This is a genomic window from Erythrobacter sp. JB1-4 (assembly GCF_057365025.1).
The window spans coordinates 2188824-2246494 of record NZ_CP200292.1; the positions used below are offsets into that span (position 1 = coordinate 2188824).

General features: G+C 56.6%; 44 protein-coding genes and 1 pseudogene (2 of these 45 cut by a window edge). 24 read left to right on the plus strand and 21 right to left on the minus strand.

Translation table 11 applies throughout. From position 1 onward, the window contains the following. Together AC0V61_RS10175 and AC0V61_RS10180 are read left to right on the plus strand one after the other, a co-directional pair. Positions 1–1262 carry the 3' portion of an amidohydrolase family protein gene (locus tag AC0V61_RS10175; protein ID WP_486157195.1) on the plus strand. It extends 82 nt beyond the left edge of the window, so only the last 1262 of its 1344 coding nucleotides appear in the window; its start codon lies beyond the left edge, outside the window; its stop codon occupies positions 1260–1262. A 75-nt stretch (positions 1263–1337) separates the two neighbouring features. Further along, a complete protein-coding gene (locus AC0V61_RS10180) occupies positions 1338–2546 on the plus strand; it encodes a NupC/NupG family nucleoside CNT transporter (protein WP_486159517.1) in 1209 nt (402 codons plus the stop codon). Here the strand turns inward: AC0V61_RS10180 and AC0V61_RS10185 are convergent. Next, complete coding sequence (locus AC0V61_RS10185; protein WP_486157197.1) at positions 2543–3100, minus strand: phosphoribosyltransferase; 558 nt, start codon at positions 3098–3100, stop codon at positions 2543–2545. The genes AC0V61_RS10180 and AC0V61_RS10185 overlap by 4 nt on opposite strands. A gap of 198 nt (positions 3101–3298) precedes the next feature. Here AC0V61_RS10185 and AC0V61_RS10190 point away from each other — a divergent pair. The 6 genes and pseudogenes from AC0V61_RS10190 to AC0V61_RS10215 all read left to right on the plus strand — a co-directional run bounded on the left by AC0V61_RS10190 (position 3299) and on the right by AC0V61_RS10215 (position 15677). Beyond that, a pseudogene (locus tag AC0V61_RS10190) lies at positions 3299–4496 on the plus strand (acyl-CoA dehydrogenase family protein). 24 nt (positions 4497–4520) lie between these two features. After that, entirely contained in the window at positions 4521–5654 is a 1134-nt protein-coding gene (locus tag AC0V61_RS10195; protein ID WP_486157199.1) for an acyl-CoA dehydrogenase family protein, read from the plus strand. Between the two features lie 248 nt (positions 5655–5902). Continuing rightward, positions 5903–7315 (plus strand): multiheme c-type cytochrome, encoded by a 1413-nt coding sequence (locus AC0V61_RS10200; protein ID WP_486157201.1) that lies wholly within the window; start codon positions 5903–5905, stop codon positions 7313–7315. A 2-nt stretch (positions 7316–7317) separates the two neighbouring features. Further along, entirely contained in the window at positions 7318–9282 is a 1965-nt protein-coding gene (locus tag AC0V61_RS10205) for a heme-binding protein (RefSeq protein ID WP_486157203.1), read from the plus strand. 3 nt (positions 9283–9285) lie between these two features. After that, positions 9286–11187 (plus strand): hypothetical protein, encoded by a 1902-nt coding sequence (locus AC0V61_RS10210; protein WP_486157205.1) that lies wholly within the window; start codon positions 9286–9288, stop codon positions 11185–11187. Between the two features lie 68 nt (positions 11188–11255). After that, positions 11256–15677, plus strand: a complete 4422-nt coding sequence (locus tag AC0V61_RS10215) for an LVIVD repeat-containing protein (RefSeq protein ID WP_486157207.1) — start codon at positions 11256–11258, stop codon at positions 15675–15677. Between the two features lie 77 nt (positions 15678–15754). Here the strand turns inward: AC0V61_RS10215 and AC0V61_RS10220 are convergent, their stop codons facing one another. The 4 genes from AC0V61_RS10220 to AC0V61_RS10235 are packed head-to-tail and all read right to left on the minus strand — an operon-like array spanning position 15755 to position 21818. After that, the gene (locus tag AC0V61_RS10220) at positions 15755–16675 is read right to left on the minus strand and encodes a metallophosphoesterase (RefSeq protein WP_486157209.1); all 921 of its coding nucleotides are present in this window, start codon (positions 16673–16675) and stop codon (positions 15755–15757) included. 1 nt (position 16676) lies between these two features. After that, on the minus strand, positions 16677–18467 hold the full coding sequence (locus AC0V61_RS10225) for a cytochrome c3 family protein (protein WP_486157211.1): 1791 nt from the start codon (positions 18465–18467) through the stop codon (positions 16677–16679). A gap of 13 nt (positions 18468–18480) precedes the next feature. Next, complete coding sequence (locus AC0V61_RS10230) at positions 18481–19344, minus strand: hypothetical protein (protein WP_486157213.1); 864 nt, start codon at positions 19342–19344, stop codon at positions 18481–18483. Beyond that, the gene (locus AC0V61_RS10235; RefSeq protein ID WP_486159519.1) at positions 19344–21818 is read right to left on the minus strand and encodes a cyclic nucleotide-binding domain-containing protein; all 2475 of its coding nucleotides are present in this window, start codon (positions 21816–21818) and stop codon (positions 19344–19346) included. Before AC0V61_RS10235 ends, AC0V61_RS10230 begins: the two co-directional genes overlap by 1 nt. 196 nt (positions 21819–22014) lie before the next feature. Here AC0V61_RS10235 and AC0V61_RS10240 point away from each other — a divergent pair, with 196 nt between their 5' ends. Further along, positions 22015–22974, plus strand: a complete 960-nt coding sequence (locus AC0V61_RS10240; RefSeq protein ID WP_486157215.1) for a tetratricopeptide repeat protein — start codon at positions 22015–22017, stop codon at positions 22972–22974. 174 nt (positions 22975–23148) lie between these two features. Further along, positions 23149–24867, plus strand: a complete 1719-nt coding sequence (locus tag AC0V61_RS10245) for a S41 family peptidase (protein WP_486157217.1) — start codon at positions 23149–23151, stop codon at positions 24865–24867. Positions 24868–25009: 142 nt separating this feature from the next. On the opposite strand, the gene AC0V61_RS10250 is transcribed toward AC0V61_RS10245, so the two are convergent. Next, entirely contained in the window at positions 25010–25222 is a 213-nt protein-coding gene (locus AC0V61_RS10250; RefSeq protein ID WP_486157219.1) for a cold-shock protein, read from the minus strand. 323 nt (positions 25223–25545) lie between these two features. Beyond that, a complete protein-coding gene (gene gdhA, locus AC0V61_RS10255; protein WP_486157221.1) occupies positions 25546–26898 on the minus strand; it encodes an NADP-specific glutamate dehydrogenase in 1353 nt (450 codons plus the stop codon). Between the two features lie 315 nt (positions 26899–27213). Between gdhA and AC0V61_RS10260 the strand changes: the two genes are divergently transcribed. The 3 genes from AC0V61_RS10260 (at position 27214) to AC0V61_RS10270 (ending at position 34012) form a co-directional block, all read left to right on the plus strand. Next, a complete protein-coding gene (locus tag AC0V61_RS10260; protein ID WP_486157223.1) occupies positions 27214–28941 on the plus strand; it encodes a BCCT family transporter in 1728 nt (575 codons plus the stop codon). Positions 28942–29312: 371 nt separating this feature from the next. After that, a complete protein-coding gene (locus AC0V61_RS10265) occupies positions 29313–31967 on the plus strand; it encodes a TonB-dependent receptor (protein WP_486157225.1) in 2655 nt (884 codons plus the stop codon). A 71-nt stretch (positions 31968–32038) separates the two neighbouring features. Then, positions 32039–34012: a tetratricopeptide repeat-containing sulfotransferase family protein gene (locus AC0V61_RS10270; RefSeq protein WP_486157227.1), complete on the plus strand. Its 1974-nt coding sequence runs from the start codon at positions 32039–32041 to the stop codon at positions 34010–34012. A 203-nt stretch (positions 34013–34215) separates the two neighbouring features. On the opposite strand, the gene AC0V61_RS10275 is transcribed toward AC0V61_RS10270, so the two are convergent. Beyond that, positions 34216–34554 (minus strand): tRNA-binding protein, encoded by a 339-nt coding sequence (locus AC0V61_RS10275; RefSeq protein WP_486157229.1) that lies wholly within the window; start codon positions 34552–34554, stop codon positions 34216–34218. Between the two features lie 100 nt (positions 34555–34654). Between AC0V61_RS10275 and AC0V61_RS10280 the strand changes: the two genes are divergently transcribed. From AC0V61_RS10280 to AC0V61_RS10300, 5 genes are read left to right on the plus strand one after another with little or no spacing between them, the layout of a single operon-like run. Then, a complete protein-coding gene (locus AC0V61_RS10280) occupies positions 34655–35134 on the plus strand; it encodes a (2Fe-2S)-binding protein (RefSeq protein ID WP_486157231.1) in 480 nt (159 codons plus the stop codon). A gap of 3 nt (positions 35135–35137) precedes the next feature. Next, complete coding sequence (locus AC0V61_RS10285; RefSeq protein ID WP_486157233.1) at positions 35138–37408, plus strand: xanthine dehydrogenase family protein molybdopterin-binding subunit; 2271 nt, start codon at positions 35138–35140, stop codon at positions 37406–37408. A 39-nt stretch (positions 37409–37447) separates the two neighbouring features. Continuing rightward, positions 37448–37903, plus strand: coding sequence for a c-type cytochrome (locus tag AC0V61_RS10290; RefSeq protein WP_486157235.1), 456 nt, complete (start codon positions 37448–37450; stop codon positions 37901–37903). A gap of 10 nt (positions 37904–37913) precedes the next feature. Then, positions 37914–38852, plus strand: coding sequence for an XdhC family protein (locus tag AC0V61_RS10295; protein ID WP_486157237.1), 939 nt, complete (start codon positions 37914–37916; stop codon positions 38850–38852). Beyond that, positions 38837–39403: a nucleotidyltransferase family protein gene (locus tag AC0V61_RS10300; protein WP_486157239.1), complete on the plus strand. Its 567-nt coding sequence runs from the start codon at positions 38837–38839 to the stop codon at positions 39401–39403. Before AC0V61_RS10295 ends, AC0V61_RS10300 begins: the two co-directional genes overlap by 16 nt. A 13-nt stretch (positions 39404–39416) precedes the next feature. Here the strand turns inward: AC0V61_RS10300 and AC0V61_RS10305 are convergent, their stop codons facing one another. From AC0V61_RS10305 to AC0V61_RS10315, 3 genes are read right to left on the minus strand one after another with little or no spacing between them, the layout of a single operon-like run. Beyond that, positions 39417–40898, minus strand: a complete 1482-nt coding sequence (locus AC0V61_RS10305; RefSeq protein WP_486157241.1) for a TolC family protein — start codon at positions 40896–40898, stop codon at positions 39417–39419. A 2-nt stretch (positions 40899–40900) separates the two neighbouring features. Then, positions 40901–41977, minus strand: coding sequence for an HlyD family secretion protein (locus AC0V61_RS10310; RefSeq protein WP_486157243.1), 1077 nt, complete (start codon positions 41975–41977; stop codon positions 40901–40903). Beyond that, positions 41977–43680 carry an ABC transporter transmembrane domain-containing protein gene (locus tag AC0V61_RS10315; protein WP_486157245.1) on the minus strand — a complete coding sequence of 568 codons (1704 nt, stop codon included), beginning with the start codon at positions 43678–43680 and terminating at the stop codon, positions 41977–41979. The genes AC0V61_RS10310 and AC0V61_RS10315 overlap by 1 nt, the downstream gene beginning before the upstream one ends. 280 nt (positions 43681–43960) lie before the next feature. Between AC0V61_RS10315 and AC0V61_RS10320 the strand changes: the two genes are divergently transcribed. From AC0V61_RS10320 to AC0V61_RS10335, 4 genes are read left to right on the plus strand one after another with little or no spacing between them, the layout of a single operon-like run. Beyond that, positions 43961–45082, plus strand: coding sequence for an FAD-dependent oxidoreductase (locus AC0V61_RS10320; protein WP_486157246.1), 1122 nt, complete (start codon positions 43961–43963; stop codon positions 45080–45082). Between the two features lie 45 nt (positions 45083–45127). Beyond that, positions 45128–47266 carry an FAD-dependent oxidoreductase gene (locus AC0V61_RS10325; protein WP_486157248.1) on the plus strand — a complete coding sequence of 713 codons (2139 nt, stop codon included), beginning with the start codon at positions 45128–45130 and terminating at the stop codon, positions 47264–47266. 12 nt (positions 47267–47278) lie between these two features. Then, complete coding sequence (locus tag AC0V61_RS10330) at positions 47279–48553, plus strand: NupC/NupG family nucleoside CNT transporter (protein ID WP_486157250.1); 1275 nt, start codon at positions 47279–47281, stop codon at positions 48551–48553. A gap of 9 nt (positions 48554–48562) precedes the next feature. Next, positions 48563–49171, plus strand: a complete 609-nt coding sequence (locus AC0V61_RS10335; protein ID WP_486157252.1) for a CDP-alcohol phosphatidyltransferase family protein — start codon at positions 48563–48565, stop codon at positions 49169–49171. Here AC0V61_RS10335 and AC0V61_RS10340 read toward each other — a convergent pair. After that, positions 49168–50013 (minus strand): DUF1499 domain-containing protein, encoded by an 846-nt coding sequence (locus AC0V61_RS10340; protein WP_486157254.1) that lies wholly within the window; start codon positions 50011–50013, stop codon positions 49168–49170. The two genes, AC0V61_RS10335 and AC0V61_RS10340, sit on opposite strands and share 4 nt — an antisense overlap. Before the next feature lie 302 nt (positions 50014–50315). On the opposite strand from AC0V61_RS10340, the gene AC0V61_RS10345 reads away from it, so the two are divergent. Continuing rightward, positions 50316–50885, plus strand: a complete 570-nt coding sequence (locus tag AC0V61_RS10345; RefSeq protein ID WP_486157256.1) for a pseudoazurin — start codon at positions 50316–50318, stop codon at positions 50883–50885. 28 nt (positions 50886–50913) lie between these two features. Here the strand turns inward: AC0V61_RS10345 and AC0V61_RS10350 are convergent, their stop codons facing one another. Beyond that, entirely contained in the window at positions 50914–51159 is a 246-nt protein-coding gene (locus tag AC0V61_RS10350) for a hypothetical protein (RefSeq protein WP_486157257.1), read from the minus strand. 15 nt (positions 51160–51174) lie between these two features. On the opposite strand from AC0V61_RS10350, the gene AC0V61_RS10355 reads away from it, so the two are divergent. Beyond that, on the plus strand, positions 51175–51654 hold the full coding sequence (locus tag AC0V61_RS10355) for a c-type cytochrome (protein ID WP_486157259.1): 480 nt from the start codon (positions 51175–51177) through the stop codon (positions 51652–51654). A 66-nt stretch (positions 51655–51720) separates the two neighbouring features. Here AC0V61_RS10355 and hemA read toward each other — a convergent pair whose 3' ends face one another. From hemA to AC0V61_RS10395, 8 genes are all read right to left on the minus strand, one after another. After that, the gene (gene hemA, locus AC0V61_RS10360; protein WP_486157261.1) at positions 51721–52956 is read right to left on the minus strand and encodes a 5-aminolevulinate synthase; all 1236 of its coding nucleotides are present in this window, start codon (positions 52954–52956) and stop codon (positions 51721–51723) included. Between the two features lie 36 nt (positions 52957–52992). Then, positions 52993–53802 (minus strand): putative photosynthetic complex assembly protein PuhE, encoded by an 810-nt coding sequence (gene puhE, locus AC0V61_RS10365; RefSeq protein ID WP_486157263.1) that lies wholly within the window; start codon positions 53800–53802, stop codon positions 52993–52995. Then, entirely contained in the window at positions 53796–54896 is a 1101-nt protein-coding gene (gene acsF, locus AC0V61_RS10370) for a magnesium-protoporphyrin IX monomethyl ester (oxidative) cyclase (RefSeq protein ID WP_486157264.1), read from the minus strand. The genes puhE and acsF overlap by 7 nt, the downstream gene beginning before the upstream one ends. Further along, the gene (locus AC0V61_RS10375; RefSeq protein WP_486157266.1) at positions 54893–55243 is read right to left on the minus strand and encodes a hypothetical protein; all 351 of its coding nucleotides are present in this window, start codon (positions 55241–55243) and stop codon (positions 54893–54895) included. Before AC0V61_RS10375 ends, acsF begins: the two co-directional genes overlap by 4 nt. Then, a complete protein-coding gene (gene puhC, locus AC0V61_RS10380) occupies positions 55243–55725 on the minus strand; it encodes a photosynthetic complex assembly protein PuhC (protein ID WP_486157268.1) in 483 nt (160 codons plus the stop codon). The genes AC0V61_RS10375 and puhC overlap by 1 nt, the downstream gene beginning before the upstream one ends. Beyond that, positions 55722–56417 (minus strand): photosynthetic complex putative assembly protein PuhB, encoded by a 696-nt coding sequence (puhB, locus tag AC0V61_RS10385; protein ID WP_486157270.1) that lies wholly within the window; start codon positions 56415–56417, stop codon positions 55722–55724. The genes puhC and puhB overlap by 4 nt, the downstream gene beginning before the upstream one ends. Next, positions 56408–57241 carry a photosynthetic reaction center subunit H gene (gene puhA / locus AC0V61_RS10390; protein WP_486157272.1) on the minus strand — a complete coding sequence of 278 codons (834 nt, stop codon included), beginning with the start codon at positions 57239–57241 and terminating at the stop codon, positions 56408–56410. The genes puhB and puhA overlap by 10 nt, the downstream gene beginning before the upstream one ends. An 80-nt stretch (positions 57242–57321) precedes the next feature. Further along, positions 57322–57671, minus strand: partial view of a BCD family MFS transporter gene (locus AC0V61_RS10395; RefSeq protein ID WP_486157274.1) — the end only. Its footprint extends 1084 nt past the window's final position; only the last 350 of its 1434 coding nucleotides appear in the window; its start codon lies off the right edge, out of view; the stop codon is at positions 57322–57324.

The window sequence follows — 57671 nt, forward strand, 5'->3', positions numbered from 1 at the left end:
TCGCAATTGCGGATGGCAAGATTGTCGAATGCGGCGAGGGAGGTGATTTGGCCGCCCGCTTCATGGCAGATGAAACCGTGGATGCGGATGGCGGGATTATTATGCCCGGCCTCGTCAACGGGCACTGCCACGCCGCGATGACGCTTTTCCGAGGCTATGCCGAGAACGTCACACTCGACGCCTTCCTCGAGAAGCTCTTCCATGCCGAAGACAACTATGTCTCGCCTGAAAGCGTCTACATCGGGGCAAGTGTCGCCTGCGCTGAAATGGCGCTGGGCGGGATCACCAGCTTTGTCGATATGTATTGGTATCCCGATGAAACCATTCGGGCGGCGCGCGAACTGGGCATGTCGATTGTTGCGGGGCCTGTGTTTGTTGCATTTCCCGGTTTTGATGATCTGTCTGAATGGCCCATGCGCACCGATTTCGTTGAAGGATTTGCCGAGCGGCACAAGGATACGCCGGGCGTATTCCCGATGCTCGCGCCTCATGGGTGCTACACGCTGGATGAACCTAAACTCAGGGAACTGGACACCATTGCGGAGCGTCTAAGTCTCCCCGTTCAAATCCACGCCTCTGAAGCGGCGAGCGAGATGGAATTGGTGCGCGAGGGATACGGAGGGGCAACACCCATCGAAGTGCTGGAGCGAACTGGTCTACTCCACCGCGATTGCCAGCTTGCGCACGGCGTCCACCTTTCCGACAGAGACATCGCGCTTATCGCCAAGGCAGGTGCAAGTGTCATTCACAACCCGCAATCCAATACCAAACTCGCCTCAGGCATCGCGCGGGTTTGCGACCTCCTCGAAGCGGGCATACCTGTGGGACTTGGCACTGACGGCCCGTCGTCAGGCAATGACTTAGACATGTGGAAGGCAATGCGTCTTGCCGCCAACCTTCAATCCGTGAGCCGGGGTGAACCCGGAAGCCTTAGCGACCGCGACACTGTGGCAATGGCCACGCGGATCGGCGCCAAAGCTGCGGGGATGGGTGATCACACCGGGTCGCTCGAGCAGGGCAAAAACGCCGACGTGATTATCGTCTCAACCAAAGGTCTCCATATGCGGCCCGTGTTCAGCCCCTATGCGAGCCTTGTCTATTCAGCGGGCCGAGAGGATGTGGCGCACGTCTTTGCCGGCGGCAAGCACATCGTCAAAAACGGCGCTCTTCAATGGGATGGGTTTGAAACCGTGCTTGACCAATTTGACCAAATTACCAAAGCCATCGCTGCGGACGAAAAACTTGGGCAGTTCGGCGTCTAGCTATTCTGGTAGCCATTTTGGCTATCTCTGCGGTGCATTCTTAGGAGAACACCCCTGATTGGACTGTTGGGAATTGTGGTTCTGGTTGGCATTGCCGTGCTTCTTTCAGAGGCGCGCGGGAGCATCCAATACATCAACGCTGCGCGCGCGCTGGCATTGCAAATCGCAATTGCGGTGCTCGCCTTGGTGACGCCAGTGGGACAAGCTGTCTTGCAAGGGCTTTCTGCCGGGGTGGTGGAGGCTATCTCCTACGCCAATGCCGGGATCGGATTTGTCTTCGGCCCGCTTGCCAATCCGGCAGATGGGCTCATCCTCGCCTTCCAAGTGCTGCCCGTGATCATTTTTATCGCCACAATCATGGCGGTGCTGTTCCACCTGGGCGTCATGACATGGGTGATCCGCATCATCGGCGGCGGTTTGCGGTTTCTGACGGGCGCATCGCGGCTCGAATCCACTTGCGGCGCGGCGAATATTTTCGTTGGCATGGCCGAAAGCCCGCTCACCATTCTGCCATACCTTCCGAAAATCTCACGCGCGCAAATGTTTGTCATGATGTCGCTTGGTCTCTCCAGCGTCGCGGGCACAGTTCTGGTTGCCTATTCCGCGCTTGGTATTCGCTCTGATCTGCTGCTCACGGCCGCCTTTATGGCGCCGGCGGGAGGCATATTGTTCGGGCGTATGCTGGTCCCTGAAACAGGCGAGCCGTTTGATCTGGATGATAGCGACAACGCAAATCCCGCAAGCCTTTCCAACGCCTCCAGCCTGATCGAGGCGGCCACCGATGGCGCAACTTTGGGCATGCAAATCATGTTGAGCGTGATTGCGGTGCTCATCGGCTTTATTGCTGGCATCGCTTTGCTCAATGGCATTTTGGGCGGGATCGGCGGGCTTCTGGGCTTTCCCGATTTGAGCCTCGAATTGTTGATTGGTTATGCCTTTGCGCCCGTCTCATACATCATCGGGGTTCCATGGGAGGAAGCATCGCGCGCTGGCGTGTTCTTAGGCCAGAAAGTCGTTCTCAATGAATTCCTTGCTTATGCCAATTTTGCCCCTGTTGCCGATGAATTCAGCGCGGCTGGTCAGATTGCCCTCATCATCGCCATGTGCGGTTTTGCGAACTTTGGTGGGCTTGCAATTTTGATCGCAGGGCTGGGTGCTGCGGTGCCAGAGCGTAAGGCGGAAATATCCAAGCTGGGCATCAAAGCGCTGCTTGCAGGCACATTGTCGAACTTCACCAGCGCCGCGATTGTAAGCGTGATTTTTGCCCTTGGTGGCTTCGCTTAATCGCGCCCCAAAACCACGCCCGCACTCGGTTTATGTTCGCGGATTTCTTCATCCGTCAGCCCCTGCAATTCATGCGGGAAGACCAGCCAATCGTCGGTCTCATGCACATAATAATCAGGCGCTAAATCGGTCTGGTTGCGCGATGGTTTATAGTACACGGTTGCCACTTTGATCGTCTCGGGCAGATTGCGCCGGCATTTTGAAGCAAGCTCACTAAGGAGCGCTTCTATAGAACGGCCAGTGTCGAACACATCGTCGATGATGAGCAGCGAGTGTTCTTTATCCAGCGTGTCGATCAGGTAATTGAGCCCCAGCACGCGGACGTGTTTTTCCTGCTGATCAATGCCGGTGTAGGATGAAGTGCGCACAGCAATATGGTCGCACGGGTGCCCACGATATTCTAGCAATTCCTGCACCGCGATCCCGATCGGCGCACCGCCGCGCCAAATCCCGACGATATGAGTGGGGCAAAATCCCGATTCGATAATCTGGTCGCCCAGCACAAAGGAATCTTCCAAAAGACCATCGGCGCTTAAGAATGTTTTTGAGATCATCTTTGGTCACGCCCTGATGCGTTGGATTGCCCGCTTCCCTTACGGCTTTGGGCCTCGTGTGATAGTTTGCATCCAAACATAAAGCACGCGCGTTGCTTTTCATAGAACACACCATGCCTGAAATGCGATCAAAGAGCCCTTGACGTTTACGTAAGCTCTGGCAGGACAGGCCCAACGAAAGCTAACCGGAGAGAGAGCATGAATCTGGAGTTCACGCCCGAAGAAAACGCCTTCCGCGAAGAAGTGCGCGCCTTTATCGAAGCCAATCACCCAAAGCACCTTGAAGGTATGGGCAACCGCGAAGACATGTCACCTGAAGACATGACCGCATGGCACAAAATCCTAGGCAAAAAAGGGTGGTCTGCACCTGCGTGGCCTACCGAATATGGCGGCACCGGCTGGGATCTCGACCCAGCGTTACATCTGGTCCGAAGAGAATGCGCGCATTGGCACCTTTATGCCGCTGCCGTTTGGCGTCTCTATGGTTGGCCCGGTGATCTACACCTTCGGCAATGAACAGCAGAAGAAAGAACACCTTCCTGGTATTTTGAGCGGCGATGTATGGTGGTGTCAGGGCTATTCAGAGCCGGGCGCTGGTTCTGATTTGGCCTCGCTCAAGACAACAGCGGTCCGCGACGGCGATCATTATGTGATCAACGGTCAGAAGACCTGGACCACTCTTGCACAGCACGCCGATTGGGGCTTCTTCCTGTGCCGCACCGATCCCGATGCGGCGAAACCTCAGGAAGGCATTTCTTTCATCCTCGTCGACATGAAAACGCCGGGTGTTGAAGTGAAGCCGATCAAGCTCATCGATGGCGGTTATGAGGTCAACGAAACCTGGCTCACCGATGTTCGTGTGCCGGTTGAAAACCTTGTTGGGACCGAGAACATGGGCTGGACCTATGCGAAATTCCTCCTCGCCCACGAACGCTCAGGCATCGCTGGTGTTGCACGCTCCAAGCGCGGTGTTGAGAAGCTGCGCGAGATTGCGGCCAATGAAACCATGGACGGCGCGCCGCTCATGGCTGACTTCGATTTTGCCCGCAAAGTGAGCCAGCTTGAGATTGATCTGGCAGCGCTTGAAATCACCGAACTACGCACGCTCGCAGGTGAACAAGCAGGCAAGGGCCCTGGTCCGGAAAGCTCGATCCTCAAGATCAAAGGGACCGAAATTCAGCAGCGCCTTACCGAACTCACGCTTGAAGCGGTGGGTTCATACGGCACGCCAATGTATGGCTCGATCGCGGATCATGGTTCGAACGAATATCAGATCGGTCCCGACTATGCTCAGCATTCAGCGGCGACCTATTTCAATATGCGCAAGACCTCGATCTACGGCGGATCGAATGAAATTCAGCGCAACATCATCACGAAAATGATCCTCGGCCTTTAAGGCTAGGGCTAGGGAGAGACAAAAGTGGATTTCAATTTCACTGAAGAGCAGGACATGGTGCGCGATGGATTGTCGCGCATGGTCCGTGAGCAATACGGCCCAGAAGAGCGCCGCCAACTGATCGCAAGCGACGCTGGTTGGAGCACAGCGGTCTGGCGACAACTCGCTGAACTCGGCATCCTTGGTATGAGCTTTAGCGAGGAAGACGGCGGCTTTGGCGGCGGCGCGGTGGATTCCATGGTTATTATGGAAGAGTTCGGTAAAGGCCTCGTGGTCGAGCCATTCGTGCCCACCGTGGTGTGTGCAGGCGGGTTTCTAAAGCACGCTGGTACGGCGGCGCAGAAAGAAGAGCATATCGGTGGCATCGTCTCGGGCGAGCGCGTGTTTGCCTTTGCTTATGCCGAGCCGCGCGGGCGCTATGACCTTGCCAACCTTGAAACCACCGCCAAGAAAGACGGCGGCGACTATGTTCTCAATGGCCACAAAGCGGTCGTTATCGGCGCGCCTTGGGCAAGCCACCTTGTGGTCACCGCTCGCACTGGCGGCGCGCAAACTGATCATGAAGGCATCAGCGTCTTTGTGGTCGACAAGTCGGCTGAGGGCGTCACCACTCGCGACTACGCGACGGTTGACGGTCGCCGTGCATCGGAAGTCTATTTCGAAAACGTGCGCGTGCCAACAGAGGCTCTCATCGGTGAAGAGGGTAACGCTCTCCCATTGATCGAACGTGTGACTGACGAAGCGATTGCGGCCCAATGCGCAGAAGCTTGCGGCGCGATGAAGGTCGCTCATGCAATGACGCTGGATTATGCCAAACAGCGCAAGCAGTTCGGCGTTCCAATCGCCAGCTTCCAAGTGCTGCAACACCGCATGGTTGATATGTACACTGAATACGAGTGCTCGGTCTCGATGACTTATCTTGCTACGCTGCGCCTCGACGCTGATGAGCGCACGCGCAAACAGGCAGTCTCTGCTGCCAAGGTTCGCGTCGCACAAGCTGCGCATCACGTGGGGCAGGAAGCAATTCAGATCCACGGTGGCAACGGTATGACCGATGAATACGCCATTGGTCACTATTTCAAACGCCTCACAATCTTTGATTCTGAGTTCGGCAATATCGACCACCACATGAAGCGGCACATCGCGCTTAGCGCCTGAGCTTAGCCACAATTTATCAAGAGCCTCGCAAGCGCATGGACGCTTTCGGGGCTTTTGTGTTTTGCATCACTTTTTTGCGAGGCTAGCTGGTCTAAGGGACAATCAAGGTTGCATCCTTGCTCAAGCTTTGAGAGATTAAGCCACGCGGGATCGAGCGGACGGGCGAAATTATGGGGGCTGATGGGCAAGGAAGGGCTTGCGCGTTCGGCCAAAACAGGCAAAGTTAGCGCATCTCCTGGGGGGAAGAGATGACAGTAGAAAAGCTAGGCTTGGAATCAGGGCCAATCTGGGGTTCTTGGGCTCCGCTGCGCCGGATTAACGCAGTGACGTTGCGCGTGATTGCGGCCTTCGGGCTTCTTGCGATGCTTCCTGCGGTCACGGCTTCTAGCAATGCAGGCTTTGAAGGTGTCGCTTCTTGCGCAGGTTCAACCTGTCATGGCCGTGCAGAGGGCAATGGCGCTGTTGTTCGCCAAGACGAAATTGCAACATGGCAAGAACCTTCCTCCGCAAGCGGTGCGCACAGCCGCGCTTATGCTGTGTTGGGCGGTCGCCGTGGCCAGCAAATTGCAAAGAGTCTTGGGCTGGGTGATGCGCGTCAGGCGAAGGACTGTCTTGGATGCCATGCGACCTATGTGCCTAGCGCTAAGAAGGGTCCGAAATTCCAGCTTTCCGATGGCGTTGGCTGTGAAAGCTGCCATGGTCCGGCGGGTGATGCTTGGCTTTCGAGCCACTACGCTATGCCGGCGACCCATGCGTCGAACGTTGCTGATGGGCTGACCCCGCTCGAGAACCCTCAGGTTCGCGCAAATGTTTGCCTCGATTGCCACTATGGTTCGACCAAGCCGGGGCAGTTTGTCACGCACTCTATGATGGCAGCAGGTCACCCTCGCGTGTCCTTTGAGCTCGACCTTTTCAGCGCTCTCCAGCAGCACCACAATATCGACGACGACTACAAGCGGCGTAAGCGTGCGCCCAATGCTGTTCGTTTCTGGGCTGTGGGTCAGGCCGAAGCTGTGAAACGTGCAACAGGCCTTTTCTCCAATCCGAAGTTTGCGATGGAAGGTGTCTTCCCGCAATATTACTTCTTCGATTGCCATTCATGCCACCGGGAAATTCAAGATTCGTCGAGCCGCCGTTTGACCTTTGAGGAAAACCCCGGCCGCCCAATCCCATTTGGCAATGCGCCGTTTAATGATGAGAACATCATCATGCTGTCTGCTGTTGCAGGTGCGCTGGTGCCGGGTCAGGCAGATGCATTCAAAAAGGCTAGCCGTGAGTTCCACGGCACTCTTGGCGGCAAAGGTGGTAACCCACGCGAGGCTGCTCGCGCATTGTCTCAGCGTGCAGGGGCTCTGTCCAATGCGCTATCGCAGCGGGCTTATGCCAATTCTGATGCATTCAAAGTGATCGATATCATCGGCAACAATGCAACCCGCCCGCGCTTCACGGATTACTCCGGATCAGTGCAAGCGGTGATGGCGGTTGATACGCTCCTTAATGGCCTCGTCACGAATGGCCGCGTGACCCCGGGCGCTGCTGCGAGCATCCGTACTAGCATCAACAAAGCCTATGCTGCGGTGGAAGAGCCCAATTCTTACAATCCAGCGGACTTCCGCACATCGCTCGCCTCGGCTCTCGCTGCTATTCGCAGGTTGAAATAGTGATGGCGGGGGGATGGAAATCATCGCGGTTTAAGGCTCTGGCTTACCTGCCACTTTTCGCATTGGCGGCGTGTGGTGGTGGAGGTGGTTCTACCCCTGCCGGTGGCGGTCCCACGGCAACACAGCCTCCTGCCCCTACGCCCACTCCGGCACCTGCGGGTGATCTGTTTGCAGCTCCCGCTCAAGAAAGTTTGAGCGTTGCCGAAGTTCAGCAAATCATCGCTCAGGCAGCGGCGCAAGCAAGCTCGCAGGGGCAAGCGGCAACGATTGCAGTAACAGACCGTGTGGGTAATGTTCTGGGCGTGTTTGTCATGCCTGGTGCGCGCGGAGAAGTGACTATTCCTGGCGCGCCAAATGGTCAGAACGTGGATATTCAGGGTCTGAATGTGCCCGCAGCTGGCGCTGCTATCGCGAAGGCGATTACGGGCGCGTATTTGTCGAGCGCCGGCAATGCGTTCTCAACCCGCGTCGCCTCGCAAATTGTGCAAGAGCATTTTCCTCCGTCACCCACCACCATCGGTTTGGAAAGCGGGCCCCTGTTCGGAGTGCAGTTCAGCCAGCTTCCCTGTTCAGACTTTAGTGCACGCGCCAGTGACGGGCTGATTGGTCCAAAGCGTTCGCCGCTCGGGCTTTCAGCAGACCCCGGCGGCTTCCCGCTGTACAAGAACGGCGTGGTTGTTGGCGGTATTGGCGTTGCAGCCGATCCTGATTACACCTTTGATCCTAACGTTCTCGACGTCGATAGCGATGTCGATGAGTTCATTGCGCTTGCGGGCACGGTTGGGTTTGAGGCGCCGGTCGAAATTCGCGCTGACCGGATTTCAGCAGATGGCACCAATTTTCGCTACACCGATGCGACCTACAATGCGCTTTCGAATGTCTCAGGCGCTAGTTTTGCTGGCACTGCGGGAGATGTGGTCGCGATCAATGGATATAGCGGCGCTGCAATCGTTGCTGGCACCGCCTACGGCAGCGAAGCCTCAGGCATTCGCCCTGCGACCGATGCGGAATTCTCGCTCGGTGGCGCATTTGTGATGTCGGATGGGGCGGGCAACAACCGCTTTCCCATTCGCGCAGGCACCGATGGGGCCGATGTTGGCACTCCGATCACTCAGGCTGAAGCGACTGCGATCCTCGAAGAAGCGTTCATCGTGATTAGCCGATCAAGGGCGCAAATCCGCAGGCCGCTCGATAGCCAGGCGCAGGTGACGCTGAGCTTGGTCGATACGCGAGGCCAAATCCTTGGCATTGTGCGTTCAGCCGATGCACCGATTTTTGGTTCGGACGTGTCCTTGCAAAAAGCGCGTACAGCCAATTTCTTCTCCGCGCCCTTTGCGGCAGATGAGCTTTTGGCGGGCGACCTTGAGGTCCCTCAATACGTTCAGCGTGTGCGTGATTTCCTTGGCGATCCCAATGCGCTCACGGGCACGTTCGCATTTGCGGATCGTTCAGGTGGGAATCTGGCGCGGCCATACTTCCCCGATGGCGAAGTCGGCACGCCCAATGGGCCGTTGTCGCGGCCGATTGAACAATTCAACCCGTTCTCAACAGGGCTTCAATCGGCGCTGGTCTTGCAGAATTTGGCCGAGCACCTCGCATTTGTAACGCAGCAATCGGCCACCGACACAGCGCGGGGCTGTACCAAACTGCCTCAAGTCGCAGGCGCGCCCCGGCTTGGTAACGGCATTCAGATCTTCCCCGGTTCGGTGCCGGTCTATCGCGGCAATCAGCTGATCGGCGGCATTGGTGTTTCAGGCGACGGGATCGATCAGGATGATATGATCAGCTTCCTGGGTCTCCACAATGCTGGTGTTCGCACGGGCACGATCAACAACGCGCCCAATAATATCCGAGCTGACCGGATTGTGGTGCAGGTTGGTACTCGCGAGGTTCGCCTTCGCTACATCAACTGTCCGTTTGCGCCTTTCCTCGATGATCCGGTGCAGAACGTGTGTGAGGGGCTCTAAATCATGAGTTCGGTCTCTCTCCTTCCTTTTATGGTCCTGATGCAGGCAGCGCCGGGTGATGAGCCTGCGACTGCGCCACCGGTTGAGGAGCCCGCGCGCAATCAGAGCGTTTCGGGACCCGGTCTTAATACGACTGCGAAGGAAGAAGCGGACGAGCTCGACAATCAGGTAATCGAAGGCCGTGAGCGCCCTGGATTTAACGAAGAGCTACCTGAAAAGGTCACGCAGGATAATCCCGGAGCGGTGCGCGCGCCGCCGCCGCAGGCGTTTTCGCCTGACCAGGTGCCGATCCCTGATCGCTGGCGGCTGATCGACAATGTGACCGATATTGATGGCAATCCGATCATCAAAGAAGCGCTGCTCGATCCCTATAATCAAAACACCTATAAGGGCGACCGTCCGATCAATCCGGACAAGGTGCCGTGGTTGCCGATCAAGGAGAACGATTGGTTCTTCGTCCTCAACGCGATCAGCGACACAGTCTATGAGCCGCGCACGTTTCCCATCCCTGTCGGTATTCAGACCACAGAGGACCCGGACCGTTTGGACGTTTTCGGCAATGATTTCTCGACCGTCCTGTCGCAGACCTTCATTGTAGGCGCAGCGCTGCTGAAGGGCTCAACTGCTTATAAACCGCCTAGCATCGAGTACCGCCTGACGCTGGCGTACAACGTCAACTATGTCGATGTGCCGGAGCGGCGTGTTCTATTTGTAGAGCCCTCTCGCCCCAGTCATCGTCTCGATCACTTCTTGGGCGTGCAGGAAGCCTTCGTCGATTACCACTTCACCGAATATGACCGCGACCGGTTCGACTTCATCTCGATCCGCGCAGGGATTCAGCCATTTCAGGCCGATTTCCGCGGTTTCCTGTTTCAGGATCAACAGCTGGGCATCCGCCTCTTCGGCAACCGGGATAACAACCGTTTCCAGTTTAATATCGCTGGGTTTTGGCGGCTTGAGAAAGACACGAACTCTGGCCTGAACTCGGTAGCGAAAACGCCGCGCGATGACTTTGTCTTTATCGCTAATGTCTACCGTCAGGATTTCCTAATCCCCGCGCTGACAAGCCAGTTCACGGTCGCCTACAACCGCAACCGCGAAGCTGACGATATTCAGATCGACACCAACGGCTTCCCGGTTCGCCCAGCGCTTCTGGGTGACCTTCGTGGGCGCGATTACGATGTCTTTTACCTTGGTTACAATGTCGATGGCCGCATCGGCCGGATCAACATCACAGGCAGCGCCTATTGGGCGCTTGGCGAAGACCGCAATTCGATCCTCACCGGCGAGCCCGTTGATATTAACGCGCAATTCGCCGCCGCTGAGCTGAGCTACGACCGCGATTGGATCCGGTTCCGGCTCTCTGGCCTCTATCAAAGCGGCGACAGCGATCCTTTTGATGATACGCATACCGGCTTTGATGCGATCTTTGAAAACCCACAGTTTGCAGGCGCAGATACATCGTACTGGATCAGACAGACGCTTCCTTTCGCAGGCGGCGGCCGGGTTATTTCGGTCAACGGCCGCAACGGTATTTTGAACACGCTGCGCTCTTCAAAAGAGCAAGGTCAATCGAATTTCCTCAACCCCGGCCTGTGGCTTGTGGGCTTGGGTGCAGACTTCGATCTGACGCCAGAAATCCGCCTTACGGGTAACGCCAACCATCTGTGGTTTGACAGCACAGCGACGCTGGAAAACTTCCGCATCGAAGGCTCAATCCCAAGCGAGATTGGCTATGACCTTTCGGCAAGCGCAATTTGGCGGCCCAAGGCGAACCAGAACATCGTGTTCCGTTTGTCAGCGGCGACACTGATTTCCGGTAATGGATTTGAAGACCTGTTTGATAATCTTGGCAATGATGGGAATTTCTACTCCATCCTTGCAAACCTGACGTTGACTTATTGATGGCGGGGGGCACCATCTTGAAGAGCCTAAGCTCAAATTTCCGCTTTTTGTCGCCAGCACATGGCCTCTTGACTGTCGCTGCACTTATCCTTGGCGTGTCGGTCTTCCAGGCCGAGACACAGGCAGCGGATAAGGAAAAGCCCACTAAGCGTGACTATAGCCTCGTGATTTCAGCGCCCGCCCCGGCACGTCAATCGCAGGCCGATGCAGACGCTAAATCCGAAGGGTGCCTCACCTGTCACCGCGCAAGCGATGCGCCGACCATGCACGAGACACCGGCAGTGGTGCTTGGCTGTGTCGATTGTCACGGCGGCAATGCATCTGTCGCTGGCAATCCGTCGCTTCCTTACGATCATCCCGATTACATCGAGGCGCGCGACACGGCGCATGTTCTGCCGAAATATCCGGATAGCTGGCATTTCCCCAGCAGTGCGAACCCAGAGAGGTCCTATGCGCTGCTGAACACGGAATCGCCGGAGTTTGTGAAATTCGTGAACCCATCGGACTACCGCGTGGCGCGCGAGGCCTGCGGATCCTGCCACATCCAAGCCATCGAAAGCGCCGAGCGTTCGATCATGGCAACGGGCGCAATGCTGTGGGGCGGGGCGACTTATAACAACGGCATTTTGCCCTTTAAGAATTACATTTTGGGTGAAGCATACACCCGCGCCGGAGACAGCGCGACCATTTCAGGCGTGGGGGCCGTGGTTGCCTCTCCCGGCGATGCTCCAAACGATCAGTTGTCTGATGAGCAGAAGGCGCGCGGCGTTCTGGGACAGCTTTATCCGCTTCCCACTTGGCATGTGACCCCGCCAGCAGACGTCTTCCGCGTGTTTGAGCGCGGTGGTCGCACGATCAACTCGCAATTTCCAGAGATTGGCCAGCCCAATATCACAGGCCGTATCCAGCTTCTCGAAGAGCCAGGGCGTCCTGACCTCAAGCAATCCAACCGTGGCCCAGGCACAGGTCTGCGCGTCGCGATCCCGGCGCTCAACATTCACAAGACGCGCCTCAACGACCCGTTCACCTGGTTTATGGGTACCAATGATCAGCCGGGCGATTATCGCCACTCAGGCTGCGCATCGTGCCACGTCATTTATGCCAATGATCGCGAACCGCGCCACTCGCTGACTTATGCAAAATATGGCCGCGATGGTCAGACGGTGACGGTTGACCCGTGCATCAACCCAGAGGCGAACACGAACTCAGCGCTGCAATGCTATGCCCGGGTTACCGGGGCAGAGCGCAATCCGGGTGAAGCTGGTGGCCACGGCTATAAGAAAGACATTGGCCTTCCCAAAAGCGGTCTCAAAGACGGCGGCTATGAGGGTAAGGGCGCAGGCGGGCACGGCGCTCTGAAAGGTCCTGAAGATCACGCGGACGACCATGGCTCGCATGGCAAGCCCAAGCGTGAAAAAGGCCATCCGCTCAAACACGTCTTCACCAGAGCTATTCCAACCGCTCAGTGCATGACCTGTCACATGCACCAGCCCAATATCTTCCTCAATTCCTACCTTGGCTACACCATGTGGGATTATGAGTCCGACGCGCCGATGATGTGGTCGGGCCCGGAAAACCAGACGCCGCGCCCGCATGGCATGTCGGATGAAGAATACGAGGAATTCTACAAGACCCAGCGTTTCCCAACCGCTCAGCAAGTGCGAGCGATCATGGACCGCAACCCCGAAGGCGCAGCCGCGCGCGGTATGTGGGCGGATGTGGACTTCCTGCGCAATGTCTATGAATTGAACCCAGAACTCGAGCACACGCAGTTTGCCGATTATCACGGCCACGGGTGGAATTTCCGCGGCATCTTTAAACGCGACCGTGACGGCAATCTCTTGGATGCAGAGGGCGAAATCCTGCGCCCCGGCAACCCAGAAACCGACACGCCTGAAGAACAGGCCTATCACGACGAACGCTGGCGTCAGCGTTGGCGCAAAGACGGCGAGGGCAAGTTCGTTGAGGTTGAGAAAGACCCGGCGAAAAACGGCTCCAACAACCCCGGCACAGCCGTCCATATGATGAGCATTCACGCCGAGGTCGGCATGCAATGTGTGGACTGCCACTATGAGCAAGACACGCACGGCAACGGCCTCATCTATGGCGAGGTCGCCAATGCGATTGAGATCGGGTGTAAGGATTGCCACGGCACCGCCGACGCGCTCCCGACGCTTCGCACCAGCGGTCCTGCTGCGCCGCCAGAGGGTCACAACCTTGCGCTTCTGCGCAACCCTGATGGTCAGCGCCGCTTTGAGTGGACTGAGAATGACAAGGGCGAGCGGGTATTGATCCAGCGCTCTATCCTTGATCCTGAACTCCAGTGGGAAGTGAGCCTTGTTAAGAACTCGGTCGACCCGCAAAACTCGACCTTTAATGCGAAGGCCGCGCGCTCCAAATTGATGAGCACTTACGGCGCGGAAACCGGCAACTTTGAATTCGGTGCCGGCATCGCCAAGGGCGAACGCGCCCATGATGATGACAATATGGCTTGCTTTACGTGCCACCTTTCCTGGACCACCTCGTGCGGCGGGTGTCACTTGCCGATTGAGGCGAACTGGAAGACCAAGTCGCACCGTTATGAAGGCGGCTCGACCCGTAACTTTGCGACCTACAACCCGCAGGTTGCGCGCGATCAGATGTTCCAACTGGGCAAGCACCAGACCACCAAAGGCAACCAAACCGCTCCTGTTCGTTCGACCTCGGCTCTCGTGCTGTCCTCAACCAACATCAACCGCGAACGCATTTATGTGCAGCAGCCGCCGATCTCGGCGATTGGCTTCTCATCACAGGCCTTTGCGCCGCACTTCCCGCACACTGTGAGGAAGACAGAGACAAAGCAGTGTTCTGACTGTCACTTGTCCGAGGCGGAAGACAACAACGCCATCATGGCGCAGCTCCTGCTGCTCGGTACAAACTATGTGAACTTTGTCGGCATGCATGCCTTCACCGGGCTCGAAGGCGGTATCTCAGCCGTACGCGTCACCGAATATGACGAACCGCAAGCTGTGCTGGGCTCTTACCTCCACCGCTACTCCTATCCCGATTATTGGCGCCGCCATGTCGAGGACAACGGACGTGAGCTTAAGAACTGGGTGCGCGGTGAGGCGTTTGATGGCGATATCTCGGGTGAGACCAAGCCGTTCGAAGAATTCGTGAACGTCCATGAAGGCACCGGCGACCAGGTCCGCTGTCTGCAAATGCGCGGAGAGTACCTGTTCGTTGCGGAAGGTAAGGGCGGTTTCCGCGCTTACGACATCGCTTCGATCGCCAATAAAGGCATCTCAGAGCGTATTATCACCGCGCCATTCTCACCTTTGGGCCATGACACCCATGTGGACACCCAGAATGCGACCTGCATGGCGGTGGCCACCAACCAGCCCATCGCGCCAGAGCGCAACACGGCCCGCATGCGCGAGGTCAATGAAGAGCAACCGTTTAGCCCAATCTATGACTATGCGTTCATCACGGATAGCGAAGAGGGCCTCATTGCGGTTGATGTGAATACATTGAACGACGGCGAGTTCCGCAACAACTTCTTCAACCGTGCGCGGTTCGATAATGGTTCGGATGCCTTCAACCCTGACGGTGTGCTCAATGGCGCAAGCCACATCACGCTGGCGGGCGACTATGCCTATATCACCGCAGATGCTGGACTCGTGGTGGTCTATCTGCCGAAGGATATTCCAGACAATCCTGCGACCGCTTACCGCGATGAGTGCGAGATTGATCCTGCGAACCCATCGGAAAGCTGCCTTGCACCGCGTGTGATGAGCGTTACTCCGCTCCAAGGCGCACGGGCGAGCACGATCCAGTTCCGCTACCTTTGGGTGACGGACAATGAGGGTCTCAAAGTCTTCGACGTGACCGATATGGCAAGCCCAGTGGCCGTGCCTGAGGCGACTTATCCGATCGCTGATGCCCGCCGCATCTATGTCGCTCGCACTTACGCTTATGTCGCAGCCAAGAGCGATGGCCTCATGATCTTTGATGTGAAGAACCCGCGTGCGCCCAAGCTCTATAAGAAAGTGACCTTGGACGGCACTCTGAATGACGCAGAAGACGTGATCGTTGGCTCCACCAACGCATCCCTCTTCGCTTACGTCGCGGACGGAGTGAATGGGATGAAAGTCCTCCAGCTCACCAGCCCTGATAGCCAGCGCAATTTCTACGGCTTTAGCCCTGCGCCAATGCCTGAGCTTGTCTCTTACGCGAAAACGCCTTCGCCAGCGCTTGCGCTTTCTAAAGGCCTCGACCGCGACCGTGCGGTGGATGAAACCGGCGGGCAAATGGCAGTGTTTGGACGCCTTGGTTCACGGCCATTCACACGTGATGAGATGGAGAAGCTCTTCATGACCAGAGCGGGCGTTCCATGGAAGGTCACCGATGATGTGAACATGGATCGCTGGGTAGGCGGCAGCTTCGGTCCCGACATGGCTGTTCGCCGCGAAGAGGCTGAAGAAGAGGACGAGGAAAACCTCGGCGGCTAAGCGCCGGGGCCTCTACGACTCAGCACATTCGCAATACATGATTGAATTCACCAAAAAATGGCCAGTCCACCTTGGGCCTATTCGACGCGCTCGGCGAAGAGGCCTTTCATCATCGGTTTGATATGCTCTTCAAACCGGGCAAGCGTTTGCCACTGACCCACGGGTTGGAAGTGCGAGACGAAGCTGCGATCGCGCCAGATGTGCAAACTGTAGAACGGGGGCTCTGCGTCAACGATAGGCCGATGATCGGCCACATCAGTATCCATCGGGCGAAGGTCCAACGATACGGCCGGGGCCACTGCTGGCGTCACGCTGATCGGAATACCCTCTATCACAGTGTGCAATGGCCGGTGCAGATGCCCAGCCTGGATCGAAAGGATCTGTTTGTGCCCGCGCACTGTATCACGGAAACGGATCATCCAAGGCTCGTTCGGCTTGGGGTCCATCCAGTCAATCGATGAGACACATGGCGGATGGTGGATGAAAAGCACCGTTGGCGTATCGGGATACGCCTCTAGCTCTTTGGTGAGCCATGCAGCGCGCACTTCACAGAATGCACCGCCGTGACGGCCCGGTTCAAAGCTATCGAGGCAAAGCACACGAAGCTTCTCATCGCCTTCGCCAAACTCCAGAGCGAACTGAGCGAAACCATCGGCCACTGGACACTCTGGATTGATTTCGAGCATCACATCGCGGCTGTCGTGGTTGCCTGGGATAATCTCATAGGGGATTGGGCAATCCGCCATGAGGTCGCGGATGCGGATGTAGCAATCAGCGCTGCCATTGTCAGTAAGGTCACCGGAAAGGATCAGCAGATCGGGCTGCACCGGTTGGCTTAGCAGATGGCCAAGCACATTGCGGAAGCGAACGAAGTTAAACTCGTTCTCGCCAGCCTCAGGCTCAAAACCGACGTGAGTGTCGGTGATTTGCGCAATCAGAACTCCCGCACCGGGTTTTGTCGCGATAGGTGCGCCGCCATTCGGCCTGTTTCCATCCATCCTAACGCCTTAGACTGCTCAAGATTGCTGCAACATTATCATTAGAGCCATTTCCGGGCAAATCGGGATGATCCTCCGGCTTCCAGGGCATCGCAGGCGTGTGATAGCCGTGGCACATCGCACAGCTTGAAGGCACAATCTCTTCGGTTTTCACCGCCGTTTCACCAAGGTGACAATCGCGGCAGCTTTCGAGATCTGGGATCAACAAGTCAGTTGCTTTGCCTGACGTGTCCGTCGCGTGGCAATCGGTGCACTCGGCAACATCATCGCCGTGTGCCTCGTGCGGGAAGAAACCTTTGTGGATGTATTTGTCCGGGATGTTGACTGGCACCAAGTCAGGGCGACCGTCTTTCGTGGTGCGCAGGTGGCAATCTCCGCATGTGCCGCCTTTCTCAAGCGCACGGGTAATCGCAAGGTAAGCGCCCATGGGGCGACCAAAGTTTGCGTAATAACGACCGCCTGAGCTGTATTGTCCTGGTCGCCCACGACCGGATTGAATTGTTCGTCGAGAGCTAAGGTTTACCTTGGCAAGGTCTTCCATCAGATCTGACACATCGCCGTGGCGAAGCGAAGTGAACGCGCCGCCCGCTGTGCCAGAGACGAGGCTATGGCAGGCCTCACAAGAGTCTTCCATGACAACCGGCTTGAACCCGCCCGGCGCTGATTTGTCTTCCTCATGGCAATCGCTGCACTCAAGCGGTGCGCCATATTGCGAGAGGCTGAGCGCCATCTTGGCAGCACCCCCGGTTTCAGAGACGTGGATGTCGTGCGGGAAGACAAGGCCGCTTTTCTCAACCGGCTTGTCGTCAAGGCTAATGCGTTTGGCTTCCTTAGCAAAGTGCGCATCGTAGAACTTAGGGCGGAACTGCGGGTGTTTCTCGCCAAAGTCGCCTGCATTTCCAAAGCTCACATCGGTGAGACGCACGTCCATATCGTTGTGACAATCGGAGCAGAATTTTTCATCCGACGCTTCGAGCTTGACCGGACCCTCGTGCTCTGAGTGGCATGAGACACAGCCCAGCGGACCTTCTTTGCCGAGCGCTTGGCCGATGTTCCATTGGATTTCATCGCCTGTGCTCATGGGAGCCATGCCGGTCAGCTGACGGTCCATCTTTGCATGGTCATCAAGCTCTTCATGGCAAGTGATACAGGTCTCATCTTGGACCGAGACAAAGGCGGTCTGGTGGCAGGCTTCGCAATTGTCCTCAAGGTCATGGTGAGCCATGCTGAGATCGCCGGTGCTCCAAGACGCATCCATCAGGACAGCGCCTTTGTCGACGTTTTCTGGATCGTTCTCTACCCGCTCACGGAATTGGTGAGAGAGGATCGGTACAGACAGCAGCAGCACAAAGATCAGGCCAAAGAAAGTCCATGCCATCGCGCGCTTGCTGGGCATGGCGCTCGCCATAAGGAAGCCCGCTTCGGGTTCGCCCGATGCTTTGTCCCTGGGCGCTGGCTGGATGTTGATTTTGACAGGCCCGTCTGCGTCACGCGAGATCGCAAGGAGGGCGGGGCCCACTGCGATGTCCGAACCGGCATTGGGATCAATACGTGCCTCGGTAACGCTTTCTCCGTCGCAATCAAACGGCAGCTCACCAATCGCGCGGGCAGCGATCATCCCCTGGCCAGCGTCGGTCAGCTTTAGGTGCTGAAGTTCAACTGTGAGGTCGGGCAAGTGAATGTCGCTCGCCGGGTCTCGGCCGACGACAAGCGTGTTTTTCTCAACAGTGCGGTCGCGGACGATTTCGCGCCCGGATTTCGCAACAGCAATGGTGCGGATCAAGAATGCCATAGTCTTATCCCCCTCACCAATAATAGAACACGCTGATCACATGCGCGAGAAGGCTCGCAAGCAGGGCGATCGTTGCCGGAATGTGGATGAAGAGCCAGACCTCAAGCAGCGCTTTGATGCGCAGGTGTCGGCGGATTTGCGCGAGTTGTTCAGCGCGATTTGTTAGCAGCTCATGGACGCGCGTTTCGGCTTCGCTTCCCGAGGCCGGGATGCCACCCAAAGCGCGCTTTGTCGCGCAACCGGGATAGGAGTTGGTCAGGCGAGAGAGAGCGCCGCCATAGAAAATATCCTGTTTGAGCGCGTCAATCACAAGGTCGCAGGCGGCACGGCCCAAGGGTTGCGCGGCGCTGTCGAGCTTCTTGTCGATATCGGCGATCACATCGAGCATATCACCGCCGGTTTTATCACCGCGGTTTGCGGACAACTCCTTAGGCAGCGCTGCGTAGGCATAGACGCCATAGATGCCGCTAAAGATCACAATCAACATCAGGACATAAGCAAGCGTGTGAACGTTCCATCCGATCTGAAACCCGGTGTGAAGCGTCCCCACCACGATGAGCGCAAGGCCAAGGTACACATGCGCACTGGTCCAAGCCTTGAGGCTCCAAGCGCCTTCTGAAATCCGGCGTTTGCGGATACCCAGCATGGAAAGCCAGACGATCAACAACAGGCCGATTGTGCCAAGCGTGTAGCCATACCAGCTGCCACCATTAGGACGCGGTTCTTGGTCGATCAGCGCATAGCCAATAATGCTAGCCACGCAGAGCAAAAGTGCCATCCAAAGCCAGCGAAAGCGCTTGTGTTTGAGGAAGCTGATATGGTCAGCATCGCGGCGTTTCTCGTCTTGGGAGAAGCGGGTTTCTGCAGCGGTCGCCATCAGCTTTCCACGTCCTCTGTCATTTTGGCAAAGGTCAGGAATTTGTCAGGCGATACGCGGATTGCAGCGCCAGTTGGGCATGCACGAACGCATGAGGGACCGCCCTCGATCCCTGCGCACATATCGCATTTGACGGCCTTCTTGGCGACGCCGCTATCTGCATTTTCCTTGCGCCACGAATAAGGCGCTTCACCGGGTCCGGGGCCTGAACCAAACATCATCCATTTGAGAAGACTTGGCTTTTCCGGCGGCACCGGTTCCATGCTGATCACGCCATAAGGGCAGTAGCTTTTGCAATTGCCGCAGCCGATGCAGGTTTCACGGTTGATATCAACCTCGCCATCTGGCCCGCGCTGAATTGCGTTGGGCGGGCAATCGGTCATGCAGTGCGGATGCTCGCAGTGGCGGCAGCTGATGGGCACGTGAAGATAAGCGAAGGTCTTGCCCGTCTCGCGGTCAAGGCGCGAGAGACCATCATGGCTGTCCGCACACGCCTTTTCGCAATTGTCGCAGCCAATGCACAGGCGCTCATCAATCAAGAGCGCATCGGTTGCCTCACCCATTCCCTCATCAAAGAGGAAGGAGGCAAGGCCTGAGAAATCGTCGACTTTGCCGTCTTCGTTGCTTTGTTTGCTCTCAAGCTCTTCATTGGAACGGCGACGATCATCCATAATCTGGAGCGCGCGTTCGCGAAGTTGGGGTTTCTTATCAAGCAGCTCAAGGAAGGCTTGACCTTGCAATCGGATGACTTCCGATTTCACAGCTGCCTTGACCGTGGACATGCGCGGTTGCCCGTCAATCACGCCCATTTCACCAAACAGATTGCCCGCAGAAATAAGACCAAGGAAGGTCGCTTGCCCTTCGGTTTGCTTCTCAACCCGCATCGAGCCAAAGCGCACGATGAAGACGTCTTTGTCTTCGGTGTCCCCTTCGGTGATCACAGGTTTGCCCGCACTGATCTGCTCGGTGACGGCGCTGTCGACGAGGGGGCGAATATCGTCGGGCGTTAGCCCTGAGCCGAACAGCTGAAGCATTTGGCGTTCGATTGAAATACGCTTTAGGGCTTCTGCTGCCTCGGGCGAGGAGCCGATGAGCTTCAAAGCGGCCTTACGCGAAAGCTCGACCACCACGGTGTCTTCAGCGGCACGAATGGTTGCACCCCGGCGGCGTCCGGAAACAAGGCCGACCTCGCCAAAGATCGATCCCTGTCCAATGGGCACCGTAATCGAAGGATCGTTGGGATTAACCTCAACCGCTACGCTTCCTTCGGCAATCGCGAAGAGCGATGACCCAGGCGCATCCCGGCGGAAAATCGGCTCACCCGGCGCAAATGCTGTGCAGATACTATCGAGCATAAGTTCGCGCATTTGCAGCGTGGAAAGACCGCCAAAGATCGCGACATTATTGCGGTATAGCTCAAGCCAATAGTCAACAGATTTGCCGCCTGGCAGGTTCTCAAACACCTTCTCAAGCAGTGGCTCATCCGCCGGTTTTACAGCAGAGCCGGTCGCCAGATATTCGATGACGTCATAGCCCTGGTTCATACAGTGCTTGATCAGCGGGTAGCCCGCGAGCGCACCAATGACGAACACACCCGCCTTAGTGGTTTCAAACTCGGCAGAAAGTTTCGGGAAAGCGCTTCGGTCTTCGGATGTGAACTCGATCCCCATCGATTCGATGAACTTACGCGGAGGCTGAGAACCAATGCGCGTGATGATCATATCGCAGGGGATGACCTCTTGGCCGGTTTCGGTCTCAACCACCATCTCACCATCGCGCACTTCAGCAGGCGAGGTGCGATAGGCGATCCTGAGTTGCCCCTCTTCATCGGCGGATGTGAGGTCAGTTGCGTTCTTGGTCTTTGCCTTCGCAAAATCTGTGCCGCGGTTGAGGATGGTGACCGTGTTGCCAAGCGCCGGATCAGTCGCAAGGCCAAGCGCGTTTTCAATCCCCGCATCGCCTGTTCCCACCACGACAACATTCTTGTCAAAGTGATCTTCCGGGTCATCCAATTGCGGTGTGATCATCGGGTGATCTGCGCCCGGGCAGCGGAGGAGATTGGGGTTTCCTTGCGTCCCAATCGCCAAAATGATGGTCTCGGCCTGAACCGTGTCACCATCTTTCAGCTTAATCTGAAACCCGCCCTTATCGCCTTCAACCGCGACAACTTCAGAGTTTAGCCTCGTGTTGATCTCAAAATCCTGAACCTCATGATCGGGCTCTGGAATGCTGGGATCGACGATCCGGCAATGTTTGTTCCAAATGCCAAGGATACGCTCACGCGTGCCCTCTTCGAACTCCATGCCCTCAGCAACGCCTTCTTCGTACCCGCCCCCACGCAAAGCGAGGTCGGAAGGGGTCGCCATGACGTGCTTACCCTTTTGGTATTTGAAAATGGTATCGGACAGGTGATCGGTTTTTTCGAGCAGGATGTGCGACATCCCACGCTTAGCGGCCTGTCCCGCAGCGCTCATCCCGGCTGGGCCGGAGCCAATAATGGCGACTTTAAACAAGTCCGACAATCTATCCCCCCTTTCGGATAGATTACACACTAAGCGCCCTTCCGTGAAGAAAAGCACCTCCCAATGGCACATACAATTGCCGCTTTTGACCGCAGATGCTAGTGCAAAATGCACAGGACTAGTCGAAAACCGTGCAAATGAGGGTGTAATGGGGGAAAATGTGGAAGGCCAATCTGGCGGTAAAGCCGGTTGGGTCTTGCTTGGTGGCGCAGCTTTGCTCGCGATCGCGTCAATTGGTTACAATATGTATGACGGCGGTGCGGGCGAGGCTCCAGCCGAGGTCGTCAGCGCTGGCGCACCCACGATTGCCGAGCTGCGTGAGGCAGCAGAAGCATCAAGCGATGATGCCGCTCCTTGGAGTGAGCTGGGTTTTGCCCATTTTGAGCGGGGTGAATTCGCAGACGCCGTTGAGGCTTATGAGCGTGCGGTTGAGATCGATGACAGTTCAGCCTCGCTTTGGTCTGCGCTGGGCGAAGCACGTGTGATGGCCGTTGATGCCGAGGTTCCGGATGCCGATCCTCTCCCGCCAAGCGCGCTTGAAGCTTTTGCCAAGGCGGTTGAGATTGACAAAAATGATCCGCGCGCCCGCTATTTCATGGCGGTGAAGAAAGACATTGATGGCGATCACCAGGGCGCGATTGATGGGTGGTTTAGCCTTCTCGAAGACACGCCCGTGGGCGCCCCATGGGAGGGCGATGTGGTCCGCACTATTGAGCAAGTTTCGGCTATCAACGAAATCGATGTGAGCGAGCGCTTGTCCAGCGTAATGGCCACGCGCACGCCGGAAATCGCAATTCCGGGTTCTGGCGCGATGGCTGGCGATAACGCTTCTGCCAATGTTCGAGGGCCTACAGCTCAGCAAGTGAACGATGCCCGCCAGATGTCCGCCAGCGATCAGGAAGCGATGATTGCAGGTATGGTGGAAAGTCTCGAGACACGCCTCGAAGGTGATCCGAGCAATCTCGATGGTTGGGTCATGCTTATGCGCAGCCGGATGACATTGGGTGAGACAGGTAAGGCACGCGAAGCGCTTGCGAAAGCGGTTGCAGCTAATCCGGACAATGCCGATGAATTGCGCAGGCAAGCGGCACAATTGGGGATTGAGTGAGGCCGCAAGGCCGTCTGATCAGACAGTCTCGCGCAGGCGCAACCGCAGGCGCAACCAATGCCCACGAGCACTTGCAACGTCCCAGAGCACTTGCAAGTTTCGTGGGCGAAGTTGTAAAATTCTCTCTAGGTGGGATTGGTGACCTGTGCCATCCACTCTACTTGGAGGGTTTCAATGGCACACAAATCTCAAAAACTTGGCTTCGCTTTTGCAGTAAGCCTCGCGTTATGTCTTTCGGCTCAGGCCCCGGCGGGGTTAGCCGCCAAAGAGAGCGCAGCCGAACGTTCTATTGAGACGATTGAAAGCCAAGCGCAGGCGCGGTTCAAATCGGGTGCACATGCAGAGGCCGGGGTCCTTTATGAGGCCATCGCTAACCGAGAAGATGCCCCGAAATGGATGCGCCGCTCAGCCGCCTATGATGCCGCGTGCGCGTACGCCCTTGTAGGGGGACAGAGCGACAAAGCCTTAGACTTGTTAGATTTGGCAGTCGCGCTTGGCTTCATTGATACTTATTCGCTGAAACAAGATACTGATCTTGCCAGCTTGAGAGATGCGCCTCGTTGGGCTGCTATCGAAGAGGCCGTTGCACAAGCGAGCGCAGTGGAAGAAAGGCGTTGGGGCACAGTTTCTACCCGGCCTGCGTATCAAGAGAACTTGCCCGTCGAGGGGAAGTTGGCGGGACTGTCTCTTCTCTGGTCGGAGGCCAAATACAATTTTGCAAACTTTGATCTTGTGCCGGACCTTGATTGGGACGCCGAATATCGCGCGATGATCCCGCGCGTAATGGCCAGCGAAAACACTTATGAGTATTACCGGCTACTCCAAGCATTTGTCGCGAAGCTCGAAGATGGACATGCCAATGTCTATTTTCCAAATGTTGATGAGTTCAATGAGGGACGCTCCAATGTCCCGGCTATCAATTACCGCTATATCGAAGAGCGGCTTATCCTGGATTACGTTGCAGGTGAGGAATTCGATGCCGCAGGCGTCACACGCGGCGATGAAATCATCGCGGTTGACGGGCAGCCTATCCAAGAGTTTGCAGATACGCAGCACCGTCCCTTCGTTAGCGGTTCGAACAAAGCCTACATCGACAGCCGCGTCTATTCGTGGCGCCTTCTCAAGGGCCCGGAAGGCCCTCTCGAACTCACGATCAAGAAGAAGTCAGGTGATATTGTCACCGTTCAATCGCGCCGACCCGATTGGGATACATGGACTGAACTGACCGAAGGCAGAGAAGAGCGAGCACCCAATTTCCGTTGGAAGATGTTGCCGGGGAATATTGCCTATGTAGAGCTCAACTCTTTTGGCAATACAGACGCATCTCAGGGGTTTGCCGATAACTTTGAGGACATATCGAAAGCCGATGGCATCATCTTTGATGTGCGCAAGAACGGCGGGGGCAGCAGCTCTTATGGCTATGATGTGCTGTCCAGACTTACCCAAAAACCCTTTGCGGTCAGTTCATGGAAAACGATGAATTATCGCCCCGCCTTTCGTGCTTGGGGCTATCAAACTGAGAGCTATGCATCCACGGGCAATATGGAACTGCCGAATACCGATCACTATTATGGTGGGCCCGTTGCTGTCCTATCCGGCACGGGCACATTCTCGGCAGCGGAAGATTTCTTAGTGGCCTTTGATGTTATGGAACGCGGTCCCATCATCGGACAGGCCAGCGGCGGCAGCACGGGCCAACCGCTTGGGTTTTACTTACCCGGCGGCGGGATAGGCCGGGTCACGACAAAGCGTGATACCTATCCAGATGGATCAGACTTTGTCGGGCCCGGAGTGCAGCCTGATACTCTGGCACCACCGACTGTTAAGGCCTTCATTGAGCGGCGCGATTTGGCCCTTGAAGCAGCTATCCGATATTTTTCCGAATTGGACTGAATTGACTGCGTCTGGTTGCCGCTTGCGTCGTAGGCGTAATATACAGTTTCCAGTAACCTTCAGCCACAATGACACAAAAAAGGGGCGCCTCCCGCGAAGGAAGCGCCCCTTTTATCGTTCGCTGTAAAGCGCGGCTGTATGCTTAGTCAGCAGCCGACAGGTTCACGGCGCTTTCTTTGCCATTGCGGCCTGTTTCAACTTCATAGTTCACGCGCTGATCTTTCTCGAGCGTTTGCATGCCTGCAGCTTGCACGGCGCTGATGTGGACGAAGCTGTCGTTTGAGCCATCTTCAGGCTGGATAAAACCATAGCCTTTGTCGGTGTTAAAGAACTTTACTGTTCCAGTCATGCTCATGGTGGTTCCTTTCAAGAACGCTAAAATTGCCTCGCTGCGACATGCAGCGTGGTCGTGCTTAAAATCGTTTGATGAAAGGAAGTCGTCGTCTGGTTTGCGCATCAGTCCCAAAGGTCCAAGCGCGGTATTCAAATGTCGAAGTCCGTCGCATTGTTCGACGTCAGCCTTCGTGCAGTAGCAGTTTGCGGGCAAAGCTCCTAACACTCATTTGGTTTTGGCCCAAATTAGGGGCGCGCACGCCCGTCAAAAGGATATGTGCCAGACAGAAAAAAGGGCGCTCCCCCGCAGGAAGCGCCCCCTTTTGGCTCTAACGAGGGCGTCGCTTAGACCACACCAAACGCCAGCATCGCATCGGCGACTTTTTTGAAGCCTGCAATATTCGCGCCTTTAACATAGTCGACATAGCCATCGCCTTGGTCGCCATATTCGGTGCATTTCTCGTGGATGCCAGCCATCAGATCGGTCAGCATGTCGCCAAGACGCTCTTGGTTCCAACTGATGCGCTCTGAGTTTTGGCTCATTTCGAGACCAGAGACCGCGACGCCCCCGGCGTTTGCCGCTTTACCCGGACCGTACATGATCTTGGCATCGTGGAAGACCTTCACGCCTTCAAGCGTCGTTGGCATATTCGCGCCTTCGGAAACGCCCTTACAGCCGTTGGAGACAAGCGATTTCGCTTCGTCTTCGTTGAGCTCGTTCTGGGTCGCACACGGCAGAGCGAGGTCTGCGGCAACACCCCAAGGACGGCCCTCGTGGAAGGTTGCGCCGGAGAACTCGTCGGCATATTCGCTGATCCGGCCGCGTTTGACGGTCTTGAGGTGCTTCACCCAGTCGATCTTTTCCTGATCAATTCCGTCTGGATCGTGGATATAGCCGCCGGAATCTGACAGAGTCAGAACCTTGCCGCCCAATTGTACGATCTTCTCGGCTGCGTGTGTCGCCACGTTTCCTGAGCCTGAGATAACAGCGGTATGCCCTTCAACATCAGAGCCTGCATGCTTGAGCATGTTTTGCAGGAAGTACACCGCGCCATAACCGGTTGCCTCCGGGCGCATTTGCGAGCCACCATATTCCTGACCTTTGCCGGTGAGAACACCTTCCCAGCGATTGGTGAGGCGCTTGTACTGACCAAACATATAGCCAATTTCGCGCCCGCCAACGCCGATGTCGCCTGCGGGAACGTCGGTGTTGGGGCCAATGTGGCGATAAAGCTCTGACATAAAGCTTTGGCAGAAACGCATCACTTCGGCGTCAGACTTACCTTTAGGGTTGAAGTTTGCGCCACCTTTACCGCCGCCCATGGGCAGACCGGTCAGTGAGTTTTTGAAGGTTTGTTCGAACGCCAAGAACTTCAAAACGCTTTCGGTCACCGATGGGTGGAAGCGAATGCCGCCTTTATACGGGCCGATTGCGTTGTTATTTTGCACACGCCAGCCGCGCTGAACGCGGACATTGTGATTGTCATCTTCCCAGCAAACGCGGAAAGAGATAATACGATCAGGCTCTGCGATACGGCGCAGGATTTGCGCCTCGTGATATTCGACCTTATCGGCCATGAATTCAAAGATGTCTTGAGCAACTTCATGAACCGCTTGGACAAACTCTGGCTGTCCCGGATTGCGCTTTTGCACGCCAGACATGAATTGTTCGAGATTTACGTGGTCAGAAACCGGCATTGTGAAACTCCCCCTTAATGAGTACAATGTTTGATATCGTGCGACCGCTTTTTGATTGTAGCGTGAACGCTCTATCCTCCGAAAGTGCATTGCGCGCAAGTGTAAGGATGCACATCGGTGCTTTCCCTTGGAGAGCGGTGTCGCTTTATAGGACTGCGCTTGTCCCCGAGGGTTGCAAAGCGAGGGGTAAGGCCTGTAGGCAAGACAGCGAAGCAAGCGTGCCCCAAAGAGAGGCGCGCGGCTGGGCGTCATAGGTAGGCTGTCCGGCAGGAACCGGGCCTCACTTTCATTGGCCTAAGCGCGGACGCATTTTTCATGAGCAGCCAGAGTGCTGAAACACCCAATACCGGTGATGCCCCCATTGATCCTCCTTTGGTGGAACTCGACATAGATACCCATGACAAGGGATTTTATGACGGGTTCAGCCGCGAGGTTACGATCCCTGCAAAGATCATTGTCTCGCTTATTATTATGTGGGCGATATTCTTCCCGGTGAACGCGATGGAGACATTGGCGCTCGCCAATTCGACCATCATCAGCGCCTTTAGCGGCTGGTATGTTTACCTCGTCGCTTTTCTAGTGATTTGCAGCGCGGTGCTGGTTTTGGTGCCCAAAATCGGTTCTTTGCGCATTGGTGCACCGGGCGAGGAGCCAGAATTTTCGCGCGCCTCGTGGTTCTCTATGCTGTTTGGTGCAGGGATCGGCATTGGCATGCTGACCTTCTCCACCGGAGAGCCTCTCGCGCACTTCACCAACAACCCGGACATTATTCGCGGCACTATCGAAGCACGCTCGGCGGAAGCTGTGCGGCCCGCGTATATCTACACCTTCCTGCATTGGGGTTTTGGTGCTTGGTGCACCTATGCGCTTGTGGGGCTTGGCATTGGTTATGTCGCGCACCGGCGGGGCCTCCCGCTCACTATTCGCTCCAGCCTTGCACCGCTGTTTGGTGAGCGCATGTCGGGCCTGCCGGGACACGCGGTCGACGTTGTTGCCGTTGTGGCGACGATTTTGGGCGTCTCATATACGCTCGCCTTCGGGGTTCAGCAGTTTGTAGCGGGGCTTTACCGGATCGGTTTTGGCGACTGGTTGATGGTTGAGACAGCCGACGGCGGCCTTACCGCGTCGACCATGGCGATTATTACAGCGCTCCTCGTTTTGGTCGGGGCATCCACCGTAAGTGCGCTTTCGGGCGTAGGGCGCGGGATCAAATGGCTCTCTAATATCAATATGGCGCTATCCTTCGGACTGCTTGCTCTCTTCGCGATTGTAGGCTCGGGCCTTTATGGCTTGCAGCTTCTGGGGACCGCGACATTTGATTATATCGTCAACTTGCCTGCGCAATCGCTCACCTTGTTCCAGGACGATGGGAGCGAGACGGGCGGCGCGCTTGTCGATTGGCAGCTGGGCTGGACCGTCATGTATTGGGCGTGGTGGATCGCCTTTGCGCCTTTCGTAGGCATGTTCATCGCCCGCATTTCGCGCGGGCGCACGATCCGCGAATATGTGCTGGGCGTGGCTCTCGTCCCATCGCTCATGTGCTTTATCTGGATGGCGCTTGTGGGCGGGACCGCGATTGATTTGGAGCTTTCCGGTGTCGCTGGCGGAGCGATTGTCGATGCGCCAATGGCCGATCAGCTTTTCGCAACGCTCGCTTTGCTGCTTGAGCCTAGCACAGCAGCATTTGTGTCAGGCCTCGTGGTAATCTTGCTCATGACCTACCTTATCACCTCCGCCGATAGCGCTATTTTGATCGTCAACACGATCAATGGGGCGGGCGATAATGAGGGCGCGCGCCGGTATCACATCCTTTTCTGGGGCACGGCTCTGGCATTTGTGGTGGGGTCAATGCTGATCCTTGGCGGGATTGAGGCCATTCGTATCACTATGATTATCGGTGCTTTGCCGTTCTCGCTTGTGCTTGCGGCCATGTGCGCATCGATCATTAAAGCGGTTGTCTTTGACCTTATTCGCAAAAAGCATGGGGTTCCGACCACGCAAGAGGCCTGCGAGAACTGGGATGGTGAAGCCATCCCGCGCTGAGGACTTTGTGCAACACTTCGGAGATTGAAATATTCGCTATTCTATACAGAATAGAGCATTTGAAAATCCAAGCATGAAGCGCATTACTTATAAAAGTCATTTCGTAAAATCCCTAATGATGATGAACAGAATTACGAGTACATGAAGTTTTCATGATCTAGATTTACATTGTTGTTTCAATGCAACACATCTTCGTAGCTTTGAAAAATGCTGGCGTGCGCTGTGGTCAGCGTGGTGTGCTCTTGTTACCTGCCCTTCCAGCGCGCCCCGCAATTTGCATTTTCGCGAATTTCGTTGAGCGCGCTGTCCCTGGATGAGCTGGCGCGTCTTTTGCGCCGCACCCCCCATCCGCAGGTCAAGAGGAACACATAATGAGAACCCTAATAGCTGGCGCGTCGCTTGGCGCGTTGGCGGTCGCAATCGCATCACCTGCCGCAGCCCAAGACGCTGACACTACGGCAGCAGAAGACCGCCAAGGCGGCGTCAATACAATCATCGTCACCGCGCAGCGTCGCAGTGAAGACCTGCAAGATGTGCCAATCTCTGTCTCTGCCATCGGCGAAGAGCAGCTTGATGAGCTGAACATCGACACATTCGAAGATTATCTCGACCAGATCCCGTCTGTCACAGCAGGCGGCAATGGTCCGGGCCAAAGCACGATCTACATTCGCGGCCTTGCGTCGACCACGCCAAACATCACCGTTGCAGGTGTGGCAGGGCTCGCCCCGAACGTGGCGCTCTATCTGAATGATCAACCGCTTTCACAGCCTGGCCGTAACCTTGACGTATACGCAGCCGACTTGGCGCGGATCGAGGTTCTTTCAGGTCCACAAGGCACGCTGTTTGGCGCAAGTTCGCAAGCAGGCGTTGTGCGTCTTATCACTAACAAGCCTGACCTCTCCGGTTTCTCGGCAAAGTCGTCTGCTGGCGTCTCATTCACCAAAGGTGGTGAAGCGAGCTACCAGGGTGAGTTCATGATCAACGTGCCTGTGACGGACACATTTGGTCTTCGCGGTGTCGCGTACCTTGATGACCAAGGCGGCTATATCGACAATGTGGCTGGCACACGCGATCTCACCGAGAGCGCGCGTTTCCGCCCAGAAGGTTTCGTACGTGAAAACGGCGTTCCGGTTTCTGCCGTTCGTGCTGGTTTCCAGTCGGGCGCAGATCTTTCCGGCGTGACGTTCTTGCAAGCTGATAATGCTGGCCTTGCGCAGGACAATTTCAACGACACCACCTATGCTGGTTTCCGGGTTAGTGCGCTTTGGGAAGTTACTCCCGATTGGACTGTGAATGTCTCTCACCAGCGTCAAAGCCTTGAATCGGACGGCGTGTTCTTCGCTGATCCAGAGCTTGGTGGTCTTGGCGATCTTGAGATTGAACGTTTTGAAGAAGACCGTCTCGAAGACGATTTCTCAAATACCAGCTGGACCGTGGAAGGCCGCATCGGTTGGCTCGATGTGATCTACACCGGCGCTTACACCGACCGTGAAAGCGACCAGCGCGCGGATTACACCGATTACCTGTTTGCAGGGCAATATCTGCCGTATTACATCTGTGATGGATCAGTGACTTATCCTGGCGCAGGTGTTGCACCGAGCGGTACTTGTCAGGCACCAAACCTGTTTGTGAACTCCTTCTCGAAGACAGAAGTGTTTACGCAAGAGCTGCGTTTCTCGACACCTGATGACTGGCGCGTAAGCTTCCAAGGTGGTGCGTTCTATTCAGACCTCAGCCTCGAAGAGCGCGTGGACTTTGCCTATCCGAACAACGTTCTGGCAAACCCGTTTGGTCCGTTTGCGGAAAACTTCCCGCAGACTACCGGCTTCTTCTCTGATCCGGGACCGTTCCCGGCATCGACAATCTTCCGTAACGATATTCGCCGTACGGATGAGCAGTTTGGCATCTTTGGTGAAGCCAACTTTGATGTCATCCCCGACTTGCTCGCAGTGACATTCGGCGCGCGTTATTACGATGTGGAAGTGGACTTTGAAGGGTCTGCGAACGGTTCGTTCTGTAACTCGGGCGCGGCGACTGATGCGAATGCCTTTGGCACCAATATCAGCGACCTCTACGACGGCGACGGTGTGTTCACTTTCATCGGATCGTGTGACGCGTCTTTGCGTCAAACCTTCGATCTCAATGACAGCCTAGCAGACATTCAAGCAGCGGGGCTTTCGGAAGCCCAAGCGACGCAGGTCTTCAACGCCATTCGCGCACCTGATGTAGCAGAAACAAGCGGCGTGATCTTCAAGGGTACGGTCACTTTAACGCCGACACCCGATATGTTGTTCTACGCGACATATTCGGAAGGCTTCCGTCCCGGCTTCCTCAACCGTCCCGGCGGCGCTGTGGGTGCTGGAGGATTTGTGGTGCCGTTCGAGCTCGAAACCGATGAGGTGAAAAACTACGAACTGGGCTGGAAACTTGACCTTCTGGACGGTCAATTCCGTTGGAACGGTTCGGCCTTCTTCGTGGATATTCAAAACCTGCAAACGCAGATTTTCGATCCCTCGATCACCAACCTGTTCTTCTCGTCAAACGCTGCAGATGCAGAGATTTACGGGATTGAATCGGACTTTACCGTTGCACCATATGCGACACCGGGTCTGACCTTTGCAGGGGCGTTTTCGATCCTCGATACCGAGATCACAGAAATCCTCATCCCGACCCAAGACGTGATCCTGGGAAGCGACCTTGCTTATGCGCCAAGCTTCCAAGGTAATATTCGCGCTCGTTATGAGTGGGATGTGTCGGACACGCTTGAGGCGTTTATTCAGCCGCAGGCGACATATTCGGCCTCAAAGCAAACCGACATCATCGCGATCAACAATATCCAATTGGACAGCTACACAACCTTCGATCTGTCGATGGGCGTGAAAGCGGACCAGTGGGCATTTGAGATCTTCGGTGAGAACCTCAGCGATGAGCGCGCTGAAGTTTCCGGCATCTTCGGCAATGACCGTGAGCGTATCATCACGAACCGTCCATTGACGGTGGGTATGCGCGTTTCGTTCGACTATTAATCGAACGCATCCAATCAAGCGGCGGGAGTGGCAGTGTTCACTCCCGCCGTTTTGCTGTCTAAGGCAGACCTATGAGCCGCACAGAGCAACTCCAGTCCGCACAAAAGTCCCTTCAAGCTGGTCAGTTTGAGGCTGGGTTAGATGGGGCGAAGGCGCTTCTTGCCGAGAGTCCATCGGATGGTGAGGCGCTCTATATGGCGGCGGTGGCGTGCCGGTATTTGAAGCGGTTTGAAGAGGCAGGCTCGCACCTCACCGCGCTGCATTCCGCCATGCCTGAATATGGCCGCGCGTGGCAGGAGCAGGGGCATTTGGCCTTGGCGCGGGGCGATAATGCTGGTGCATTGGCAGCGTTTACCCGGGCCACTCGGTTTAACCCGGCATTGGAGGCAAGCTGGCGCGAACAGTCGCGTTTGGAAGCTGCTTCTGGCCGCACGGCTGAGGCGAATGCGGCCCGCGCTCAGCAAGAACGGATTGCGCGGCTCCCGCGTGAGTTGGTTGCGGTCACCAATCACTTGGCCGAAGGGCGCATTGCGCGCGCCGAGGAGATTTGCCGCCATTATCTGCGCACCCATCCTGCCCGCGATGCAGCGCATATCGAAGGGATGCGCCTGCTTGCCAAAATCGGGATTGAATTGGGCGTCTTGGATGATGCTGAATTCCTTCTTGAAAGCGCGGTGGAATTTGCGCCAGATGATGTGCAATTGCGGCTCGACTACATCGATGCGCTACGCCGCCGTCAGAAGTCGGCCGAGGCGCTGGAGCAGGCCGAACTCCTTATCAAACGCGATCCCGGCAGCCCCGTTTTCCAATCCCGCCTTGCAATCGAGCGTATTCAAATGGGTGACTATGACGGCGGGCTCGCTCTGTTTGACGAAGTGCTCAAAAAGCTGCCCGGAGACCCTGCCAGCCTCACCAGCCGCGGCCATGCTCTGAAAACCAAGGGCGACCGCAGCGAGGCTGAGGCAAGCTACCGCGCTGCCATCAAGGCAAAGCCCGATCACGGCGATGCCTATTATGCGCTCGCCAATCTCAAGACTTACCGTTTTGAGCCTTCCGAAATCGCCGCAATGCGCGCGCAGGTTGAGCGCAGCGACCTCGCTTTCATGGACCGCGTCCACCTCCACTTTGCGCTTGCCAAGGCTTGTGAAGATGAACGCGATTATGAAGCCGCCTTCCATCATTACGACGCTGGCAACAGCCTCAAACGCGCGCAAACCCGCTACAAGGCTGAGGCGATGAGCGCCGAGCTTGCCAAGCAGAAAGAGCAATGCACGCCCGAGCTTTTCGCCAAGCATGAAGGCCGCGGCCATGATGCGCCTGATCCCATATTCATCCTCGGCCTCCCGCGCGCAGGCTCGACCCTTCTTGAGCAAATCCTAGCAAGCCACAGCCAGATCGACGGCACGCTGGAGCTGCCCAATATCCTCGCGCTTGCCCACCGCCTTCGAGGGCGTAAAGCAGGGCAGTCATTGTACCCGGCTGTGCTGCATGATCTCACAGCGGAGCAGCTCGAAAAATTCGGCGTGGATTTCATCGAGAATACCCGCATCCATCGGCAGGGCGCGCCTTTCTTCATCGACAAAATGCCGAACAATTTCCGGCACATTGGCCTCATCCATCTGATCCTGCCCAACGCCAAGATCATCGATGCGCGGCGTGCGCCGTTGGATTGCTGTTTCTCCGGCTTCAAACAGCTTTTTGCCGAGGGCCAGGAGTTCACTTACGGCCTTCACGAAGTGGGCCAATATTACGCCGATTATGTCGATTTGATGGACCATTGGGACACCGTGCTCCCCGGCAAAGTCCTGCGTGTTCAACATGAGGATGTCCTTGACGATCTCGAAGGGCAAACCCGGCGGATGCTCGACTTCCTTGGCGTGCCCTTCGAAGAGCAATGCCTCGCCTTTCATAAAACAGACCGAGCGGTGCGAACGGCGTCGTCAGAGCAAGTGCGCCAGCCGATCAACCGGAAAGGTCAGGATGCATGGAAGCCGTTTGAGCCATGGCTTGATCCGTTAAAGGACGCGCTTGAAGGGCATCTTTAAGGCCGGTCGATATTTGCAAAAGGTGACACATGTGTCACCTTTTTCCTACATGAAAATCAGATAAACTAAGCGATTTCAACGCTTTACCGTGTTGGAATAAAGTGACACCTTGCTCACAGAGTTTCACGCGAGAGTTCGATTTTGAAAGAGCCGCAGCCATCTTGCCCAGCGCCACAGATGTAGGAAAGCACTTTCACCTCCCCTTACATCAACCGCTTGCCCTTTGGCACGGCTCCATCAGGGGCGGCCAGCACGATTGCCCCATCCGCATCCTCAAACCCCAGCACCAAAACCTCGCTCATAAACGGCCCAATCTGGCGCGCTGGAAAGTTCACAACGGCCATAATTGTGCGGCCCACAAGCTGCTCTGGGGTGTAGTGGACGGTAATCTGCGCTGAGCTTTTCTTGACGCCCAGCTCCTCACCAAAATCGACCCAGAGTTTGATCGCGGGCTTGCGCGCTTCGGGAAACGGCTCTGCCTGCACGATTTCACCAGTGCGGATATCGACTTTGAGAAAATCATCGAACGAAATTTCAGCCACTGATTGCCCCTTGAATATTGCGAGTCGTTCGCGCTTTGCGTTCGAAGCTCGTGACGATAGATTGCGAATAACAACTTAGCAAAAGCGAGAGAGACAAGCTTTGGCAAATTTCATCCTCAATGGGCAGCCCGTCAGCATCGATGCTGAACCCGAAATGCCACTTCTTTGGGCAGTGCGCGAGAAAGCGGGGCTGGTCGGCACCAAATTCGGATGTGGTATCGCCCAATGCGGGGCCTGTACCATGCATTTGGATGGAAAGCCGGTGCGCTCGTGTTCAACGCCGGTCAGCATGGCGGAAGGGCGCGAGGTTACCACCATCGAGGGGGTCGGCGGTGAGGACGGCGCAATGTCGGCGGTTCAAGCCGCTTGGATCAGCGAGCAGGTGCCCCAATGCGGTTATTGCCAGTCGGGCCAGATCATGAGCGCCACTGCGCTTCTTCGCGACAATCCATCGCCTACTGATGCGGATATCGATGAGGCGATGAAGGGCAATATCTGCCGCTGCGGCACATACACCCGCATTCGCCGCGCGATCAAAGTGGCAAGCGGTCAGGCTCAGCCGCGCGAAGAGGAGGCATAGGCCATGAACGATATGTCTCCTGAAACGCCAGAGAACGCGAAAAAAGAACGCTCAAAGCTCGCCAAGTGGAGCCGCCGCGGATTTATCGGGGCCGGTGTGCTTGCCGGTGGCGGTCTGCTGATCGGCATTGGCGTTCGTCCGGGCAACCCTATTGGTTCGCTTGCGTCGAAGGTCGCGGGCGGTGAGGGCGAGCAACTCGTCAACAGCTGGGTCAAAATCGACACTAACAACATCATCACCGCCATCGTCCCCCACTGTGAAATGGGGCAGGGTGCACACTCGGTCCTTGCTCAAATGCTTGCTGACGAACTTGATGCCGACTGGGCAAATGTGCGCGTTATGCAAGCGCCCGCTGATGGCTCTTACGTCGTGACCGATACAGCGCGCATGTTTGTGGCGCCTTTCACGATGAATGCCGCCGATTGGATTGAGCCGACTTGGAATGGCCTGTTCACACAGGTCGCGCGCATGGCGGATGCTTTGATCACGGGCGGCTCCTCCTCGATCCGCACCACGGGTCAAAATTCCATGCGCATCGCAGGGGCTGCTGCACGCGGGATGCTGGTATCTGCCGCAGCCGAAGAATGGGGCGTTCCCGCCAGCGAAATTACCACCAAGGACAGCGTCCTCTTCCACAAAGCCTCTGGCAAATCTGGGAAATACGCTGACTTTGCGACCCAAGCGGCCGATCAGCCGATGGACCAAACGCCGACGCTCAAAACGCCTGATCAATATCGCCTGATGGGCAAAAGCAAAGCGCGCACAGACATCCCTGCAAAGATCAATGGGACGGCGGAATTTGGCATTGATGCGGTGCCAAATGACCTTGAATTGTCCTACGCTGCCACTGTGCGCCCACCTGTTCCCGGCACCACAGTGGTGAGCATGGATGCGTCGCGTGCTCGCGACATGAAAGGCGTGCTGCAAATCCTCAACATGGGCGATTTTGTGGCGGTTGTGGCAGATAGCTATTGGCAAGCTCAGCAGGCGATGAACACGGTTCAGATCGAGTGGAGCCAGTCGGACAGCCCGATTAAAACCATGGACGATCAATTCGCAGCTTTTGCAGCGGCTCTTGATGAAGCGGGCGATACAGGCGGCGATCAAGCAGCGGCAAAAGGCGATGCAGCCGCTGCACTTGGATCGGCGGCAAAGACGATCAAGGCGCAGTATTCCGTGCCTTACCTCGCGCACTCACCGATGGAGCCTTTGAACTGCACCGCGCATGTGAAGGATGGCAAATGCGACCTTTGGGCAAGCACACAGGTGCCTTTGATGGCGCGCAGCGGGGTTGCTGCGACCCTTGGATTTGCCGCCGATAATGTGATTATGCATCAGGCCTATCTTGGCGGTGCTTTTGGACGTCGTCTTGGCGTGGACGAGCTTGCAATGGCGGCGCGTGTGGCTCTTGCGACAGGCTATCCGGTGAAGGTTATTTGGAGCCGCGAGGAGGATACGCAAAAAGCGCTTTACCGCTGTGCTGATACGGCGCGCATGCAGGCAGGGATTGATGAGGACGGCAAGCTTGTTGCCTTCGACCACCTCTTCACACAGCGCCACGATCCAGCCGAAGCTTGCGTGCCTGCAATGTATGACATTGCGAACACGAGCGTCCGAGTGGCCCCCGCCGATCTGCATCTGCCGTTTCAGGCATGGCGCTCGGTCGACCATTCACAGCAGGGTTTCTTCATTGAGAGCTTCATTGATGAGGCCGCGCATGAGGCAGGCAAAGACCCGCTCGAATTCCGTAAGGAAATGCTAAAAGGCTCACCGCGCCATGTGGCGATGCTCGAAAAAGTCGCTGAGATGAGCAATTGGAGCGGTGGCAAAGACGGCGGAACAACCGCCAAGGGTGTCGCCATGGTTGAAAGCTTTGGCACTATTGTTGCCGAAGTGATCGAGGTCGATATGGCCTCTGGCAAACCCAAGCTCGTCAACGCCTGGGCGGTTTGCGATGCGGGCTATGTGATGAACCCGGATGGCTTTAAAAACCAGATCGAGGGCGGCATCATCTTTGGCCTGACCGCTGCCATGTACGGCGAGTTGGACCTTAAAGACGGCGCAATCGTGCAGAGCAATTTCCACGACTATAAGATGCTGCGGATGGATGAGGTGCCCATTATTGAGGTCGCTCTCATCAATTCAGGCGATGTGCCGATCGGCGGGGCAGGGGAGCCGGGCCTGCCACCTGCTGCACCTGCGTTTACCAATGCCATCTTTGCTGCAACCGGTAAGCGCGTGCGCACCCTGCCGGTGGCCAAGCAATTTGCATAAAGAGAATATGAAAGAGGGTCGGTAAGAGGGGTGATGGGGATGCGTAACTCGGCGTTGGGCGGTGTGTGCCTTTTGACGGTAATGGTCACAGCTTGCGGGTCATCAGAACCACCCGAAGTGGTCGAACAAATCGTCGTGCGTGAACGCGGCGCACCCCAGCCGGTGGCCGCAGCCAGCGGCGCAGTTGATCTGGTGGCCTTGGGCGAAGACACATTCCAAACCTGCACCGGATGCCATTCAATTGATCCTAATGGTCGCTCGGCGGCGGGCCCCAATCTTTACGGGGTTATGGGACGCAAGGCCGGCAGCCTTGAGGGATACGACTTTTCCGATGCCTTTGCCGCCTCTAACATCACCTGGGATGAGGCCAGTCTCGACGGCTTTCTCGCCGATCCCCAAGGCTATATGCCCGGCAGCGAGATGCTTGCAGGCGCAGTGCCAGACGACGAAGCGCGGGCTGCGGTCATCGCCTATATCGCTGCGCAAGGCGAATAAGCGCGCATAAGTGGACCTGCCGCAGACCTGCCAGTTCCTGAAAGACGCGAGCGATGCGGGCCTACGCACCGTTCTGGTGACTGTGTGCAGGGTTGAGGGTTCCTCCATGCGCGGCCCCGGCACCATTATGGGCGTGGCCCAGGATGGCAGTTTTGCAGGCTCACTCTCTGGCGGATGCATTGAAAACGCCGTGGTGGCAGAGGCGCTGGACGTGCTGAGCGCGCGAACGCCTCGTCTGGTGCGCTTTGGCGCAGGGTCGCCGTATCTCGATATAAAGCTCCCGTGTGGCGGCGGGCTTGATGTGTCGTTTCATCCGGTTGAAGGCGCGCAGTTTGCCAAAGCTTGCCTTGCATCGATCAAGGCGCGCGCACCCTTTTCTATCACTGCGAACGCTGACGCGGTTGTGCATGTGAGTGAGCGGCACGAGGCACAGTTTGATCCTGCGACCGGTGCATCAACTTTCGGCCACTACCCCGGCCCGCATTTGCAAATCATCGGTCACGGCGCGAGTGTTCAGCAGCTTGCCATCATGGCGCAGACCTTCGGCTGCACTGCGAATGTCCTCACCCCTGATGCGCGCATCATTGATGAGCTGGCAAAGCGCGGTATCGACGCGTCGCTGCTTGAACGCATAAACCAAACCGATCGGCTTGCGTCAGATCCCTGGACCGCAACCGTCTTCCTTTTTCATGACCATGATTGGGAGATTGATTTGATGGAAGCAGCGCTGGCCATGCCGCACTTTTACCTTGGCGCAATGGGCGGGAGGCGCGCACATGCGTTTCGTAAGGGAGCTTTGCAGACGCGCGGTGTTTCGCCAGATCAGATCAGCACAATCCGGGCACCCATTGGCCTGTTCCACTCCTCTCGCGACCCGCACACGCTTGCGCTTTCGACGCTGGGCGAAGTCATCCGCACCTATGAAGAGACATCATGGGACGGCGTTTAGGCGTTGCGCTTTTGGCGGCGGGTGCCTCGCGCCGGTTTGGGCCGCAGGACAAGCTCGCCGCGCAGTTCAAAGGCCGCCCCTTGGGCGAACACGCGGCCCAGGCCATCCCCATTGAACGGTTCGAAAATGCTTGGGTTATCACGAGCGGCCCTCATCACCCTTGCGAGCCGCAATGGCGCGCGCGGCGTTTTGTGCCGCTCATCAACCCCCGGTCCTCTCAAGGCATGGGCACCTCTGTCGCGCTTGCTGCAAGGGCAGCGCAAGAGGCATCGCTCGATGGTTTATTGATTGCTCTTGCCGATATGCCATTTGTGCCAAGGTCGCATTTTGAGGCGTTGATTGAGGAGTGGGACGCGGCCGAACCGATCATCGTCTCGGCCTTGGGCGACACCCGTCTGCCGCCTGCGTTGTTCAGCGCAAAACAGTTTAAAGACTTACAGCAATCACACGGTGACAAGGGAGCGCGGGTTCTTATCGCTCAAGGCCTTGTGGTCCCATGCCCGCCCGAATGGCTCAAGGATATTGATCGCCAAGAGGACCTCGACGACTGATCACCTTTGCACCCTATTCCAAGCCCAGCGCATCCAGGTCCATGGTTGCCGCATTATAGCTCGCCTCTGCGAGCCGTCCGTTGAGATTGGCGCGGATTTGCCGGATTTGCGCGGTCGCAGCGCTTTCTTCGCGAAGGTTCACGAGGAAGAAATCCCCAGCTCCAAGGCTGAACCGGCGGCGTTCTGCGGTGACCATGGTATTGGCTTGCTCGACCTCATTCTCCGCCAAATTCGCAAGTCTTAGTGCTGCGTTTAAATTGGTGAGGATGTTGTCGAGTTCGACCGAAATCTGGTCTGCAATACGGCGCTCGCGAAGTTCAATTTCGCGCAATTCCGCCTCTGCCCGCCTCAACCTGCCCCGCGCCGCGCGGCGCTGTAAGGGCACGCTAAAGGTGACGCCGACCACGGTGTCGGTGGAATCAAAAGTTGAACCGCCATCGCCGATACCGCCGAAATCTCGCGAGAGTTCAGCCTTCAATTGAAGGTCGGGTTGAAGGTCGTTTTCCCGCAGCGCAACCTTGTTTTGCGCGCGTTCCAAGGCAATCTTGAAGTTTTGAAGTTCAGGGCGATTGTCCAGCACATCGCTGCGCTCCATCGCCAAGAGCGCTTGCATATCAGGGAGCCGCGCGAGGACTTGCTCACCGGGCAATTGCGCGCGGGTCGGGGTGATGAGCTCGCCATTTTCCGCGCGTAGGTAATAGCTCAGCGATGTAGCAGCGGTCTGGAAATTGCGCTGTGCCTCGGTCAACAGCGTGCGCCTGCGGATCACGTTTTGCTCGTTTTCAGTCAGCGCAATGCGCGGCGTTGCGCCAGCTTCAAACTGACGTGCCAAACCGATCGCGCGTGCCTCTGCGATTTCGAGAAGCTCTTCATAAACGGCGACCTCTTGCCCAGCGGCAGCCCAATACCAATAGGCCTTCAAAGCCTCATGTTGGACCTTCAATTGCACCAGCAAAACATCGAGCCGGGCCTGATCACTGGCGAGCCTTGTATCCTCGACTTTGAAGCGGCGGCTGTCGATCCGGCGGTCGCGCAGAAGCGATAAAAGCCCGCCGATCTTAAATTCGCCCAATTGATTGGTGTTGTAGATGTTTTCGTAAATCGGGAAGGTGCCATCGGAAAGGCGATAGGTGCCGTAAAGCTCGCCGCCAAACGGGGCGATGGGTTGGCGTGCGCCAACTTGCGCGTATCCTCCGGAAAATGTGCCGGTTACCCTGTCATAGGCCTCGCCCTCAAGGATGAGGTCAAATGCGCCATCGGCTGCCAATTGGTCAGAGCGTGCCGCACTTGCGCGTTCAAAGCTTTCAAGAATGCTGGGGAAGGTGAGGGCAGAAGATCGCAAGACCTCCTCTGGCAACAGCTCGCCTTCTTTAAGCGCCTCTTCGATAGGCTGATCAAGGGCGGTGATATTTTGCGCAGCGAGCGGCGCGCCAGATGTAAGGCAAAGCCATAGAGCCGCAACCAGAGGCGCACCATATTGCACAGGTCGGCGCATGGTTACGCGCCGCTTCCGCTGTTGCCGGGTTGCGCAGCGGCAGTCGTTGTGGATGCACGCGGCACTTGCGGCGGGAAGTTGTTGAGTTGTCGCCACAGCTCAAAGCCAACGGGCACGGTTTCCAAAAGAACCCATGCGCGCACAACCGTACCAAACCGCGCAAAGCGTTCTTCGGGCCACTTCTGCTGTGCGCCCGAATCCTCGGCAATCACCACCCGGAAGCGGCCATCGGGTTGAGCCACTTGATCAACAAGAGCCACGACCCCGGGGAAGGTGCCGATCGCAACAGAGGGCCAGCCGCTGAACTGAACCGCAGGCCAACCTTCAAATTCAACGCGCGCCTCTTCGCCGGGCTGGATCAATGCTACATCGCGGCCATCGACGAATACCTCAACCACCCGTGTTTGCGCCTCGGGCACGAAGGTCGCAAGGACCTGACCGGCGCTAACAAATGTGGCCGCATCGCCTGCGTTAATGCTTTGGATAAAGCCATCTCGCGGAGCAATCACAAGCTGTTCAGACTGGCGCGCAAGATTGGTTTCCGAGCGTGTCAAAGACCCTTGAGCCTCTGCGACCCGGCCGCGCATTTCTTCGACCCGGATCTGCGCCTGTTCGTAATCGCGCCTCGCGGTGAGGCCGGCCTCGAACAATTCGCGCATCCGGCGCAGGTCAATCTGCGCGGTCGCAAGCGCGTTTTGAGCGGTCTGGAGTTGCACTTCAACCTGAGCACGCTCAGCCTCCAGCCGCTGAACCAGATTGCGGTCAATATCGGCAATGCGAACGATAGGATCGCCTTTCTCCACCCGGCTGCCATCAGCGACGAACCATTCATCAATGCGCCCTCCAACCAGAGCGTTGATCTCTTGCTGGCGTTCATTGGGGTTAAGGGTTGTCACCACGCCTTGCCCGGCGGTCGTTTGCACCCAAGGCACATAGATCAAGAATGCAGCGGTGATCGCGATCCCGATAAGCAGGCTCACGAAAACGGTGCGAAAGACGCGCGGTTTGCGCACGGTTTTCAGCGAGGTGAACTTCTCGCGGTCTTTGTCGAGATGCGGCAGATGGACGTTTGCAGCCACTAGCCCTCTCCCACAGCGGTTGCGCTTGGAGCGGGATACAGCAGGCGAGGGCCGGGGCGCGGCCTTTCTGGATCATCGGCTTGCGCTGTAAGAAATTGCTCAAAATCATCAAAGCTGCGCTGTCTGTCCGCTTCGAGATACAAAAATTCATCGAAGCCAAGGTCAGCGCGGCGGCCCGAAAAGTAGATCACAGTGGTGTAGCTTTGATCGCGCAGATTGCTGATTGCGCGTGCAAGGTCGTCTTCTTCCACAAGGTCGAACAATTGGCTCAGCACCAGAATGCGCGGCCTTTCAAGCAGCGCGTTGGCAAGCTTCAATTGCTGCAATTCGACCGCCGACAAAGGCCAGCCGGTGTAAGCGATTGGCGTGTCCAGACCCTTCTCAAGATTGGAGATCGTATCGATCAATCCCACCGTCTCAAGCGCGCCCATCATGCGTTTACTTGCTGTATCTTTGCACGAAAGCGCAAGGTATTCGCGCACAGTCATTCCCACAAAGCTTGGGCGTTCAAGCACATGGATGTCTTTGCGCAAATTATACGCCTCCAAGTCGCTCACATCCACGCCGCCGATGGTGATGAAGCCGCTGTTGATGCGGGTGTGCAGCTTGATCATGCTGGTGAAGAGACGTTGAATGCCGTGGTTGGATGCTCTTGCCATGACCATGGAACCGCTGGCTATTTCGAGATTGAACTCAATCTTTTCGCCGCGTGCAGTGCCACTTGCCCCTTTGAGAACAAGGGTGTGGTCATCGCCTGTCATTTCGGTCGCGGTGCGAGGGGGTTCTTGTTCGACCTCATAGAACAGGGAGATTTCCTCCACTGCTGCACAAAGGTCGTAAAAGTATGTGAGATAGGTGCCAAGCTGCGCGACCCCGAAGAAGGCAACAGACAGCACAAGTTCAGCTGCCACCAATTGGCCCAGCGTCAATTGCCCCTGAATAACCAACCAGCCCCCAAGGCCAAGCAAAGCCGCGCTTGCCAATGCGTAAAGCAGCAGAAAGGCGAGCGTTTGGGAAAAATGGTTGCGGAAGTGGCGGCGGTGCGCGTTCAGATACTCATGCGTGAACTGATCCGTGCGCGCGATAGCGTGGTCAATCCGGCGCTGTGATTTGAAAAAGCCATTCGAGCCTCCCAGCGTCTCAAGCCAATTGGCCGTCTCATGTTTGGCATGGGACAGATCAATTCCAGAGCGCACCGCTCGCGCGCCCCAGACCAGCCAGATCACCCAGATAAGCGCCGACATGACAAGCGTGAAGACAAGGAACAGCGGGTGGTAAAGCGACACGAGCACAAAGCCGACCGCGACTTGCAGCACCACGGAAAAGCCGCTGATAAACAGGGCGGGGATCGCCTTTTGGACGATGATCACATCGAAATAGCGGTTGAACAGTGCAGATGACTTGCGGTCTGCGAAGAAGGGGTCTTGCGCATAGACCGACAGAAGCGAAATTTCAGACACCATCCGTGCATAAAAATGCCGCTGAAACAGCTCCATCAGGTGGATTCTTAGCGCATAAAGCAGGCCAAAAATGACCAAAAGGCCAAACAAGGTCAGCGTCAGCATCACCAAGGGCGCGGCCAATGCGGTGTTAGCGACGGTGTTGACCAAAAACTGAACCGATATCGGCGTGGCAAGCGAAAGCAGGCTGATGCCGATGCCATACACAATTGCCAGACCGTAAAAGCTACGCTCTGGCTTCATGATATCTATGAACGTTTTAAAAAACGTCGGCAGCGATATCTGCGAACCTTTGCTGGGAGCTGCAAGAGCCATGACCGTCCTTATAACCCCTCGCTTAAGAGAAACGCTGGTATCCCCGGCCAGCGCTCATGCGAAATTTGGATGAGTGTTATGTGCAATTTTATAATGACTGAACGCGCAGATGGGCGTTAATGTTCCGAGATCAAATACGGTGTGTTCCGGGCTTTTTCATTGGCGTCTTGGAATAGGCTGTTTGGCGGATGGCACTTGGCTTTGATCCATGTCTGAAAATGGTAGGCACATATTGTTGGTGGGCGGTGGTCACGCGCATGTCGCGGTGCTCGCCGATTGGATTGCCAACGGCCGCCCTTGTGAACGGGCAAGCCTGCTCACCCCGCACCCTTTCCTGCGATATTCGGGCATGGTTCCCGGCTGGATTGCAGGCGAATATTCGCGCGATGAAGGCACTGTCGATGTGGCCGCACTGGCAAAGCGCGCAGGGGTGCAATTTCTTCAAGGCCCGTGCACCGGGGTCGATCCAGAGGCCAAATGGGTCAAGACCGGCGGCGGGCAAGTGATTGAATATGATGTGGTCTCGTTTGACACAGGGGGCGTTGGCCGGGCTGCAAAGGTGCTTGGAAAAGACGCGCGCAAAGAACCAAGGCTCCTCGATATCCGCCCCATTGACCGCTTTGTTGAACGCCTAAAACAGCACGCAAATGCTCGCCGAATTGCTGTCATAGGAGGCGGGGCAGGGGGCGTCGAAATCGCCTTTGCTCTACGCAACCGAGCGGGAGAAGCAGACGCTCCCCGGGTGACGCTCGTGACCGGGGCTGAAGGTGTATTGCCGTCTTTCTCGAACTCCGTTCGCCGCAGGGTCGCAGCGCAGCTTGTCTGCCAGGCCATAAACGTAGTGACCCAAGATGCGCGGCTTGAAGCTGGCAATTTGGTGACGGCCTCAGGCTCTCTCGAACCGCAAGACCTCATCATAACGGCCCTTGGAAGCGGCGCGCCCGAATGGCCAAGAGCCGGAGGATTGGCGGTTGATGAAGCAGGCTTCATCGCGGTGGATCAGCATCAGCGCTCGATCAGCCATGCAAACGTCTTTGCGGTTGGTGATGTGGCCTCTCGCCAAGACCGCAGTGTTGCGCATTCGGGCGTCCATGCGGTGATGGCAGGCCCTCACCTGGCCAAGAACTTGCGCAGCGTGATGCACGGCCGCGCGCCCAGTGCTATCTATCGCCCACGCGCGGCCAGCCTTTATCTCCTATCCACCGCTAATGGGCGTGCCATTTTGAGCTATGGCCTGTTTGCAGGCCAAGGTCGCTGGGTCGCAAAGCTTAAGCGCAGCATCGACAAGCGCTGGATTTCGCAATACGCGTCTTTGGCGAACGGCGTGTAACCGCACCGCTGCGCCTCCCGAATGAGGGGTGAAAAGGGGCATTTTGTGAAAAAACTTCTGATTTTGGCAGCGCTTGCCGCACTGGTTGCAGCCTATTTCTACTTTGGGCTGGGCGATTATCTGACGCTTGAGGGCATGAAGAACGCGGTCGACGACGTGCGCGGGTTTTATGCCGAGAACCAATTGCTGGTGCTCGCCGTTTTCTTCGTCATCTATGTGGGCGTGACCGCTGCATCTTTGCCGGGGGCTGCGATTATGACGCTTGCGGCTGGCGCTTTGTTCGGGCTCGTTTTGGGGACGATCTTTGTGTCGTTTGCCTCTACTCTTGGCGCGACTTTGGCATTTCTCTCCTCGCGCTATGTCCTTCGCGACAGCATTGAGGCGCGCTTTGGCGATCGGCTCAAAACGATCAATGAAGGGCTGGAGCGTGATGGGGCATTTTATCTTTTCACCCTGCGCATGATCCCGGCGATCCCCTTCTTCGTGATCAACCTTGTCATGGGTTTGACGCGCATCAAGACGTGGACCTTTGTATGGGTGAGCCAGATCGGCATGCTTTTGGGCACGGTCGTGTTCGTTTACGCTGGCACCGAACTTGGAAATGTTGCGGACACAGGGCAGATATTGTCGCCAACCCTCTTGGGGGCGTTTCTCCTTCTGGCAATCGTCCCATGGATTGCCAAAGCCATCGTTGGATTGATCCAGCGCCAAAAGGTCTATCGCGGCTTTACGAAACCCAAGAGCTTTGACCGCAATTTGATCATCATCGGCGCGGGTGCTGCGGGTCTAGTGTCGGCGATCATTGGCTCGACCGTCAAAGCCAAGGTGACCTTGGTTGAAAGCCATAAAATGGGCGGGGATTGCCTTAACTTTGGATGCGTGCCGTCCAAAGCGCTGATCAAGGCCGCAAAGGTCGCAGCCCAAATGCGCAATGCCGATAAATACGGGCTTGAGCCCCATGAACCCAAGGTGCCGTTTAAGAAAACCATCGCCCGCGTGATGGAGGCGATCAAGACGATTGAGCCGATGGACAGCCCTGAGCGCTTTGAGGCGATGGGTGTTGATGTGCAGCTGGGCTATGCCACAATCATCGACCCTTGGACGGTTGAGATTGCCCGCAATGATGGGACCACCGTTCGACAGACCACGCGTTCAATCATTATCGCTGCGGGCGCTGCGCCCTTTGTGCCGCCTATTCCCGGGCTTGAGGGATCGGGCTATCTCACCTCCGACACGATGTGGGATGCCTTTGCCCAGATGGATGCACCGCCTAAGCGCGTCGCCATTCTTGGTGGTGGCCCGATTGGTTGTGAGATTTCACAAAGCCTTGCGCGCCTTGGCTCCGATGTCACTCAGATCGAAAGATCGGACCGTGTCCTCGGGCGCGAGGATGCAGAGGTCTGCGAGCTTGCAAAGAGAGCATTGGAAGATGCTGGCGTTTCGGTTCTGACGGGCCACGAGGCGGTCAAGGTCGAAAGCGGAGCAGTTCACGCCAAGCACGAGGACGGCGAAGCCAAAGTGCCGTTTGATGTGCTCATCGTAGCGGTCGGACGCGCCGCGCGGCTCACCGGCTATGGCCTTGAAGAGCTAGGCATCGACACGTCGAAAACCGTCAACACTGACGAATTCCTCGCGACCAAATTCCCCAATATCTATGCATGCGGAGACGTCGCGGGGCCGTACCAATTCACCCATGTTGCGAGCCACCAAGCCTGGTTTGCCAGCGTCAATGCGCTTTTCGGCACGTTCAAGCGGTTCAAGGCGGATTATTCTGTCATCCCTGCCGTTACCTTCCTCGACCCCGAAATTGCGCGGGTTGGCATCAACGAGGCGGAGGCGAGAGAGCAGGGCATTGAATATGATGTGACCGAATATGAGATCGGGGAACTCGACCGAGCGATTGCAGAAAATGAGCGCAAAGGCTTTGTTAAAGTGGTGACCAAAAAGGACAAGGACACGATCCTTGGCGCGACCATCGTAGGGCACAATGCAGGCGAGATGCTGGCGGAATACACGCTCGCGATGAAGCACAAGCTGGGCCTTAATAAGATCCTCGGCACGATCCACCCGTACCCCACCATGGCAGAGGGCAATAAGTTTGCAGCGGGCGAGTGGAAGAAGGCAAGGAAGCCCGAAACTCTGCTCGGCTGGGTTGAGAAATACCATGATTGGCGGCGCGGGTAGGGCTGCGCGGTCGTGGAGCTTTTCGATCAATTTCGCGGGATTGTCGGCATTGGCGTCCTGATCGCCATCGCCTGGGGCATAAGCGAAGACCGGGCTGCGCGGCCCGGCGCAAAATGGATTGCAGGCGCTTTGGCGATGCAATTGGTGCTCGCGCTTTTGATCGTCCGCGTGCCCTTTATCTGGTCCATGATGGAAGCGGCCAACCATGGCGTTCGCGCGATTGAGCAGGCAACTCTTGCCGGTTCGTCCTACATGTTTGGATACCTTGGCGGCGCGCCGGTGCCGTTCGAAATGAAGGATGGGGCTGAGCCACCGCTGGTCATCGCTTTCCAGATATTGCCACTGGTCATCGTCTTTTCCGCGCTTGCCGCTGTGCTTTGGCATTGGGGCATTTTGCGGCTAGCGGTGAAGGGCCTGTCCTTCGTTTTGCAGCGCACGCTGGGTGTCTCGGGCGTTGTCGGATTGTCGGGCGGGGCCAACCTGTTTCTTGGCGTTGTCGAAAGCCCGCTTGTGGTGCGCGCTTACTTTGCACAGGTGAGCCGGGCTGAATTGTTTCAAGTCATGGTGCTGACCATGGCGAGCATCAGCGGCGCTGTGCTGGTCTTATACGCAAGCACTTTGCAAGACGTGCTGGGCGAGGGTGCGACCGGTCACTTGATCTCCGCCTCACTGGTCTCACTCCCCGCCGCCTTGCTGATCGCGAAGCTGATGGTGCCGGGTAAGGATGAGGAAAAGACGCAGACCAACAAGGATGATGAACCGGGGCTAAGCTACGCCTCCAGCATCGATGCCGTGGTCAAGGGCACAATGGACGGGATGCAGCTTTTCTTGGCGGTCATTGCGGTGATCATCGTTGTCTTCGCGCTTGTTGCCTTAAGCGATCAAGTGCTCGCGTTGCTGCCCCTCGTGGGCGATGAGCCGATCACCTTAAAACGCATCTTTGGCTGGATATTTGCCCCCTTTATGTGGCTGCTCGGCGTGCCATGGGGCGAGGCTCAGCTCGCGGGCGGATTGATGGGCACAAAGGTCATCCTCAATGAATATGTCGCCTTTTTGGAACTGGCCGCGCTTGATGATGGCAGTTTGTCGCCGCGCGGGCTTTTGATCGTCACCTATGCATTGTGCGGTTTTGCCAATTTGGCGAGCATCGGCCTGTTGGTCTCCACCATCGGCACTTTATGTCCTGACCGGCGCGCAGAGGCGGCAGGGCTTGGCATCAAAAGCTGGATCGCGGGCAATATCGCGACCGCCATGACGGGCGCTTGGATTGGGCTCGTCACTTGGTAAAGTGCCGATATGTTTGATGCCAAACTGCGCCCCCTTATCGACCCGCCCTTGAACGCGGCAGGGCGATGGCTCGCCGGGGCAGGGGTTAGTGCGAACATGCTGACGTTTGCGGGCCTTGCGCTTGGGCTTGGCGGGGCGGTGGCCATTGCCTTTGGCCACATCGCAGCAGGCCTTGCGCTTATCATTGCCAACCGGCTGATCGATGGCCTTGATGGAGCGGTCGCGCGGGCCACTTCGCCTACGCCTTTGGGGGGATATTTCGATATCGTGGCTGACTTTGCCTTTTATGTCTCGGTTCCTGTGGGCTTTGGGTTTTTGGCAAGCGAGAACACGGCTCCAGCGCTCGTATTGGTCGCAAGTTTCGTGCTCACCGGGGTGAGTTTCTTGGCGTTCGCGGTTATTGCTGCTGAGCGCGGGGTCCAAACACAAGATCACGGGAAGAAGAGCTTCTTCTATTCCACCGGGCTTGCAGAAGGGGCCGAGACAATCGCGGTGTTCATCGCCATGTGCATCTTTCCGGCATACTTTGGCGTCATCGCCTATGCGTATGCCGGCCTATGCGTGCTCACCGTTTTTCAGCGCAGCGCGCTTGCAGCGGCAACGTTTCGGGACGGTTAGCGCTGGCCGATTTGCCCTGCGACTTTTTCGCGAAGTTCAGCAATACGCGCAGCATTGGCACCAAGGTCGCTGGTTCCAACCCTGCTGACAGAACGAAAGTCGATTTCATTTTCACCAATGCGGGCAACGACATCGTCTTTAAAGCCATACCAGAACGTCTCTGCCACACCTTCAACGGTGCCAGCCTCGGCATTCTGACGGATATCGACAAATCCCATTGAACCCATCGCCGCCGCAACCGCCGCCACTGCGTCAGCCTTGCTCGCTCCGCCAAGCGGGAGAGGCGCCAGATCGGCGTAAAGATCATTGATGATCTGAGCATGGCTTTGAATGGCAAGCTCTGGAGGGCTGCCAGCAAACTTCTCAATCTCGCCCAGAGGCGTTTGATAATCGTGCACTGGATTGACCCCCTCAACCTTAGCACGCTGCGCCATCACCTCGGCTGAGAAGGTGGGAGGGTTCGAGGTGTCAGTCGCCACATCATGGATCGGATTGCCTTGCGCAGTGGCAGAAACCGATTGCCCAAAAATGAGAAAGCCAGCGGGCACCAGCAGGCCAAGGATCGCAGAACCAAGGACCATTTTGCTGCGGGGACGCTTTACGCCGTCTGCTTTCTCAGCTTTGCGCCCTGACCAATTGACCAACCCGATGATCAGCGAAATTAAGGCGACGAGAGCCACAATCCCGACCAAAAACGGTCCAGCTGTGAATGTCATAGCGCCAAGCCCCACTTGCCAGTTCCACAGCCCGATCTTGGAGCCGAGCGCGGCTATGATGAAAAAGAGCGGAAGGAACGCTGTAAGAGCGAGAACGAGCTTGGTATGCCATGGCAGATTTTTCATGGGGTGAGTGTTTAGCGAAGGCGATGCCAAAGGCAATCCAATGCGCCCATCTTCTCCCCGTTTCGCAGCGCCTTACACTCGCCCGGTTTGATCCCTGAAAGCGCGGTGTGGTTTTCTTACAAACCTTCAGGGAACCAGCTCTCATCCTGCTCGTTAATGCGCGGAGTTCAAGCGAGAATTATACTTAGTGCTCGTTGAATTGCGGGACCGTTGTTGCTAAACGGAGCCCGTGGGATTGAGATCAGGTGGGCTATGTCTGGCACGTGTGATCTATTGTGGAATGTAAAAAGGGAATTTGACCTATGCGTAAAGTCTTGATGGGCACTGTTGCAGTCCCAGCCATTTTGGCTCTCGCGGCATGCGGCGGTAAGCAGCCAGAAGCCGAAGCGCCTGCAGAAGAAACAACCGAAGAAGCCGCGGCTGAAGAAGAGCCAGAAGCTGAAGAAGTTGCCGCAGCCGATGTAGAGCCTGTGCCTGCTGCCGAAGCCAATGGCACCGTCATCGAAGTGGAAATGCTGACCCGCGATCCAGAAACGGGTCGTCAAGTTTTCAAGCCGCCAGTAGTAAAAGCTAAAGTTGGCGACACGATCCGTTTCGTTGCAACTGATCCGACCCACCAAACAGAATCCATCGCTGATATGCTTCCTGCTGGCGTCACCGGCTGGAAAGGCGCGATCAACGAAGAGTATGAATATGTTGTGCCTGCTCCTGGCATTTACGGCTACAAATGCGCACCGCACTATGCAGCGGGCATGGTTGGCCTGATCGTTGTCGAAGGCGAAGGCATGAACGACAACCTTGAAGCTGCCAAAGCTGTAAAGCACATCGGTCTTGCATCGACCGTGTTCGAAGAGCTGTTCACACAGATCTAAGCTAGCGCTTCAATCGCGGCTGCTATCATCAGCAGAAGCGATATTGAACAACACAAAATAGCCCGCAACCAGCAATGGTGCGGGCTATTTTTGTTTGTGGTATATTGCGCAAAAGGCTCTTTGAGCCGCGCAGTGAAGTGTACCCCCGCACGTTCGCTATGACTTTGGCTGATTGAAAAACCGCGATTGTGATTTTAGGCTGATCGTTTGAAGAGGGGGCAACGGGAAGAATATCCGGCGCGGGGCCATGATCTTGCGTCAAAAACACAAACATGAGGGGAAATTCCCAATGCGAAAAATCGTTGTAGCTCTAATCGCTTTGCCCGGAATGCTCGCGCTTACCAGCTGTGGTGGCAAGGAGCCTGGCGGTAATGAGCCTTCTGAGCCCAGCACTGGTGATGGCGCAAAAGTGGTCGGGGCCAAGGACGAGGGCGCTGAAAAGATTGCTTTTGCTGACCTTACTGGCGATGCGGCTGCAGGCGAAGTTGTGTTTGCGCAATGCCGCACGTGCCACCTTGTGGCAGAGGGAAGGAACGGCGTTGGGCCTTCGCTTTATGGCATCATTGGCCGTGCTGCCGGCTCGGTTGACGGTTTCAACTATTCAGAGGCGAACAGGAACAGCGGCATCGTTTGGACCAAGGAAGTCATGTACGACTACCTCGAAGCGCCGCGCGCCTATATACCCGATACGCGCATGGCATTCCCGGGGCTCAAAGATCCGCAGGACCGTGCTGATGTGGTTGCCTATCTGGCTGCGACGACGCAATAAGCCTGTGAGCCAATTCTAAGCTACCAGAACCTCTAGCCAGCCAGAGGTTCTAGTAAGCCAGAGCCTTTAAGCAGCTATGCGCCCGCGTGCGAGTTCGCACATCGACCAGATTTCCGACAGAGCATTGATCAGGCGCGTGATGTCGCCGGTGTCATGCACGGGTGATGGGGTAAGGCGCAGGCGCTCTGTCCCTACCGGCACAGTCGGATAGTTGATCGGCTGCACATAGATGCCGTGATTGTCCATCAGCCAGTCGCTGATCATCTTACACTTGGCCGCATCGCCAACCATGACCGGAATGATGTGGCTGGGGTTGGGCAGGTGCGGGATGTTCATCATATCAAGCTGACGCCGAACTTCCTCGACGCGCTTCTTTTGAAGATCACGCTCCTCGCTGCTCTCCTTAAGATGGCGGATGCTTGCCGCAGCGCCCGCAGCAACGGCCGGGGGCAGGGCGGTTGAGAAGATAAAGCCGCTTGCAAAACTGCGCACGAAATCAACCAGGTCACGGCTTGCAGCGATATATCCGCCCATCACGCCGAACGCCTTGCCAAGTGTGCCCTCGATCACCGTGATGCGGTCCATCAGCCCTTCTTGTTCGGCAACACCGCCACCGCGCGGGCCGTAAAGGCCAACGCCGTGGACTTCATCGATATAGCTCATCGCGCCGTGTTTTTCGCACACGTCCAAAATGTCTGCGATAGGAGCAATATCGCCGTCCATCGAATAGACGCTTTCAAACGCAACCAGCTTGGGTGTGTCGGCGGGGTATTCGGATAGCAGCCGGTCGAGGTCTTCGACATCGTTGTGCTTCCACACCTTATATGGCGCGCGTGAGTGGCGGATGCCCTCAATCATGCTGGCATGGTTCAGCGCATCTGAGAACACAACGCAGCCCGGGATCTTGCTTGCCAAAGTGCCAAGGCCTGCCCAGTTCGAAACATAGCCTGATGTGAAAAGCAGCGCGCTTTCCTTGCCGTGCAGGTCCGCAAGCTCGGCTTCCAATTCCACATGGTAGTGGTTGGTGCCAGAGATATTGCGCGTGCCCCCAGCGCCAGCGCCGCATTCATCGAGGGTCGCGTGCATCGCATCGATCACTTTGGGGTGCTGGCCCATGCCCAGATAATCGTTCGAACACCACACGGTGACGGCCTGAGTTACGGTTTCGCGCGTCTCATCCTCGATAAAGCGGGTCGCGTGCGGGAACTTGCCACAGTGCCGCTTGATATCGGTGAAAACGCGATAGCGTCCTTCTTCACGAACACCATCCAACTGGTCCGCAAAAAATTGATCAAAGTCCATGGGTGGTCCCCCGTCCATTCTTAGTTTTGTTATCGATCATACGCTGTTGCCCCTCGAAGTTTGGGCAGCGCGCTTAAAGGCCCAACCCCACAGCATCCCGTCTCGAAACGGTAGGGCTAGAAAAAGATGTTCCAATGCGCCCAGCAGGCACAAAGCGGTGAGCAGGCTTGCGCCAACCATCTGCGGGCTTCCCGCAGTCGCAGCTGCTGCAAGCGAGGCAAACCAAACGGCAAGCGCTAAGATGGCTGCAATGCAAGCTGCGAGCAAAAGCGTCATGCGGTTCGGGCCGAAATAGCTTTTGAGATAGCCCAAATGCTCCGGCATCATCTCGGTTGTGGTGTTGGGTACGCCCACAAACAGGTTGATCTTGGATGATAGCCTCAAGCCAAACATCAGCACGAAAACCATCGCTCCGATCTGATTGGGCGCGTTCCACAAAAGCGAGATCAGCATCAGGGCGGTGAGCGCCAATGCGATTTCGTGATGAATGACCGTGGCGCTGGCCTCGGTAAAGCGTTCAACCCCGCGCACGCCCAAAGACTGCGCCTCGCGCCGTGGCCCGGCAGCGGCACCTGTTAGAAATCCAATCTCATGCCAGCCCCATACCATCAGCGCGCCAACAAAGGAGAGATACACCGCTCCAACGCTCACACTTGCAGAGGCGAAAAGGATCGCAACCAGCCCGGAAATCCCGACAAAGCCGCCAATCGCAACGCTGCGCCGAAAGCCTGAACGCGCGCGCATATCTGCCCCGGCGCTTACCGAAAAAGCGATAAGCCCGGTTGCCATAAACCAAATGGCCAGCGTCACGATGAACGGGACAATATGGCCGCTCCAACTTACCACGCAGGATGAAGCCTGATGCTTGCAGGCAGTTCGTGGGTCTTTGGTGTCTGGAAGTACATGCGCGCAAAGTTATACCCTGCACCTGCCATGCCGCCAACGCGCTTCAAAAGGCCGCCAATGCCGCCTTGCGCTTTGCCATCTTCGATCCGCAGAGCCGCTTGGCGCAGAGCCTCCATCCGGGCGCGGAATTTCGGATTGTCGATGTCGAGTTCGACCGGATAGACCTGACGCGCGATCTTGTTGCAGATATCGAAAACCTCGTAATCATACTCGGTCGGGTCAACGCCAAGCGCCTTGTGGAACACGGGCCGGTCGTGATCGCGCACATACATGGTGGCGTAGACCGACAGGAGGAAAAACCGGATCCAGAGCTTATTGTGACCCTCAAGCAGTTTGGGGTCAGCACGCATCAACATCGCGAACGCCTCACCATGGCGGAACTCATCATTGCACCATTCTTCGAACCAATCGAAGATCGGGTGGAATTTGTTCTCCGGGTGCTTTTCGAGGTGCCGGTAGATCGTTATGTAGCGCGCATATCCGATTTTTTCAGACAGATAGACCGCGTACCAGATGAATTTCGGGCGGAAATAGGTGTATTTCTTGGTCTTCGTCAGGAAGCCCAAGTCAACGCCAATTCCAGCATCCTTGAGGCTCTCATTGATAAAGCCTGCATGCCGGCTTTCATCACGGGCAAGCAGTTTAAACAGCTGTTTCACGTCCGGGTTTTTGGTGCGCCGGGCAATCTCTGCATAAAGCACGCAGCCGGAAAATTCCGAAGTCATGGAGCTTACAAGGAAGTCTGTGAATTCCGCGCGAAGTTCCGGCTCCATCCCCTCGATGATACCGGCAAAATCATCCTTGTGGCGAAAATGGGTCTTGTTGGGATCACCCACCATATCAGCGATCAGCTGGTCCCATTCTTTGCGCACAAGAGAGACATCAATCGCATCAAGCGCGTCAAAATCCGTGGTGTAGAAGCGCGGCGTCAACACAGTGTCCTGCGTCGCCAATGCCATCGCCTGTTCGCTGGTCATCATCGCGTGATTTTGGGTTTGGTTAGGGTCAGCCTTAACCTGCGTGTGCGCGTTCATTTGATCCTCCCAGCGTTGAAGCTGACTTCGTAAAGTTCGGCCAAGTCGAAATAGGCGGCCACTTTGGTCAGCATGCGCTTGACCGGATTTGCCCGTGTCACAGTGGCGGTGCGCTCGAACACTTGCTTGGAACCGAACGGGATGGAAATGGGTGCGCCGTGGACGCGGACTTTGTCGCCCGGCTCCATCAAAATGCTCTCAGGCAATTCCACATGGGCATGGAAATGCAATGAGCTTTGCTCAATGGATATTATGCAAGGCGCATCGAACACACGGGCATCAGGCGGGGTAAATCCGCGCAAGTCAGCTGACCGCACACCGGTTGCTTGGGCTGCGACAGTCGCCATCAGCTGGCCCCTCTTTCAAGAAAATCCGCAAACGTCTGGCGGTTTCCATCGCCAAAGGAATGAAGCTCAATGCTCTTTCCCGTGGTCGGGTCGAGCAGTGTTAGCATGCCGTTGTCCCATTCGATAAGGTCAAACGGCACCTCGCGGCCAAAGCCGTTGATGCGGCGTTGATAGACGAGGCTGCGGAGCGTGGAACGCACAAAGCCGCCTGTGCCAGGACCGAAGCGGCCAAGGACCGTACCATCGACCGCGTCTTCCACGCGCACGGTGCCGTCGGCTTCATCGAAGAAGAAGAGCGAGCGCTCATCAGCCTTTACTGTGCCTGCCTGCGCACGCGCTTCGCTGGGGATGGCTTGCCGTTCGAAAAAACCCAAGCTGACAGCAGAGGTGAGAGCCACTGACGCGGCAACTATGCTTCCCATCATGATAATGGGCACCCGGTGGACAGTGACCTCGTCCTCTTCATATTCGCGAACAATCACGCCGTTGCCCCTTCCAGATTACCCTCGTTAAGACCGGTTTTAGGAGCGGCAGCAGGCTCTGCATTGAGCGAAGTCAAACCTTGCTCGATATGTGCGTGCTTTGCCGTTGCCTCAGCCAGCAGCCGCGCGACAGATTGTGCATCTGGCACAGCGCGCAGCAAGGGTTCAGGCTTTGTAAAGTGCCAGGGCCGGGCGTGCGGCCAAAGCAAGAAATATCCCAGCAAACGCTCACCGCCCAGCGACAAAGCGATGTCACCATGGGCACTACCGCGGGCGCGCAAGTCCGCTGATGTTACATGCTGCAAAGGCACATTAACCCGCGTCTCAATCGCCATGCCGATGCGCATGATCAAACGCGCATCGGTGAGGATATAAAGCGTCGTGCGAGCGCTAAGCCAGGCAAGGCCATACAAAATACAAACAGCCAGAACGCCGAGAACTGCGCAAAGAAGCGCCGTTCCCACATTGCCAAGCACAAACGAAATCACAACGAGCACTGCAAAATACAGCCCCACTGTGTGCGTGTGGAAAGCGGTGCGGGCAAGGACAGCCAGTTCCGGCCGCCCTTTCCACAAAACTTTCTCCTGCTGAGAAGGCGTGCCCATCGGATCGCCAAAGGCTTTGGGCCCGGCTTCCTCAAGCGCCTGCGCTTCAGGTGACAATATGCGTTCTGGTGATGTGTTTAGATCCATGGCTCTGCACGCTCCGGCAGGGCATGGATGTAGCCGCCGCCATAATAGGCCTGGATTTTGTCTTCTTCCAGGCGGGTGATCTGACCGGGGGTCTTGATAGCAGGAACGCTATCAAACTGGTCAGCGCGAATTGCATCAATATCGATCAGCTCTTCTTGATCATCGGGGATTGGGATCAGCTCACCAATAAGGCCGAGCCATCTCTTGCCCTGAACAGCGGCAAAGGCCATCGGCGCGAGCACTTTCTTGCCCGAATTGGTGGTGACTTCCAGATAGCGGATGAGATGCTCTGATTGGTCGACCCAAACATCGCTCACAACGCCCGCTTTCTTCTTGTCAGCAGCATAAACCGCAAGGCCCACTGGATTGCGATCCTGCGCAGCGATTTCCATCGCGTGAGCGGTCGCGCCAATAGGCACGATGCGGTTGTGGCCATCCATAGTAAGGTCCGGATAGTCTTCGCGCATTGCATAGGCAGCTGTACCCAGACCATCAGCCATTGCGTCACCTGTCGGCTCCCAAGGCGCGCCTGCACCCATAAAGGTTTGCTTGGCCGGGATGTTCTCCACTTTAGAAAGCTCATCGCGCGGTACGCCTTCGGGTGAATAGGTCCCGCGGCCGTGTGGCAGGTTGAAGGTTTTGTCTTTTCCGTCGGTGAGCGGTTTTGCCCAGTCGATGACGCCGGTTTGCTCATGCTCAAGCGGATAGCCTTCGCGGCGGCTTTCGCGGTTCAGGTAAATCACCAGCCCCACAAAGAATATGAAAAACAGGATGAAGGTCAGCTCGGCTACGTCGAAAAGCCCGACAATGTATACGTTACCCATGGTACTTCCTTTGGTCGTAATTGAGAGGGCATGTGCACGTGCCCCCTTTGGCTTTTGACCGCTCTATCCCGAGCAAGCGATCATGTTGGGAACTCCTGCAGGCCGAACGGCTGGCCTGTTTCGTTCCGTGATTGGATTGAAGAAATGCGAGAGCGCCCGACAAGCGGGCCAATCGCGGCGAGACCTGCGATAAGCAGGAGAATTTCGATGACGTAGACGGAGATGTACCCGCTCGCCCTTGTGGCGATCGTTGCGCTGGCATCAGCGGCAGCTACCCAAGCGATCAGGTCGCGAAGGAGGCCGCCAGCGGCAATCCCTGCGCCCGCACATGTCGCCTGGACAGCGCCCCAAGCACCAAGCGCAAGGCCTGCGGTTTCGGACTTTGCGAGCGCCATGGCTTCGATAAGCGTGCCAACTGAGAAGAGCCCAA

Excerpts from the sequence above, each read along its gene's own strand:
- AC0V61_RS10185 (WP_486157197.1), bottom strand. The coding sequence starts at position 3,100 with ATGATCTCAAAAACATTCTTAAGCGCCGATGGTCTTTTGGAAGATTCC.
- AC0V61_RS10200 (WP_486157201.1), top strand. The coding sequence starts at position 5,903 with ATGACAGTAGAAAAGCTAGGCTTGGAATCAGGGCCAATCTGGGGTTCT.
- AC0V61_RS10205 (WP_486157203.1), top strand. The coding sequence starts at position 7,318 with ATGGCGGGGGGATGGAAATCATCGCGGTTTAAGGCTCTGGCTTACCTG.
- AC0V61_RS10210 (WP_486157205.1), top strand. The coding sequence starts at position 9,286 with ATGAGTTCGGTCTCTCTCCTTCCTTTTATGGTCCTGATGCAGGCAGCG.
- AC0V61_RS10220 (WP_486157209.1), bottom strand. The coding sequence starts at position 16,675 with ATGGATGGAAACAGGCCGAATGGCGGCGCACCTATCGCGACAAAACCC.
- AC0V61_RS10225 (WP_486157211.1), bottom strand. The coding sequence starts at position 18,467 with ATGGCATTCTTGATCCGCACCATTGCTGTTGCGAAATCCGGGCGCGAA.
- AC0V61_RS10230 (WP_486157213.1), bottom strand. The coding sequence starts at position 19,344 with ATGGCGACCGCTGCAGAAACCCGCTTCTCCCAAGACGAGAAACGCCGC.
- AC0V61_RS10235 (WP_486159519.1), bottom strand. The coding sequence starts at position 21,818 with ATGAGCGCTGCGGGACAGGCCGCTAAGCGTGGGATGTCGCACATCCTG.
- AC0V61_RS10240 (WP_486157215.1), top strand. The coding sequence starts at position 22,015 with ATGGGGGAAAATGTGGAAGGCCAATCTGGCGGTAAAGCCGGTTGGGTC.
- AC0V61_RS10245 (WP_486157217.1), top strand. The coding sequence starts at position 23,149 with ATGGCACACAAATCTCAAAAACTTGGCTTCGCTTTTGCAGTAAGCCTC.
- AC0V61_RS10250 (WP_486157219.1), bottom strand. The coding sequence starts at position 25,222 with ATGAGCATGACTGGAACAGTAAAGTTCTTTAACACCGACAAAGGCTAT.
- gdhA (WP_486157221.1), bottom strand. The coding sequence starts at position 26,898 with ATGCCGGTTTCTGACCACGTAAATCTCGAACAATTCATGTCTGGCGTG.
- AC0V61_RS10260 (WP_486157223.1), top strand. The coding sequence starts at position 27,214 with ATGAGCAGCCAGAGTGCTGAAACACCCAATACCGGTGATGCCCCCATT.
- AC0V61_RS10265 (WP_486157225.1), top strand. The coding sequence starts at position 29,313 with ATGAGAACCCTAATAGCTGGCGCGTCGCTTGGCGCGTTGGCGGTCGCA.
- AC0V61_RS10270 (WP_486157227.1), top strand. The coding sequence starts at position 32,039 with ATGAGCCGCACAGAGCAACTCCAGTCCGCACAAAAGTCCCTTCAAGCT.
- AC0V61_RS10285 (WP_486157233.1), top strand. The coding sequence starts at position 35,138 with ATGAACGATATGTCTCCTGAAACGCCAGAGAACGCGAAAAAAGAACGC.
- AC0V61_RS10290 (WP_486157235.1), top strand. The coding sequence starts at position 37,448 with ATGCGTAACTCGGCGTTGGGCGGTGTGTGCCTTTTGACGGTAATGGTC.
- AC0V61_RS10300 (WP_486157239.1), top strand. The coding sequence starts at position 38,837 with ATGGGACGGCGTTTAGGCGTTGCGCTTTTGGCGGCGGGTGCCTCGCGC.
- AC0V61_RS10305 (WP_486157241.1), bottom strand. The coding sequence starts at position 40,898 with ATGCGCCGACCTGTGCAATATGGTGCGCCTCTGGTTGCGGCTCTATGG.
- AC0V61_RS10315 (WP_486157245.1), bottom strand. The coding sequence starts at position 43,680 with ATGAAGCCAGAGCGTAGCTTTTACGGTCTGGCAATTGTGTATGGCATC.
- AC0V61_RS10320 (WP_486157246.1), top strand. The coding sequence starts at position 43,961 with ATGTCTGAAAATGGTAGGCACATATTGTTGGTGGGCGGTGGTCACGCG.
- AC0V61_RS10335 (WP_486157252.1), top strand. The coding sequence starts at position 48,563 with ATGTTTGATGCCAAACTGCGCCCCCTTATCGACCCGCCCTTGAACGCG.
- AC0V61_RS10340 (WP_486157254.1), bottom strand. The coding sequence starts at position 50,013 with ATGAAAAATCTGCCATGGCATACCAAGCTCGTTCTCGCTCTTACAGCG.
- AC0V61_RS10345 (WP_486157256.1), top strand. The coding sequence starts at position 50,316 with ATGCGTAAAGTCTTGATGGGCACTGTTGCAGTCCCAGCCATTTTGGCT.
- AC0V61_RS10350 (WP_486157257.1), bottom strand. The coding sequence starts at position 51,159 with ATGTTTGTGTTTTTGACGCAAGATCATGGCCCCGCGCCGGATATTCTT.
- AC0V61_RS10355 (WP_486157259.1), top strand. The coding sequence starts at position 51,175 with ATGCGAAAAATCGTTGTAGCTCTAATCGCTTTGCCCGGAATGCTCGCG.
- hemA (WP_486157261.1), bottom strand. The coding sequence starts at position 52,956 with ATGGACTTTGATCAATTTTTTGCGGACCAGTTGGATGGTGTTCGTGAA.
- acsF (WP_486157264.1), bottom strand. The coding sequence starts at position 54,896 with ATGAACGCGCACACGCAGGTTAAGGCTGACCCTAACCAAACCCAAAAT.
- AC0V61_RS10375 (WP_486157266.1), bottom strand. The coding sequence starts at position 55,243 with ATGGCGACTGTCGCAGCCCAAGCAACCGGTGTGCGGTCAGCTGACTTG.
- puhB (WP_486157270.1), bottom strand. The coding sequence starts at position 56,417 with ATGGATCTAAACACATCACCAGAACGCATATTGTCACCTGAAGCGCAG.
- puhA (WP_486157272.1), bottom strand. The coding sequence starts at position 57,241 with ATGGGTAACGTATACATTGTCGGGCTTTTCGACGTAGCCGAGCTGACC.